The organism is Campylobacter sp. MIT 99-7217 (assembly GCF_006864365.1).
Taxonomy (GTDB): Bacteria; Campylobacterota; Campylobacteria; order Campylobacterales; family Campylobacteraceae; genus Campylobacter_D.
The window spans coordinates 57,672-115,342 of record NZ_QHLJ01000006.1; the positions used below are offsets into that span (position 1 = coordinate 57,672).

Sequence of the window (57,671 nt, forward strand, 5' to 3'; positions counted from 1 at the left end):
ACCGAGATATAGGACTTAATTACAAAATCAAAAAGATCAAAATCGAAAATAACGGCTTTGCAACTGTGAATGCAAAAAGTATTGTTGATGTCGTTAAAAGCCTAAACAACGAAGAAATAATCCTTGAAACCATAGATAATTTTTTATTTATTCGCCAAAAAGGGACAAAATACAAATTCCCTATGTTCAACCATGAGGATTTTCCAAATTTTCCTAGCACTGAAGAAAAAGCTAAATTTGATATTGATTCAGGAGATTTAAGTAGAAGCCTTAAAAAAATCCTACCAGCCATTGATACAAATAATCCAAAATATTCTTTAAATGGTGCTTTGCTTGATATAAAAACAGATAAAATCAATTTCGTTGGAACAGATACAAAAAGATTAGCTATATTTACTTTAGATAAGACAAATGATAAAGAATTTTCCCTTAGCATACCAAAAAAAGCCATTATAGAAATGCAAAAGCTCTTTTATGAAAAGATTGAAATTTTTTATGATGAAACCATGCTTATTGCTAAAAATGATAATTTTGAGTTTTTTACTAAGCTCATCAATGATAAATTCCCTGATTATGAAAGAGTTATCCCAAAACAAATCAATCAAGAATTTACACTAAAAACTGAAGATTTTATCGATAGCCTCAAAAAAATCAGTGTCGTAACTGAAAAAATGAAACTTAATTTTACAAAAGAAAAAATCATCTTTGAGGGTATAAGTTTAGACAATATGGAAGCAAAAACCGAGCTTGAAACAGAACTTGATATAAAAGAAAATTTTTCTTTAAATATAAAAATAAAATTCCTCATGGACTTTTTAAGTTCTATTGAAAGTGAAAGTTTTAAACTTAAGATCAATGAACCTGATCTTGCGTTTATCGTTAGTTGTGATGAACTTCAAACTATCATCATGCCAGTTATTTTATAAGGAAAATCATGCAAGAAAATAAATACGGCGAAGGAAATATCAAGGTCTTAAAAGGGCTAGAAGCAGTTAGAAAACGCCCGGGAATGTATATAGGCGATACAAATGTAGCCGGACTTCATCATATGATTTATGAAGTTGTTGATAATGCGATAGATGAAGCAATGGCAGGACATTGTGATAAAATAGACATTGAACTTACTGATGAGGGAAGTTGTATCGTGCGTGATAATGGGCGTGGTATTCCTGTGGGTATTCACCCAACGGAAAAAATTCCTACTCTAACGGTAGTTTTAACCGTGCTTCATGCAGGCGGTAAATTTGATAGTGATACTTATAAGGTTTCAGGGGGACTTCACGGCGTTGGGGTTTCTGTTGTGAATGCACTTTCAAAAAAACTCGTAGCCACAGTTCAAAGAGATGGAGAAATTTATCGTCAAGAATTTAGTAAGGGCATTCCTACAAGCGAGTTTGAAACCATAGGAAAAAGCAATCAAACAGGAACAACGATAGAATTTTTCCCTGATGAGAGTATTTTTGAAGTAACAAGTTTTGATTATGAAATTTTGGCTAAGAGATTTAGAGAACTTGCTTATCTTAATCCTAAAATCACTATAAATTTCAAAGATAATAGAGCCGGCAAGGAAGAAAGCTTTCATTTTGATGGCGGAATTTCACAATTTGTAAGCGATTTAAACAAAAAAGAAGCCCTAACAAAGCCGATTTTCTTTACTACTGATGAAGATAATGTAAATGTTGAAGTAGCCTTACTTTACAATGACAGCTACACAGAAAACCTGCTTTCTTTTGTAAATAATATCAAAACTCCAGACGGAGGAACGCACGAAGCAGGCTTTAGAATGGGACTTACAAGGGTTATTAGTAATTACATAGAAGCTAATGCAAGTGCAAGAGAAAAGGATAATAAAATCACCGGCGATGATGTGCGCGAGGGGCTTATCGCTATAGTGAGCGTTAAAGTTCCTGAGCCTCAGTTTGAAGGACAAACCAAGGGCAAACTTGGCTCAAGTTATGTTCGCCCTATAGTTTCAAAGATCACTTCTCAGTTTTTAAGTAAGTATTTTGAAGAAAATCCTATCGAGGCAAGAGCCATTATGAATAAAGCTCTTATGGCAGCAAGAGGGCGTGAAGCAGCAAAAAAAGCAAGAGAGCTTACACGAAAAAAAGAGGGCTTAAGTGTAGGCACTTTGCCTGGAAAACTTGCTGATTGTCAAAGTAAAGATCCAAGCGAGAGTGAAATTTATCTTGTGGAGGGCGATAGTGCGGGCGGTTCTGCTAAACAAGGGCGTGAAAGAAGTTTTCAAGCTATTTTGCCTTTAAGAGGTAAGATTTTAAATGTCGAAAAAGCAAGGCTTGATAAGATTTTAAAAAGCGAAGAGATTAAAAATATGATCACCGCTTTTGGTTGCGGTATAGGCGATGATTTTGACATTAACAAGCTTCGTTATCATAAGATCATCATTATGACTGATGCTGATGTTGATGGCTCTCATATTCAAACCCTGCTTTTAACCTTTTTCTTCCGCTTCATGAATGAACTTGTGGCAAATGGACACATTTATCTTGCCCAGCCTCCACTTTATCGCTATAAAAAGGGACAAAAAAAAGAAATTTATCTCAAAGATGAAAAGGCTTTGAATGAATTTTTAATTGAAACAGGCATAGAAAGCTCGAGTTATGAGGGCGTTGGGCTAAATGATTTAAAAGAGTTTTTAAAGATCGTTGCTGCTTATAAAAGCATTTTAAAAGAGCTTGAAAAAAGATTTAGCGTTATTTCTGTGATCCGCCATTTGATAGAAAATCCTGATTTAATCAGCACAGATAATCAAAAGCTTTTCTCCACTACAAAAGAATTTCTTGAAAAACAAGGACATAATATCTTAAATTCTTATGTTAATGAAAAAGAAATTCGTATTTTCGTGCAAACTGAAAGCGGTCTTGAAGAGCTTATCATAAATGATGAGCTTTTTACAAATCCGCTTTATGAAGAAGCTGTTTATATTTATAGCAAGATCAAAGAAAGGGATTTTAACTTTGATAAGGACATTTTAGAGCTTTTAGATGAGGTTGAAAAAAATGCCAAGAAAGGTGCTTATATACAGCGTTATAAAGGACTTGGCGAGATGAATCCTGATCAGCTTTGGGATACTACAATGGATCCTGAAAATCGTCGTTTGCTTCAAATTTCAGTTAAAGATGCTGCAAGTGCTAGTGATACTTTTAATCTCTTTATGGGTGATGATGTCGAGCCTAGAAGAGATTATATCCAAACTCATGCTAAAGATGTCAAACACTTAGATGTGTAAAAACTAAATAATATAATCTTTAAATCATTAAAAATACTTTGAATTTAAAGATTATATAATCTTCATCTTTATCCATAAATTTATGCATTTAAGCTTTAAAAAAGCAAAATTGTAGTAAATTTAGCGTTTCACTTTTTAATTTTAAAGGAAAAAAATGCCAAAAATGAAAAGCGTAAAAAGTGCTGTTAAACGCTTTAAAGTAGGTAAAAACAAGATCAAAAGAGGCTCTGCATTTAGAAGCCATATTTTGACCAAAAAACCTGCAAAAAGAATGCGTGATCTTCGCACTGCTAAATATGTGCATAGCACAAATGTAAAGGCTGTTGAAAAAATGCTTGGCATTTGATTCAGCAAAGTTTTTGACAAAAGTCATTCAAAACTCCCCTAACATTAGGGAAAGCTCCAAATTTGGACGCCACTTTATGAAAGGATAAAAATGGCAAGAGTAAAAACAGGCGTAGTAAGACGCCGCAGACATAAAAAGATTTTAAAGCTTGCAAGAGGTTTTTATAGCGGTCGCCGTAAGCATTTTAGAAAGGCAAAAGAACAACTAGAAAGAAGTCTTGTTTATGCTTATCGTGATAGGCGTCGTAAAAAAAGAGATTTTCGCCGTCTTTGGATCGTGCGTATCAATGCAGCTTGCAGGTTAAATGATATTTCGTATTCTCGCTTTATGAATGGACTTAAAAAAGCAAATATAGAGCTTGATAGAAAAATTTTGGCTGATTTAGCGATGAATGATCTAAACGCATTTTCTAAGATCGTAGAAAGTGCAAAAAAAGCTTTAGCTTAAATTCGTGACGGAGTTTTTCCGTCATTTTTCTTAAATTTTTCTGATATTCTTATTATTTTCTTAATCTTGTTTCAAATAGTAACCAAAGTTGCTAAAACAAAAGATTTTATTTTATTTTACCTGGTATTAAGTTTGTAAGTAATAAAATAATAGGGTTTTTTTAAAACAAACAAATTCTAAGAAAAGGGAGATCTTATGAAAATTAGATCAAAAATTTTAGTAAGTGCTTTAGTTGCTGCTTGCCTTTCATCTTCTGTTATCGCAGATGAAGACAATACAAAGCTTTATGATCCAAAAAGTGAAGCTAATCACCTAGTGATTCCTATGCAAATGTTGGGCGAAAAGAAAAATACTCCAATTGGCGAAGTTGTAGCTGTTCAAACAGAACACGGAGTAGTATTTTATCCTAATTTAAAAGATATTCCAGCAGGAATTCATGGTTTTCATGTTCATGAAAAAGCAGACTGCGGTAAGACTAAACAAGGTTTAGGATTAAAAGCAGGCGGACACTGGGATCCTGATAAAACTAACGCACATTCTTATCCTTGGAGTGCTAATGGTCATAAGGGAGATTTACCAGCTTTATATGCTGATGCACAAGGCGTTGCTAATACACCTGTTTTAGCACCTAAGATCAAGACTTTAGATGAGCTTAAAAAACACGCTTTAATGGTTCATGTAGGTGGAGACAACTTTCATGATCACCCAGCTGCTCTTGGCGGTGGCGGTGCAAGATTTGCTTGCGGCGTAATCAAATAATTTTTACTTATTTCTCCCCTTTTGGGGAGCTTCTTTTTTAGGTTTGCTTTTATTTTAAAATAAGTTCTTCAAGCTTGGCTAAATTTGCATTCATTTGTTTGAAATTTTCTTCTACGCTTAAGTTATTTGAGATAAAAAAAGGATTGCTAAGGCTTGGGATTAAGGCTAGATTGTTTTTGATATAAAGCTTTGAGGTGTTAAAATTTGGCTCTTTAAGCTTTTTAAAAAGCTCATTTTCTTCAAGACTTTCACGCTTTTTAAAATGTCCTCCTTTTAAGCTCATCAAAACACCTAAAAAAAGCTCATTTGAAGCATTTTTAAAGCTCACATCAAAAAGAAAAAAATCCCTAAATTCCAAGGCATTATTTGCTTTAAAATCTTTTATCTCAAACTCAGCCAAATCAAAGCCCTTGCATGTTTCATCACTAAATTTAGCTTCATTTTTTTGTAAAAAAAGCCCTAAAATTTGTGCATCAAGTATATTTTTTTCTCTTAAAATGCGTTGGGTAAAAAGCCTAAAAAAAGCCACGGCAAAAAGTGCTGCAAGAGCTATGGAAATCACGACATCTTTACAAAAATAATACGCCAAAACAAAAAAAGCAAAGCCTTCTAAAAAGCCTAAAAATTTAGCCGTTTTTATACGCTTAAAAAGGACTTTTCGCTTTGCTTGAAGCTGGTTTATGTCTGCGTAAATTTCACTCAAGATTTTGATTTTTCCATTCTTTTTCTTTGGGTTGGATCAAGATATCTTTTGCGAACGCGAACATTTACAGGCGTAACCTCGACTAGCTCATCTTCTTCTATCCATTCCAAAGCTCTTTCAAGGCTCAGTTTTCTAGGTGGCACAAGCTTGATAGCATCATCACTTCCACTAGCTCTAACATTTGTAAGATTTTTACCCTTGATAGGATTTACATCAAGATCATTTGGACGGCTATGCTCGCCTATGATCATTCCTGTATAAACCTTAGTTTGAGGCTCGATAAAAAGCACACCTCTATCTTGAAGATTAAAAAGCGAATACCCAAGTGCCACGCCATTTTCCATGCTGATCAAAGCACCATTATTTCGCTTTTCTACTGCTCCACTAAAAGGACGAAATTCTAAAAAGCTGTGATTCATCACGCCCTCGCCCTTAGTATCGGTTAAAAACTGCGAGCGAAAGCCGATAAGCCCACGAGCCGGTATCTCAAATTCAAGCCTAGTTTGCCCATCTCCTGTTGGAGCCATAGTTTTCATCTCAGCCTTTCTTTTTCCAAGCTTTTCGATGACTGTTCCGCTAAATTCATCAGGCACATCGATAACCAAATGCTCAAAAGGCTCAGTTCTAGTGCCTCCCTCGTTTTTAACGATAACCTCAGGACGCCCCATGCAAAACTCAAAGCCCTCACGACGCATATTTTCAGCTAAAATGGTGATTTGCAATTCCCCTCTTCCGCTGACCTTAAATTTACCCTCGCCACTGGCTTCAAATTTCATCGCGATATTTGTTTTCATCTCAGCTTCCAAGCGTTCGGCGATTTTGTTTGAAGTTACATGCTTGCCCTCTGTTCCAGCCAAAGGACCATCATTAACGCTAAAAACTATGCTTAGGGTCGGCTCTTCTATGTGAAGAGGATCAAGAGGCTGAGGATTGTTCGGATCAACCACGCTATCGCCAACATCTAAGGCTTCAAAGCCAGCAACTGCAACGATATCCCCGCTATAAGCTTCCTCAATGTCCATTTTTTCCAAGCCCATAAAGCCGATAAGCTTTGAAACCCGTCCATTTACCTTAGTGCCGTCAGCCTTAGCCAAGGTTACGCTTTGATTTTTTTTCACTATGCCGTTAAAAATTCTTGCGATACCTATTTTACCCACGAAATTATCATAACCAAGCGTGAAAACTTGAAGTTGCAAAGGATTTTCGTTACTTCCACTTGGAGCAGGAACACGGCTTAAAATTGTCTCAAACAAGGGTTGCATATCCTTGCTCTCATCGTTTAAATCAAGCTTTGCATAGCCATTTTTAGCCGCTGCATAAACGATAGCAAAGTCAAGTTGTTCATCATTTGCATCTAAGGCTACGAAAAGATCGAAAATTTCATTGATCACTCTTTCAGGATCGGCTGCTGGTTTGTCTATCTTATTGATCACGACTATGGGTTTAAGCCCTAAATTTAAGGCTTTTTTTACCACAAATTTAGTTTGTGGCATAACGCCTTCTTGTGCATCAACAAGAAGCAAAACCCCGTCTATCATCTTTAAAACCCGTTCAACCTCGCCACCAAAATCAGCGTGTCCCGGAGTATCGATGATATTGATTTTTGTGCCTTTATAATTAATGGCGGTGTTTTTTGAAAGTATGGTGATACCGCGTTCTTTCTCGATATCGTTGCTATCCATAACGCGTTCGCTAATTTGCTCGCGTTCGCTAAAAGTGCCTGATTGTTTCAAAAGTTCATCGACCATAGTGGTTTTTCCATGATCAACATGAGCGATAACTGCTATATTTCTAATATTTTGCAAGATTTTCTCCTTAAATTTAAAGCCAAAATTATATAAAAATTTAGCTTAAATTTCAAAAATCAAAACTTGGAACACTTCTTGCTTTAACTTGTGCAAATAAACATTTTTTAAAGGAGACAAAATGTCAAAACCAATCAACAGCGAACTTTTAGTGGAGTTTAACGAAGAGTTAGGAACAAACAGAAAGAATGAAACTTTAATCCAAATTTTAGAGTTTTTAGAAATGCTAAGATCAGAAGCTCAAGATGAAAAAATCGTGAGATTTTCAAGTGATTTAACAGAAATTTTAGCCAATGAAGAAAATTTTGAAAAAATTCAAAATACTCAAAATTTAGAAGAACTTTTAGAGCTTGTACAAACTTTAAGCCTAAAAAACAAAATGCTTAAAATTTATAGCACAGAAAGCCTAAGAGAGAGTTTTCCAAATTTAGCCAAAAGTGAATTTTTATAAGATTTAAGGAGATTTTATGTCAAGTATAGTCCAAGATGTGCTTTCAGTAGCACCTAAAGCAAGTGCTAAGAACACAAATTCATCAAAAAGTGTAGCTGATAAGGCAGATAACAGCACTCAAGATGAACAAAGCTTTTTAGCTTCTTTGGTGCAAGCTATTGATGAGACAAATGAGTTTTTGCCTGAAAACATGAAGATCACACCAAAAGAAGTGGTGAGTGAGGCTATGGCAAGTATTCAAAAGGGCGAATTTGACGAGGTAGAAAAGACTTCTATATTTGAAAATTTAAGCTTTATGGAGGTTTTGGGCGTTTTAGAAAAGCTTAAGATTGATACAAGTGATGTAAAACTTGCAAATCTTTCAAGCAAGGCTCAAGACTTTGTTAAAACAGAGCAGAACTTACAAGCTTTAAAAGGTGCTAAGAGCTTAAACGAACTTTTAGATTTAGCTAAAAATTTAAATTTGAATGTTAAAAATATAAGAGTTGATCGTTTGCTTGAGGTAAAAAGTTCTTTTCCAAATTTAGACAAGGCGAATTTTTTTACAAATTCTGTGCAAAGTGTTTTTAAAGATGTCTTAAATCAAAAAATTTCAAAAATCATGGAAGATCTTTCTCAAAAACAAGAACTTCCAAGCTCTAAAAAAACAAATATTTCTCAAGAAAATGTGCTTAAAAAGACCTTGCAAAGTCTTGATCTTCATACCAAAAAAGATACAAAAACTCATGCAAAAACGCAAGATAAAAAAGAAACACCAAAGCTAGAGCAACAAAGTATTATCGTGGATAATCACAAAGAAGATAAAAAAGATCTTAAGACAAATTTACAAGATGATATGCATGAACTTAGTAAGGCTGGAACAAAACAGGCAAAAGAAGAGCTAAAATTTGATGAAAAGTCAAAAACTCATTTTGTGGCTGAAGAAGAGTTAAAACCGAGCAAAGAAATAAAGCCTGATACAAAAATAAGTTCCCTCAAAGAAGAAGGAAATAAACTTGAGCTTACACCAGAAAAAAAAGATCCAAAAAATGAGCCTAAAAAACTTGATGTGCAGGAAGAAAAATTAAAGGTTCTTGATGAGGAAAAACAAAAAACAACAGATATAAAATCAACTCAAATTCTTGAAAAAGAACTTGTAAAAGAGCAAAAGAGCGAAAACAAACACATTGCTTCAGATATAAAATCAGCTTCAATCTTGAGTGAGAAAAGCGAGAAAAAGGAAATGAGCTCTTTAAAACAAACTCAAGAACCTTTAATGCAAAATGTCAAAAACAATACAAGCGAGCAGGTTTTAACAGCTCAAAAAGTAAATACACCTTCAGCAAATGAGAATTTACAAAGGAGCGTCAATACTCAAGCTCAGCAAATAAAGCAAAATACTGAGGATAAAAAGACTCAAAATAAGAGTAATGTTAAAGAAGAAAAGCTCAATTTGAATGAAAATATAGCCTTAAATACAGATAAATCCTCACAGCAAGTAAACGATAAATCTGTAAATAATATAAAAACGCAAGTCAACACAGAGCCTAAAAATTTTAATGAAACTAAAAGTTTGCTTGATGATGTTTTAACAAAGCTTTCTACAAGTAAAAATGGTGCTTCAAATACTCAAAATGTGCAAAAATCAACGCATAACGATCAATTTGATGTGCAAAATGAAAGCTTTAAAAGCGTTTTTTCTAAAGATGAAAGCATGAATGAGTTAAATCACTTGGTAAAGGATCTAAATAGGGTTTCTCAAAATGAAATCAAGGCAAATGTCAATGTCAAGGAGACCTTTCAAAGCTTTGCAAGTGATCTTAAAGAGCAAATGCAAAACTATAAAGCTCCGATCACAAGACTAAATATCACTTTAAATCCGTCAAATTTAGGCGAGGTTGAAGTTACTTTAGTGCAAAGGGGAAATAATCTTCACATTAATTTCAACTCAAACACAAATGCAATGAATCTCTTTTTGCAAAATCAAGCCGAGTTTAAAAACTCACTTGTAAATATGGGATTTACAGGGCTTGAGATGAATTTTAGCGATCAAAGCAAAAAAGATCAAAATCAAGGTAAAAATCGTAGCGGTCATGGATTTAAGGAAGAAATCAATGCCTTAAATTCTGAAGAAAAGCCAAATTTAGAGCTTGTTTTAGCTAAGTATTTTTAAATTTGGAACAAAAAGTGCTTAATATATTTTAAGAATATAGATCATTAGGGGAGCAAGAAATGGCAACAACTTCACAAGTAACAAACACAGCAGCGACAAGTTCAAACCAAATCGTAAGTAATCCGGGTGCAACTTTAGATAAAGATGCTTTCTTAAAGCTTCTTTTGATAGAGCTTCAGCACCAAGATCCAACTGATCCTATGGATAGTGATAAAATGCTTACGCAAACTTCACAGCTTTCAGCTCTTGAAATGCAACAAAACACAAATACAACTATGCAGCAAATGGTTGAAACCATGTCTCAGCTTTCAACAGTTATGGTTTCAAATGCAAACATGGCTTTGTTAGGAGCCATAGGAAAAATGGCTGTAGTTGATGAAAGTTCTATACCTTTATCATCTGATGTCAATGATGGAGCAAGCTTTAGAATGTATCTGCCAAAGGCAAGTACAGAAGCTGGGATTACGCTTAGTGTTTTAGATTCTAATGGTAAGGTAATCCGTGAGATCAAGCTTTCTGGAACGCAAAGTGCTGGAAGTCATGATTATTCTTGGGACGGAAAGGATAATGATGGAAATTTTGCCGGTGCTGGAAATTATACGATCAAAACGAGCTATAAAGATGTTGATGGTGGCACTTCGACGAGTGTATTTGGAGCTTATCCTATAGAATCTGTGAAATTTATAGATGGGGTAGCTAATGCCAAGCTTGCAGGAAAATATGTAACCTTTGATAAGATTACTGAAATTACAGATAGCAATTTTTCAGGTGCTTTAGCAAATAATTCACAAAGTAGTGATAAAAAGGAAGAAAGCACTGATAAAAAAACAACTTGATTAAGTAGGCATTAAATAAGGATAAGCAATGACAGGATCTTTTTATAATGGAATTTTAGGAGTAAAATCGCAAGGATTTGGGATAGATGTTACTTCAAACAATATTGCTAATGTTAATACTCCCGGTTTTAAATACTCTAGTGCTGAGTTTAGGGATATTTTTTATAAAAGGATAGGCTCACACTCAAGCAATCCTTCCCAAGGTGGATTAGGCGGTACTGAAGCTGCTAGCAAGCTTATCTTTTCTCAAGGTTCTTTTTCTGATACGGGTGGAGAATTTGATGTTGCTTTAGAGGGAAAGGGATTTTTTGGTGTTCTTGGGAGCGATGGAAATGCTTATTATACCAGAAATGGGGCTTTTTTAAGAGATGCTAATGGAGATTTGGTTGATGCAAATGGAAATTATGTTTTAGGCACGATGAATCCAAATTTTCAAGCTACCACTTATAGCGATAGAGTAGCCCAGCTTATGGGTAAAAATAGCGGAACAAACGCTTATATAAGCTCAGGTTTTATTGTAAATAATCCTTCTCAAAGTTTTTCTCTTGGCACGGCAACAGCACAAACAAAGCTTTCTGTTCCAAATAATATTTATTACGCTCCTGAAGTAACTCAAAATGTGAGTTGGAGTGGAAATTTAAAATCAGACACAAGAACTGAAGTCGTAGAAATTGATCTTGATCCAAATGATTTTACGATCACAAGAACTGCTGATGATAAGATAAGTATAAGTGGGCAGGTTGGACAGGATAAGGTTTTTTCGGCTAAAGAGGGCGAAAGGGTGATTTTAAATTTAGTTGATGCAAATGGTGTAAGAGCAAGTGTTGAGGCTTATTTGGACGCTGATTTAAATTTTAAAACAGCTGATTTACAACTTCCGGGGCTTGATAAGGATAGTTTGAGTATAAATTCTTCAGTTCTTGCAACACAAAGAGAGGTTGCAGATAAAAAGATCATGGAAGCTGATGTATTTAATGCTGATGGCTCAAGAAATATACTAAGATATACCTTAGATAGGGTTTTACCTCAGGTTGATGATATAGCTGTTTATACTATAACAGCACAAATGCTTGATAGTGATAAAAATCCTATAGGAAATGCTAGCACAGGAGAAGTAAGATTTAACGAAGCTGGAGCTTTGATCTCAAATACACTTACAAGTGTAGCCAATCCAAATGGAGGAACGATCAATGTCAATTTAGGCACGCCTTATGATCCAAATGTCATAGGTTCAGGCTTTGATGGAATTTACATGTCTAAAACAAGCACTCAAGATACTATAAATCCAAAATCAGACGGCTTTGCTGAGGGATTTTTTAGCTATTATGACATAGAAAAAGACGGCTCTTTAATCGCCACTTTTTCAAATGGCAAAACAGCGACGGTTGGAAAACTTGCACTTTATAATTTCATTAATGAACAAGGTTTAGCAAGTGCTGGAAACAATCTTTTCTCGCCTACTTCAAATAGCGGTGCGGCAAGTTTTCTTTTAAGAGACGGAGAACTTGTTTATACAGCAAATTTTAGAAGCAAAAGGCTTGAGATGTCAAATGCTGATTTAAGCGTAGAGCTTACAAATCTTATCGTCATGCAAAAAGCATACGATGCAAGCTCAAAAAGTATCACAACAAGCGATCAGATGATACAAAAAGCTATCAACATGAAAAATTAAGTATAGAAATTTTTAAAAATGATTTTTCATAAGGATAAAGATAAAGCTTAGCTCATTTGGATAAAATGCCTTTTAAAAATGAAAGGGAATTTATGGCTACAAGTGCTGAGTTTAAGGATTTTGTCCTAGAGCAATGTGAAAATTGCGGAAGCGAATTTAGCTTTAGTGCTAGAAAAATGTTTGGCGAATACTGCATTTATCTGCATGATAAGGGCGAGAAAAAGGTGCTTTTCTTGGTTTGCTAGAGCGGGTTTTTGTAAAAAAATACGCGGTTTTGCAAAATATCGCCCCCACTTCAAGCGTTGGCGAGCCTTTTGAGGGCGCAAAAGAATGGTATGTGCTAGATACCCACAACCTTTCCTTGCTTTTAGAAGTGATCAATGCTTTATCCTTGGTGCTTGAAAGTAAGAAAAAAGTTAAGAAATAATTAAATTTGACAAGGCTAAAACCTTGTCAAAATATCCTACAAAGACTTTTTGATGTCTATGACATAGCGAAATCCTCCGCCTCCTCCATTTGTAAGATTTTCATAGGCTTCATCGATTTTATCTGCTGTAATGATCTTTGTTTCTGGATAAATTTCATTTTCTAAAGAAAAATCAAGCATTTCTTGAGTTTCTTTTATCCCTCCTATTAAAGAGCCATACACTCTTTTGTTTGCCTTAAATACAAAAGAATTTAAAGAGATTTTTGGCATGACTTCTGTTGGCGGCAAGCCTACTATACTGAGTTCTCCGCCGTATGTCAAAAGATCAAGATAAACGCTTGGATTATAAGCTGTTGGTATGGTTGAGATGATGAGATCAAATTTTTCTTTCACTTCTTTTAGCTTATCGGTAGTATAAAGAGCTTTTGCACCCATTTTTAAAGCTTCTTCTTTTCTTTTTTCATTGCGAGCAAAGACAAAAACTTCAGCACCCATTTTAACAGCGTATTTTAAAGCCATCATTCCAAGTCCGCCAAAGCCAGCTACGCCGACAACTGAACCCTTTTTAACCTTTGAAAATTTAAGAGGCGAATAAGTCGTAATGCCCGCACAAAGCAAAGGTGCTACCTTATCAAGTGGAGCATTTTGAGGAACTTTTATCGCAAATTTTTCGCTCACGACTATGTTGTTGCTGTATCCTCCGTAGGTTGGTTCATTATCATGAAAATAATCAGTGCAGTTGTAAGTAAAAACGCTCTTGCCATTTTCGCAAAATTGTTCATGGCTTTTTTTGCATGCTTCACATTCGCCACATGAATTGACCATGCAGCCAACCCCAGCAAAATCCCCCACCTTAAATTTACTGACCTTAGAACCTACGGCTATGACGCGTCCTGCGATTTCATGTCCTGGTATCATAGGATAAATTCCATCACTCCATTCACTTCTTGCTGAGTGAATATCGCTATGACAAATACCAGCAAATAAAATTTCTATCAAAATATCATTTGCCCCAACGCTATGGCGAGAAAATTTCATCGCTTTAAAATGAGCTTTTTTATCAGCAACAGCCCAACCAAAGCTAGAAATTCTCTTTCCTGCTTTTGCTTCTTCTAAATTTTCTTGCATGAAGTTCTCCTTTTGTAAAAATATAAAGAAATTATACAGCATGAGAGCAACTCTAAGTCAAGGGAAATTTGATAAAAAATGAAATTTTTTGATTTTTTATGAAAAATGCAAAAGTTGGCATAGCTTTTGCTTAAATAAAAACAGCAAATAGGTTGAAAAGAGTTTATAATGAATATTAACACAAGTAATTATCAGGGTTTATCCTCTGTTTCTTGGGGCTTAAATCAAGATATTTCAAGTAAAAATAAAGATGAACTTATCAGCATTCAAAATGAAGAACAAACACTTAGAGTGGATTTTGAAGAGCGAACTTATGCAAGTGAATTTGGCTTTAGAGTAAATGAAAGGGGCTTTTTTGACAAGGAGCTAAATAAAATGGCAAAGCTTCCTTTGGATTATGAAATTAGCATTAAAAGTGCTTATGATATTTCAAAAGAATTGATCAAACAAGATGAGAGATTGAGCTTTTCAAATATCGATCTAGCCGGTGTTTTAAACAAATACTACAATGTCTTAAAAGCCACAAATGAAGAATTTGCAAAACAGGATAATCTAAGCTTAAATAGAAGCGAAATTTTAAATTTAACACAAGGTTTTTCTACTGAAAGCGGGGAATTTAACTCTACTATCATTAGGGTGTATCCGTCGGCTGATAAGCTTAATGAAGCTTTAGAACAAAATAAATTTTTAAATCCCTTAAAACTTGATAACAAAGTCATCAATTTTCATTTTGATGAAGCCATAAATAACACAGCAAATAACGAACTCATCAAGCCTTATCTTAATACAAATGCTGAGGTTTCAAAGTCTGGCTTACTTGTTAATTTTATCCATAAGGATCTAAAAGAAAGCAATGATAAGGTGGATTTTTTCATTGAGCCTGTTTCTTTAAATTTGATTTCTCATCAAAGTTTTTACAATATGCTTGGCAATGAAAGAGCCTTTGAAAAATATGTTCGCAATGAAAATAAAGAACAAATGAGCTTTGATCTTTACTTGCATGTAAATGGCGTGGATAAGAAAAATACCAATAACGACAAGCTTTCTATCTTGTATCAGCAATATCTTAACTATCAAAAGGATTTAAATATCAAAGAATTTGCAAACTCAAGCTCGATTTATGAGCTTTATATTAATTCTTTGGTGAATGAGTTTAATGAGCTTAGAAATAATGTTTTGCAAGAGGATAATACAAAGCTTGAAAGCATTAATGAAGCAAGGAATAAAGCTGATTTAGCCTTTATCGAGCATAGAAAAAGACAAGCAAATTTAGACAAGGTTTTAAAATCCTATGCGAGTGTGATGATGTGACATTGAAAAAAACTTCATAAACATTTCATAGCTTGAATAAAAGCATTTTTACTTATCATTTAAAATTTTAGCAGTGTTTATTCCAAAGACAAAATACATTTAAGAATAATAGAGTTTTATCAAAAAGCATATTTTATTTAAACTTATTTTTATAAATTTAGTGTTATTATTTGCGAAATTTTTAAAGGGATAAAATAAATCTCATATTTTTTCCCTACCAAAAAACGACGAAGGAAAAACATTGCAAGAACAAATGAAAGTGTATTTAGACAATAATGCAACCACTATGTTAGACCCCTGTGCTTATGAGCTAATGCTTCCTTTTTTTAAGGAGCATTATGGCAACCCAAACAGCCTTCACGCTTTTGGAAGTGCAACTCATTCTGCTTTAAAAGAAGCTATGGATAAGCTTTATGCTGGACTTAATGCTAGTGATTTGGATGATATTATTATCACTTCCTGTGCTACTGAAAGCATTAATTGGGTCTTTAAAAGCGTGTATTTTGACCATATTTTAGACAAAGAAAGAAATGAGGTTATTATCAGTGGGGTCGAACACCCTGCAGTGAGTGCTGCGGCTATGTTTTTAAAGCAGCTTGGCGTGAAAGTAATTGATTTGCCTGTAAATAGTGAGGGGCTAAGCACGGCTGAGGATTTAAAAAAAGTAATCAGTGATAAAACCGCTCTTGTGAGTGTAATGTGGGCAAATAATGAAACAGGTATGATTTTCCCTATCAAAGAAATGGCTGAGATAACCCACGAATTTGGGGCTTTATTTCATACAGACGCCACTCAAGCGGTGGGCAAGATAAAGATAAATTTAAAAGATGAGGGCATTGATTTAGCTTCTTTTTCAGCTCATAAATTTCACGGACCAAAGGGCGTTGGTGGGCTTTTCATCAAAAAAGGCGTAAAGCTTACTCCACTTTTGCACGGAGGTGAGCATATGGGAGGTCGCAGAAGTGGGACTTTAAATGTGCCTTTTATCGTGGCTATGGGCGAGGCTTTGAAGATTGCAAATTCTATGCTTGAATTTGAGGATAGCCATATTCGTCGTTTGCGTGATAAGCTTGAGGACGCTATTTTAACTTTGCCTGATACGACAGTGGTTGGAAATAGGCAAAATAGAGTGCCAAATACGATTTTAGCAAGCATTAAAGGCGTCGAGGGAGAGGCTATGCTTTGGGATTTAAATCAAAACGGCATTGCGGCAAGTACGGGTTCAGCCTGTGCCAGCGAGGATTTAGAAAGTAATCCAATTATGGAAGCAATAGGGGCTGAAAATGACCTAGCTCACACAGCTTTGAGGCTTTCTTTGTCGCGTTTTAATACTGAAGCTGAGATTGATTATGCGATAGAGCAGATTAAAAAGGCGACCGAAAGGCTAAGAAGTATATCAAGCACTTATGCTTATAATCCAAATCAAAGATAAAGGAGGATGAAATGGGAAAAAATAATTTAATCGGTGGTTCTATCTGGGATGAATATTCTCAAAAGGTTCAAGACAGAATGAATGCTCCACGCCATATGGGTGAATTTACAGAAGATGATGCGAAAAAAGCCGATGCAAAACTTATCGTGGCTGATTTTGGAGCTGAAAGCTGTGGTGATGCTGTGAGGCTTTATTGGCTTGTGGATGAAAAAACAGACACCATTAAGGACGCTAAATTTAAAAGTTTTGGCTGTGGGACAGCCATAGCAAGTAGTGATACTATGGTTGATCTTTGCATAGGAAAAAAGGTCGATGAGGCTGTGAAAATCACAAATTTAGATGTTGAGTTTGCAATGAGGGATAATCCAGAAACTCCAGCCGTGCCACCTCAAAAAATGCATTGTTCTGTTATGGCTTATGATGTGATTAAACAAGCTGCAGCTCAGTATAAGGGGATTTCGCCTGAGGATTTTGAGGATCAAATTATTGTGTGCGAGTGTGCTAGAGTAAGCCTTGGCACGATTAAGGATGTGATTCGCTTAAATGATTTGCATACTGTAGAAGAAATCACACAATACACTAAAGCAGGGGCGTTTTGTAAATCCTGTGTGAAGCCTGGAGGGCATGAAAAGAAAGATTATTATCTTGTGGATATTTTAGCTGAAACAAGGGCTGAAATGGAAAGAGAAAGGCTTAAGGAAATGAATAAAGAGGACTTAGCTTTTGAAGAAATGACTATGGTAAAGCAGCTTAAAGCTATAGAAAGTGTTTTAGATGCTGAGGTTAGGGCTATGCTTCAAAGTGATGGTGGGGATATGGAAGTGATTGATATACAAAAATCAGCTGAAAATATCGATGTTTATATCCGTTATTTAGGAGCTTGTAGCGGCTGTTCTAGCGGAAGTGGGGCTACGCTTTATGCTATAGAAAATATTTTGCAAGAAGAGCTTAGTCCTAGAATTCGTGTTATGCCTGTGTGAGTAAGTAAAATGCTAGGAATTTATGATTCCTAGCTTATTTATTCTTAGGTGTTTTTGCTTTTTAGTAAAAAAGTTTGCTTATTTTTAAATTTATACTTCAGTATAAAATTTGCTTCAAAAATGGTATTTTTGTAATTTGTAAATAAAATTTACGAAAGGTTAAAATATTTTAACTTTTTGCCGATGCTACGCACACTGATAGTACTTTTCCCAACCCTTAGTATTAAATTTAAAGGATAAATAAAATGATTTCAAGCTCAGCTTTCAAACTTGATTTCTCGCAAATGAAATACACTTCCTTTGTAGATCATCATGTCGTTTATAGCTCTATGTAAGAAAGCCTTTATAATGAGGGTAAATTTGCAGTTGCTACCCTAGCCTTAGAACTTGATAAAACTATAAAAAATGACAAGAATTTAGACGGCATAGTAGAATATGGCGAAGCTTTAAATGATAAGGAGAGATTACAAGATGCTAAAGATGAGGCTAAGGAAAGTTTTAGCTCTGGTATGCAAGATTATATTTTTGATGAAAATGAAAAGCTTAAAATCTTACTTAAAAGTGTAAAAAATGCCGAACTTTTAAATAAGTTAAATTTAGAAGGAATTCATTCTTTAAGCAAGGAAGAACTTGAAAGATTGAAAAATGAATTTCTAGAGCTTTTTAATGAAGAAGGTGAATTGAAGCAAGAAGAATTTCAAAGCCTTTTTGAAAAGATAAAAGAAGAATTCTTAGAACAAAGCTCTTCTTTTTTAGGAGTATATAAAAAAGAGCTTGAAAATAAAGACTTCGAAAGCTTAATGCAAGTTATCCAAGAAATCAGCACAAATTTAAGTGAAAATACCCAGATAAATTTAAAGCTTGAGCTTTAGGGATACTTAAGCTTTTTTTAAAAGTTCTTTTGAAAAAAAGACCAAAAGTCCCACAAAGACTATGCCAAGACCTAGTATTTTTTCCCAAGAAATGGCTCTTTTATTGAGTTCAAAAGCCCCAAAATGATCTAAGCCCACACTCATTAAAAGTTGTCCAAAAAGTATAATCAAAAACATATTGATAAGCCCTATTTTGGGAGCAAGCAAGATAGTTCCAAAGACAAAAAATGCACCTAAAATTCCACCTAAAAACTTCCACCATGATTGATGAACAAGGGCTTTAAAGACATTTATATTTAAATTTGCGTTAAAATAGGCTATGATAGCAAGTAAAATTGTTCCTATGGTAAAAGAAATCAAGGCTGCGATAAGAGGAGAGCCTTGCAAAGACCTTCCAAGTGCTGAATTTATAGGAGCTTGTAAGGCTATAGCTACACCCATAAGCAAGGCTATGATATAATATATCATGGATTTTCCTTAGTCTAATCAGTAATTTTTAGCATATTGTATCCAATTAGACTAAGTTAAAATTTAAGATTTCAAAATTTAGTCTAAAACCCTTGCTAAATGAGTTTTGTAATCCTCTATGTATTTTGAAATTTGAGGATTTTTGACCACATCATTACACATAAAAGTTGGCAAACAAGTCATACCGATAAACTCATGTATTTTATGAAAGTGAAAATAAACCGCTTCAACTCCCTTGCCCTCAAAAAATTCATTTTTATCAGTAAAAGCACGAAGTGGGGCATTCCAAGTAACACTAAGCATAACTTTTTTGCCCTGCATTAGCCCACCTTTGCCGTAGTTTATATCAGGATTATCCCTGTGGCGACCATCGCTTATAAAAAATTTCTCAAAGCCCTTTGTTGTGAAGATTGTATCGATGTATTTTTTGACTATCCAAGGCTCACCCATCCACCACGCAGGAAGTTGCCATATCGCAAGTTCGCTATCAAGCCATTTTTGCACTTCCTCATCTTCATTATAACCCTTATCTATATGGGTTTGAATGATTTTGTATCCTCTATTTTCAAGTTCCGTTTTTGCTACTTCTTGAAGAGTTGCACTAAGTTTTGCTTTGCTATCATCAAAAACCTTAGATCCATTTAAAAGTAATGCTGTTTTCATATTTTATCCTCATAAATTTTTTACATACTCGATAAATTCTTTAGTATTTTGCTCTATGCCCTTTTCATCTAGACCATAACTTGCCCCAAAAGCAGCAAAATAAGGCTGATAAATGATGTGAGAATGATAGCAAAGTGCCTTAAAGGGGCTTAGAATTTCATCTACGCTAAAGCCAACTGCACCTTCTTTTGAAAAATTTTGCTCCTTATCTCCAAAAGAAATGGCAACTGAGAATTTTTTTTGATGAAGTTTATCCCCTCCAGGTCCATAAGCAAAGCCCTTTGTAAAAACATCATCAAAGTATTTTTTAAGTAGCACAGGATAGCTATACCAATGAATAGGAAAGCAAAAAAGCACCTTATCATGTCCTATTAAAAGCTCTTGTTCTTTGGCTACATCGATTTTAAAGTCTGGATATTTTTCATAAAGATCGTGTATCAAAACGCTATCAAGGCTCTTTAAAGCCTCTTTTCTTGCCTTATTTACCCTTGATATGCTCATATCTTGATGAGCAAAAATTGCTAAAAGTTTTTTCATATATACTCCTTTTTATAATAAAGAATAATTATACCTTAAAACATTAAAAAGCTAACAAAAACAATTTATTTTAAAATTAAAAATTTCTTAAATAAAATTTAGCCCAAAACCCTTGCTAAATGAGCCTTGTAATCCTCTGTGTATTTTGAAATTTGAGGATTTTTAACCACATCATTACACATAAAAGTTGGCAAAACGCTAAAACCATTGTATTCGTGTGCTTTTCGAAGATGAAAAATGACCGTTTCTATACCCTTACCCTCAAAGAACTCATTTTTATTAATAAAGGCATTTAGCGGAGCATTCCAAGTCATGCTAAACATTACTTTTTTGCCCTGCATTAGCCCACCTTTGCCGTAGTTTATATCAGGATTATCTCTGTGGCGTCCATCGCTTTTACTAAATTTACCAAAACCAGCACTAAAAACCTTGTCAATGTATTCTTTCATGATCCAAGGCTCACCCATCCACCACGCAGGAAACTGCCAAATGATAAGCTCGCTATCAAGCCATTTTTGCACCTCTTTTTCCTCATCATAACCCTTATCTATAATGGTTTCAAGCACTTTATAGCCCTTATTTTCAAGCCATTCTTTGGCTACGCTTTGCATGGTGGCATTTAGTCTTGTGCCATCATTTGAAAATTTCTTTGAACCATTGATCAGTAACGCTGTTTTCATGTTTTCTCCTTGTTTTTAAATTTGAAGTTTTATTATACATAAAACATTTAAAAAGCACAATACGAAAAATAAAGTAAGATACGCACCAAAAAGAGAGTATAAAAACGATAAGAAATTTAAGCTTAAAAACGCTTAGATAAATAAAGCCAAAACAGTGGCAAAAAGCGTAGGTAGGGTTATTAGGAGGCTAAATTGAGGTATTGTTTGAGGCTGATTTTAATGCCCTTGTTTGCTAGCAAGCCAAGCCAAAGCAAGGTTGCAAGCGAGCCTAATCTTATAGAAAATTTCTAGGGATATGCTAAGTTAAGATTATCAAAATTTAAAGGTATTAAAAAAGAAGTTTTCTATATTACACTTAAAAGAGACAGAAACAACATTCGGCAGTCAAAACGAAATTTCAGCAGTCAATTTAGAGATAATATGAAAATTGAAAGCAAAAATCTCTATAAAGAGTTGCTAAAATTAATTAAAAATGACCCTCTTAAGTTATCTTGAGTCATATATTTTCTATCTCAATATTGACTAATTTATCTAATCAAATCATGGTGAGTATGAGTAAAAACTAAGAAAGCATGTGTTGCATCAAAATTCATTGGGTGAATGTATAGGGTTACAAAATATTGCATAGAGAATCCTTATTTAACAAAATTACAATTCAATGTGTAATCTATAAAAAGTATAAAAAATACTAACACAATATAACACAATATTAAACTTATTTTATAAAATTTATAACTTATAAGTTTTTTCTTATATAGAAAAATCATAATTACAGGAATAACTAAAGATGATGGTAAAAGAATTACACTCATATCGCCAAAGCACCATATTTTTACAGAGAAATGCTCAACACCAAGTAGAGATAAAATGATATTTACTATAAAAGCAAATGGATATGAAAATATAATGGCAGATACTATCATTACTCCAAAGCATATAAAGCAATCTAGTATAAATTTATCAAAACTAAATTCGTTGTCCATTGTCCCTACCTTTCTAACTCATTAGAATGAGTATGAGTAAAACAAAATTCATTGGATAAATGTAAATGGTTGCAAAAAATTGCATTGATTATCCTTTTATTTAATTGGTCCTGTAGCAATTTTTATTGCACATAACCACCAGAAGCTAGTCGATAATATAAATACAAACCAAAAACTTGATTTATAAATTTTATATTTAATTATTATGCCTTTCTTTTCTAAAAAAAACCAAATACTAAAAAACAATATATGACATAATGTAAATGAAAGGGCATCAAATAAAAAATCATTTAAAATATCTAGATTTCCTAAATAGAATGTTGGTCCTAAAATATCAAAAGCAAACTTCTTAAGAAATTCTATAATTAAATTTACTGGAAATAATAATATAACTATAGAGCTTAGTATCAACAACATACATATCAAGCAATCTAATATAAACTTACCAAAGCTAAATTTTTTACTCAGTATAGAATGATACAAATAATAAGTGCTAAAATATAAGCAAAATATTCGTTATAAAAATAGATTATGGCTGTTGCTATCGATAATATCAACAAAATAGTATTTTCTTTATATAGTAAATTTATCAATGGGCGTTAAAATCAAAATCGCCCCGTCATTGCTAAAAAACGCACTCACAAAGGCTGTAAAAATAAATAAAAAAAGCAAAGCCTAAAGCTTGAAAGCTCTAAATTTCGCCTTGAAACTCGCAAAATTTGATGAGAAATATACTCAAAAAAGCCCAAAATTTCAAGACAAAAACAAAGCACGATAAGGCAAATAAGAGCCAAAGAGCTATCCCAAACCAAAGCAAAAATCTTGCTTAAATCCTCAAAAGTAAATTCCACCAAGCCAAAGCTTCCAAGCAAAAGAACGCAAAATGCACCCAAGCTTGAATACACCCAAACGCCTAAATTTAAAGGTCTTAAAAGGATTGCTATAAGGCTTAGTATAAAAATGGTAAAAATCATTTCAAGCCTTGCTTTGATCTAAAAAGATAAATCACAAATGAGCCTCGTAAATTTCAGCCCTTTCAGCCTTTTCATCAAGCTGAGTGAGCTTAAAAATCACAGGTCTAACGCCGTCATTGCATGAATTTATGGCAACTCCGGGCTTTGTGATCCAGTCTTTGAAATAAAAAATTTCCTCCTTACTCATATGAGCAAGAGCAAAGACATATTGATAAATCGCTTTCCAAGCCTCATCGCAAAAATTTTCTGGCTTATCAAAGCCGTTGCTTATGAAAACTTGTCCTACGCTATGGGCAGGACAGGGAGTTTTTACGCCAAATTCCTTAGCCAAATCCTCGTCAAAATGCGTTTTTATAACTTCTATTTTGATTTTTTTCATTGAAATTTCCTTAATTTTCAAAATATTTTGCAATTATAAATCAAACTTTGTTAGAATGCAATACGAAATTTAAGGTAAGATACGAGCAAAAAGGAGTGTGAAAAATGACGAAATTTATAAATGATTTTACAGATGAGGTTTTAGAAAAAGATGAGCAAAATGCTTGTGTAAGCTCTCTTGAGCAAAGTCCTTTTGCCTACACGCTTTCTTTGATCAGCGGGAAGTATAAGATGAGTATTTTGTATTGTTTATCGCGTGAGGAAGTGGTTCGATATAATGAAATGAAACGCTATTTAAAGGGCATTTCCTTTAAAACCTTAACGAATGCTTTAAGAGAGCTTGAAGCTGATAAGCTCATCATTCGCAAAGAATATCCCCAAATTCCACCAAAGGTAGAATACAGCCTTTCAAAACGCGGAAAATCCCTAATCCCTGTGCTTAATGCCATGTGTGAGTGGGGAAAGAAAAATAAAGAAGCTTCTAAAATTTAGAAGGCTTAAATGTAGTTTAAAGGATTTAAAAAATGAATATAAATTTAAAGTTTTTATGTAAATTTAAGGAGAGAAAAATGTTTAAAATCGGTTTGATTTTTATGACTTTATTTTTTATTTCTTGTGCGACAAAAAATGAGTTCAATTCAGAAGACAAAGCTTTAGGTGGAGCAAAGGATAATAATGGTTGTTTAATAGCTGCTGGATATACTTTTAGCAAACTTAAAAATACTTGCCTGAGGCTTTTTGAAGAGGCAGTAGCTTTAAAAAATATGCAAGATGAAAATGCTACAAGTGCTGCTTTTGTGATCATCGAGGGCGTGAAAGCTGAGCTTTTTTTACCTGAATTTGATGAAAGTCTTGTGCTTGAACTTAAAAATAAAGCTTTTGTGAATAAAGAATTTAGACTTGAAAAGCGAAATGATAAGCTTTTTTTGAGTAAAAACGCAAAGCTTATTTATAAAAGTTACAATTAGGAAAATAAAGTTCCGCCAATTTGTTTGCCCTCAAGTAAAAAAGTTTTAGCTACGCAAAGATCAAAACCGCTAGTTAGAAACATTTTTCTACCTCGTTCAAGCAAAAACTCAGCAGCCTTTAGTTTGGTGATAATGCCACCTGTTCCATGCTCGCTTCCTGTTTTTATTTCAGCTTCAAGCCATTTTGCATCGATTTTGCTGACTTTTGATAAGAGTTTGGCGTTTTTAAATTCATGAGGATTTTTATCATAAAAGCCGTCTATATCACTTAAAATTACGAGCATATCAGCTTCAAAGAAATGAGTTGTATATGCTGATAAGCTGTCATTATCTCCAAAAATGATCTCTCCTGTATCTATGGTGTCATTTTCGTTGATTATAGGTAGGATTTTATAAGAAAGCATAGCTTCTATGGTGTTTTTTGCGAGTTTTGTTGCTCTTCTTGAATCAAAATTTTTAGCTGTGAGTAAGACTTGTCCGCCAATTTTATTAAAAGGGGCTAAAAACTCATTGTAAATTTGTATAAGTAAGGGTTGACCAATAGCAGCTAAAACCTGTTTATTAGTGAGATTATCTCGCTTTATATTAAGTTTTGTTTGTCCTGTCGAAATGGCAGCTGAACTGACCAAAATCACTTCATATTTTTGCATAAGCAAGGCAAGAAAGGAGACTAAATTCTGCACTCTTTCCTTGCTTATGGTATTTTTTTCGCTAATGATATGTGAGCCTACTTTTACGACTATTCTTTTCATCAACTTTTGATTTTTTAAGCCTTATAATTTTGTATAAAATCACTTATGCGTTCTATACCTTTGATGATATTATCCATGCTTGTAGCATAAGAAAAACGAAAGTATCCATCCATACCAAAACCAACGCCCGGCACAACAGCGACCTTTTTTTGTTCAAGTAGTTGTTGACAAAATTTCATAGAATCTTTTTGAAGTTTTGATATATTAATGAAAAGATAAAAAGCTCCTTCTGGTTTATAAAAGCTTATGGTATCTATTTTTGAAAGAAGTTCGCAAGCCTTGTCTCTTCTTTTTTGAAACTCTATCCGCATTTTTTCCACATCTTCATTTGCTTTTCCTAAAAGAGCAGCCGTTGCTGCGTGCTGGGTAATGGAGCATATATTTGAGGTACTTTGTCCTTGAAGCCTTTTTACAGCAGCGTTGAGTTCTTTGTTTTTACTTGCCATATAGCCAAAACGCCAACCAGGCATTGCTGCACACTTGCTTAGCCCATTGATAGTAACTGTTCTTTTTAAAGCATCTTCGCTCACGCTTGCAAAGGCATGAAATTTAAAATCATCATAGCAAAGCTTCTCATACATTTCATCACTTAATACAATGATATTTGTACCCTCAAGTACCTTAGCCAAGGCTTTTAGTTCATCTTTGGTGTATACTGAACCCACTGGATTTGAAGGTGAGTTTAACATCAAAATTTTAGTTTTTGAAGTGATAGCATTTTTAAGCTCATCAGCAGTCATTTTAAAGCCATTTTTTTCATCTGTATAAACAAAGATAGGCTTAGCACCGGAGTATTTTACCATTTCAGGATAACTTACCCAAAAAGGCACAGGGATAATCACTTCATCGCCTTCTTCAACGAGGCATTGTATGCATTCAAAAAGCGAATGTTTTGCTCCAACATTAGTGATGATCTCGCTTGTTTCATAGCTTAAGCCGTTATCGTTTTTAAGCTTAAATTGCACGGCTTCAAGCACACTTGGTAAGCCTGCAACGGCTGTGTATTTTCCACAACCTTGCTCTATAGCCTTTATGGCTGCTTCTTTGATGATTTGCGGGGTATCAAAATCAGGCTCGCCTGCTGAAAAGCTCAGCACATCTTCGCCCTTTGCCTTTAAATCATTTGCTAAAGCTGTGATAGCAAGAGTTAGGGATTCTCCTAAGGTTTGCGATCTTTTACTTAACATTTTTTCTCCTTATTTTTTCCGCATACATTTTACATAATTCAAAAATAAAATTAGCTAAATTTGGTCATTTTTATCAAAAAAGAAGATATGAGTGTTCGTTTTTGAAACAAATGGAGTTGAATTTATGTATTTGGATTTGGAACTTGTATGTTTGTACTGCTTTGTTGTGTTTGGTTAATGCTTTCTAAAAGTGCTATAGTTTGCTCAAACTCAAAGCTTTCATCAGGATTTTGGCTTAAAAATTTTTGCATAAAATCCTTTCTAGCAATGGCTTCATCAAGTTCTCTATCACTTCCTTTTTGATATGCACCTATCCTTAAAAGCACCTCATTTTCCTTTAAAAGCGAATTGAGCCTTTTAAATTTACGCGCAGCAAGCTTATGTTCAGGCGTGATGATATCGCTCATCACACGAGAGGCTGAGTTTTGGATATTAATAGGCGGATAAATTCCAAAATCCGTCAGCTCCCTGCTCAAAACAATGTGTCCATCAAGTATAGAACGGCTTTGATCGGCTATAGGATCGCTCATATCATCACCATCAACAAGCACGGTAAAAAAGGCTGTGATCGTGCCTTTTCCCTCTTCCTTGCCTGTTCTTTCCATGAGCTGAGGAAGCAAGCTTAAAACGCTTGGTGGATAGCCCTTTGTGGTCGGTGGCTCTCCAAGCGCAAGCCCTATTTCTCTTTGAGCCATAGCAAAACGCGTTACACTATCCATGATAAAAAGCACATCTTTTCCCTGCTCTTTAAAATACTCCGCCACGCTCATCGCACAAAATGCGCCATATTTTCTCATCAAAGCACTATCATCACTTGTGGCTACGACTAAAACGGTGTTTTCTAAATTTCCACCTAAATTTTTTTCGATAAATTCAGGGATTTCACGCCCTCTTTCGCCTATTAAGGCTACTACTTTTATGGGAGCTTTGGAGTTTTTTACTATCATGCCCATAAGCGTGCTTTTTCCTACGCCTGATCCTGCAAAAATGCCTAGTTTTTGTCCCTCTCCACAGGTTAAAAGTGCATCAATAGTCTTAACCCCCACAGGAAAAACCTTATTTATGAGTCCTCTTTTCATCGCGTCAATTGGAGCGCGCATAATAGGCATAAATTTACTCACCTCAATGCCACCCTTGCCGTCCTTTGGTCTCATAAAAGGATCAACCACGCGTCCTAAAAGCGAATCGCCGACACCTATTTGCATACCTGCATCGCTTATAAAAGCTTTATCTCCTATCTTAAAGCCCTCGATGAAAGAAAAGGGGCTAAGATAAGAAAAATCCTCCTTAACCTCCACGACCATAGCCATAGTTTGCAAATTTTCATTTTCATTTGAAACCAAACGCACGATGTCGCCAACGCCTGTTTTAAGTCCCTTGATCTCAATGCTTGTGGCTGAAATTTTCGTGATTTGTCCAAAAAGTGAGCTTAAATTTTCTTTTTTTGCAAGTTTTGAACGCAAATTTTCAAGACTCATTAAAAACGCACCTGCTTAGGAGAATTGATAAGTGCAAAAAATTCTTTTCTTGTTTTTTCATTTTTCAAAAAAAGCCCTCTAAGAGCTGAGGTTGAAGTGGTGGAATTGACCTTTTGTACTCCACGCATTTCAACACACATGTGCCTTGCTTCGATAACCACACCAACGCCTTTTGCACCGACATTTTGCATTAAAGCTTCAGCGATTTGCTCGGTTAATTGCTCTTGAATTTGAAGCCTTCTTGCAAAAACTTCTACAAGACGTGGAATTTTGCTAAGTCCAACGACTTTTTTATCCGGTATATAAGCTACATGAGCGCGTCCAAAAAAAGGCAAAAGATGATGCTCGCAAAGGCTGTAAAATTCTATATCTCGCACCAAAACCATTTCGTTATTTGAGCTTTCAAATAAGGCGTCATTTAAAATTTCTTTCACATCTTGATGATAGCCACTTGTCAAAAACTCAAAAGCCTTAAAAACTCTTTGAGGCGTTTTTAAAAGTCCTTCGCGGGCAGGATTTTCGCCCATAATTTCAAGCATAGTTTGAACGCAGTTTTCAAATTTATCTTGCATTTTTTCTCCAAAAATTCCTAAGTGCCAATTTTAACATAAAAAGCTTTAATTTTTATCTAATACAAAGCAAAAATTTGATATAGTGGCGAGTAAAATTTACATTAAAATTTAAGGAAAAATAAGTATGCAAGTATTAGCAAAACAAGAAGATTCTGTAAATGCAAGCGTAAGCGTAAGTATTTCAAACACAAGCATTCAAGATGAGGTTCAAAAAATAGCCACTAAGGCAGCAAAAACGATGAAAATGGACGGCTTTAGAGTGGGAAAAGTTCCTGTGAGTGCTGTGATAAAAAGATATGGTAAAGAACTAGAATACGATGCAGAGCAAAATCTTTTTAAAGAAGCGATTAATGAGGCTTTAAAAGAGCTTAAAAAAGAAAGTAAAGATATGATCGCTGAACCCTTTGTAGAAAAATTAGATAGAAATGATAAAGAGTTAAAAGCTGATCTTGTGATTTCTTTTAAGCCCGAAGTTAAACTTGATGATTATGAAAAACTTATCCCTGAATACAGCAGTCCAAAAGTTACAAAAAAAGAGCTTGATGCGAGAAAAGAAGAGGGCTTGAAAAGTTTTGCAAAAACTGAGCCGATTAAAGAACAAAGAGCCTTGAAAGAGGGAGATTTTGCTAAATTTGATTTTGAGGGCTTTATAGATGGAAAGGCTTTTGATGGTGGAAAGGCTGAAAATTTTACCCTTGAAATAGGTTCAAAGCAGTTTATACCGGGTTTTGAAGAAGCTATGATAGGTTTAAAAGTTGGGGAGGAAAAAGATATTAGCGTTCCTTTTCCAAAGGATTATGGAGTGCCTAGTCTTGCAGGAAAAGAAGCTGTTTTTAAAATAAAACTTCATGAAATTTTAGAGCTTGTTTTGCCAAAGCTTGATGAAGAGCTTTTGAAAAAACTTTTGCCGGGCGAAGAAAATCCAAGTGAAGAAATGCTTGAAGAAAGGCTTAAAGAGCAGATCAAAAAAGAAAAACTTTATAAGCTTATCAATGAAGAATTAAGGGTCAAATTTGCTGATACCTTGATCGAGCATTATGATTTTGATCTGCCAAGAGGAGTTGTCGAGCAAGAAACTGATATTCAGTTTAGAACAGCTTTAAGCACTTTTAGCGAAGATGAATTGAAAGAAATTCGAGAAAATACCCAAAAGGCTAAAGAAAAACGCGACAGCTTTAAAGACGAGGCAAGAAAAAGCGTGAAGCTGACCTTTATCGTTGATGAGCTTGCAAAACTAAGAAAAGTAAGCGTAAGTGATCAAGAAGTGATACAGGCTGTGTATTTTGAAGCTTATCGCTATGGAAGTGATCCAAAGCTTATGCTTGAGGATTATAGAAAACAAGGTATTTTACCGGCGATTAAAATGTCCTTACTCGAAGAAAAGCTCTTTAACGATATTTTTATGCCAAAAGAAGAGAAAAAGTCCTCAAAAAAGGAGGATAAATAATGTATATCCCTTATGTGATAGAAAAGACGAGTAGAGGCGAGCGAAGCTATGATATTTATTCTCGTCTTTTAAAAGATAGGATAGTGATGTTAAGTGGAGAAATTCATGATGAACTTGCTGCTTCTATCGTGGCTCAGCTTTTGTTTTTGGAGGCTGAAGACCCTGAAAAAGATATTTTTCTCTACATAAATTCTCCCGGTGGTGTTATTACGAGTGGTTTTAGTATATATGATACGATGAATTATATCAAGCCTGATGTTTGCACCATTTGCATAGGACAAGCAGCTTCAATGGGTGCGTTTTTGCTAAGCTGTGGTCAAAAAGGTAAGCGTTTTGCTTTGCCAAATTCTCGTATCATGATACATCAGCCCTTAGGTGGGGCAAGAGGACAGGCTACGGATATAGAAATTCAAGCTAAAGAAATTTTAAGACTTAGAAGCATTTTAAATGAAATTCTAGCCGAAAATACCGGACAAAAACTTGCCAAAATAGCCAAAGACACAGATAGAGACTTTTTTATGAGTTCAAATGAAGCCAAAGAATACGGACTTATTGACAAGGTTTTGCAAAAAAGTTTTAAATAATTAAGGAAATTTGACGATGAATAACGATTTTTTATCTGATTTTGGTGATATGAGTTCAGGTCTAGGAGATAGTGATAGCAAGGATAATCAAAAACTTCAAAAAATAAGCGGTGGAGAACTTGAAAAATTTGCAAAGTCTGTCTTAGGCGAACTTGTAAATGATAATGTTCCTCCTATCCCTGAAAACTATAAGATTTACTTTGAAAAACATCTTGATGATAAAACAATGACTTTTAAAAAGCGTATCTTAGAGATGATGGAATTTGAAAACACTCAGGATAATAAGCAAATTTTTATTGAAAATAAGGTTAAAAAAAGTTTTAATTCTTTAAATCATCTGCTCCAAGACATAGCCATGGTTTATAAAAATACAGAGGTTATAAGAGAGGTTTTAGAAAAAAAGGCAGCTGAACTTTCCATAAATTCTGGAAATTTAAATATGCTTAATGTTATCGAGAGTTTGCAAAATGATATGAAGCGTTATACCTCTTTACTTGAAAAGTATTCTATGCATATCAAAGAAAATTTCGAATATGTTAATCATACTTATAAGAGCATAGAAGAACAAAGCGATTTTGATCCGGTGTATTCGATTTATAATTTCAAATTTCTTAGTAAAATTTTAACACGCTGTGCTGAGGGCTATGCGAAGTATAATTATCAAAATTCTTTATTACTTTTTAGGGTTAAAAAGTCTGTGCTTGATAGCGTTTCTCCAAAAGATCAGGTCATTTTACTTAAAAATATCTCTAAAATTTTACAAAAAAATGTCGTAAAAGGAGATATCGTAGCCTGCTATAAAGATGGAATTTTTGCTGTTTTGCTTCAGCATACCAATATCCAAAAAGCTCAAAGCGTTGCTCAAACTTTGATTGATAATATCTATAATACAAATTTCTTTATGAGTTCAAATGAGGTTAATATAGACATACAAGTAGCCCTTACCCTAGTTAAAGATGATACTAGTGTTGATAAAACCTTAGAAAAAGTCGCTAAAGCTCTTGATAGTAGTGGCAAGGATAAAGATCCTTTTAGTGTGGTGGAGTAAGTTTTGAAAAGAGAGATTATCACTTATCCTAACAAGAGGTTGTTTTTAAAATCTGAGCCTGTTCAAGAATTTAATGAAGAGCTTCATACCTTGCTTGATGATATGTATGAAACAATGATTGCTTATAATGGTGTTGGGCTTGCGGCTATTCAAGTGGATATTCCTTTAAGGGTAATGCTTGTGAATATACCAGATGAAAATGAGGAACAAAAAAAGGAGGATTTGCTTGAGATTATAAATCCTGAGCTTACTTTTTTAGATGATGAACAGATTACCTGTAATGAGGGCTGTTTGAGTGTCCCTGATTTTTACGAAGAGGTAACAAGGAATAAAAACATATACCTTAAGTATCAAGATCGTTTTGGAAATTTTAAAGAGCTTGAAGCAAGGGGCTTTTTGGCTGTGGCTATCCAGCATGAAAACGATCATCTTAATGGACATTTGTTTATAGAAAAAATCGCTTATTCAAAAAAGCAAAAATTTGATAAAGAGTTTAAGAAAAATCTCAAAGCGAAAAAGAAAAATACTCAAGCTAAAAAATGAAAAAACTTAAATGCGTAAGTTTTAATGATAAGCTTGATATTATCGATGTAGAATCCACTTTCACAAGAGGTTTGCCCGGTTTTAGCATAGTAGGACTTCCAAACTCAGCTATCAAGGAAAGCACAGAACGCATAAAAGCAACCTTGATGAGCAAAAACTTCTCCTTTCCTGCCCAGAAAATCACGATAAATTTAAGCCCCTCAGGAATTCCTAAAAATGGCTCGCATTTTGATTTGGCTATGGCTATTTTGATCCTTTTGCAAAAAGAAGAATTTGATGAGTTTTTTGTTTTTGGAGAGCTTGGACTTGATGGGAGCATTAAAAGCACAAAAGAGCTTTTTTCTTTGCTTTTGTTTTTATCTGCAAAGCTTAAAAAAGCAAGAGTGATCGTTCCAAAGCAAATTGCTTTAAAAGCTTCTATGATACCAAATTTAGAAGTTTTTGCCTTAGAAAATTTAGACGAAGCTTTGATTTTTTTCAAAGAAAAGCAGTATGAAAATTTTAAATTTAAAAATTCTCACCCCTTATTTGAGCAATTTATAGAAATTAATGGGGAAAAATATATCAAAAATATCAATTTTCCCTATGATTTTAAGGAAGTTAAGGGGCAAGAAAATGCTAAAAAAGCTTGTCTTATAGCAGCTCTTGGCATGCATAATATCTTGCTTGAGGGCAGTGCTGGAAGCGGAAAAAGCATGTGTGCTAAAAGGCTTGCTTATATCATGCCTCCACAAAGTTTAAGCGAGGTTTTAGCTCAAAATGCTTATATGTCCTTAAGCTTTAATGAATGTGAGTTTTCAAGCACAAGAGCTTTTAGAAATCCTCATCACACCAGCACAAGAGCAAGTATTTTTGGTGGAGGAACGAGGGCTGCGATGATAGGGGAATTAGCCCTTGCAAATGGAGGCGTGTTGTTTTTTGATGAGTTTCCACATTTTTCAAAAAATATCATAGAAAGCCTTAGAGAACCTTTAGAAGATAATCAAATCCTAGTTTCAAGGGTCAATTCAAAAACGCGTTATGAAACCAAATTTCTTTTTATCGCTGCTCAAAATCCTTGCCCTTGCGGAAATTTATTTTCAAAAAATTTAGCTTGTTCTTGTAGCGAGCTTGCTATAAAACGCTATAAAAATGCTATCTCAGCACCTATACTTGATAGGATAGATCTTTATGTGGCAATGGACGAGATCAGCAAAGATGATAAAAGCACTATAAATTCCACCCAAATGAGCCAAATGGTTTATGAGGGCTTTGAATTTATGAAAAAAAGAGGACAAAACGAATTTAATGGCAAGTTAAATGATGAGGATTTGAAGCGTTTTTGTGTGCTTGATGAGGATGCAAAGGATATTTTAGATAAGGCTATTTCAAGATATAAGCTTTCTCAAAGAGGGATAAATAAAACCTTAAAAGTAGCAAGAACTTGTGCTGATTTGCAAAAAGAGGATATAATCAACAAGACACATTTACTAACAGCTTTAAGTTATAGGATAAGAGCTTATGTTTAAGAAAATCATTTTATTTACCATGCTTCATGTGCTTTGCTTTGCACAAAATCTTTGTTTTGAAAGTAAGGATTTTTACCTAGTGCTTCAAAATACTTGTTCGCAAGATGAAAGGGTTTGTAAGGAGGTCATCTTACAAAAGATAGACAAAAAGACAAGGCAAACCATAAATTTAAAAGGCGAACTTAGAATCAATGAATACCTTTTTAAACAGGGTATGAAAGATTTTATCATTCGTGGTAATGAGTTTTTTATGCTTGATTATGGTAAATTAGTGGGAAGTTTCGAGCTTTTTAGTTGCGAATAAAGGAGAAAAAATGAAAAAAATTATTTTGCTGATCTTTGCTTTTTTGCTTTCAAGCTCTTTTGTTAAGGCAAATGATTATTTTGAATACACTATACAGGGTGTTGAGGTTAAGATTTTTTCACTAGGAAAAAGAGATGCTCCTGTGGATAAGCTTATATTTAAAGACAAAAGCAAAGCCCATAGTCAAGCCTTAATGAAAAACGAACACAATCTTATGTTAATCAAGGATAAAAATTTTATTATGCTTGTAGATACAGGTTTTACGCATACAAGAGAGCTTTTAAAAGAGAGTTTAGCTCGTTTTGGTGTTAAATTTGAAGATATTACCCACCTTGTTATCACTCACGCACATGCAGATCATATAGGCGGGATTTTAAATGACAAGGGAGGCAATAATTTTCCAAATGCTAGCTTGTTGATTGATGAAAAAGAATATACTTTTTGGACCAATTCAAACAATGAGCTAAGCAAAAATGCTCTTCTAATCTTTAAGGATAAAAAACAATTTTTTGATCACTCTAAGCCTCTTGTAAATTCCAAGCTTCATATAAAGCCTATCAAAGCTTATGGACATACTCCCGGACACAATGTCATAAGTCTTGATCATGATAAATTTGTTTTTATAGCCGATCTTGTTCATGTAGCAAGCATTCAGTTTAAAAATCCAGATATTGCGATTGCTTACGATCTTGACAAGGATCAAGCTATAAAGACAAGAAAAGAATTTTTAAAAGACTTTGAAAAAAACAAAAGCTTGATACTTGGGGTACACACACCTTATATAGAATTTAAAAGCTTGAAAGATTTTTAAGTATTAAAATATACTAAGTTAAGTTTTTTCTCATCTTAGTATTTTTGAAAGATTAGGATCTTGGGCTAAATTTAGCATTCACATGTGGATATAAATTTAAGCCCTTTAACTCTTTAAATTTATATCCTTATTGTATTTTCAAGGGCTAAATCTTATCCTTAAACAACTAAGCCTAAGATGAGATTTAAGCCTTTAAATTTCACTTCTTCAAAGAGTAAATCATATCCTTAGGCACGAAGTTAAAATAAGACTTCAGCCTTTTCATTCTTTAACTTTACTTCTTTAAAGGGTGAATCATATCCTTAGGCACAACGAATTTATCATAATCAGCCTCACTAACCAAGCCAAGTTCCATAGCACTTTCTTTTAAAGAAATTCCCTTTTTGTGAGCATTTTTAGCAATTTTTGCCGCATTTTCATAGCCTATGTGAGGATTTAAAGCCGTTACTAGCATTAAAGAATTATTAAGATTATGCTCTATTTTTTCTAAATTTGCCTCAATGCCAACAGCACAGTGCTCATTAAAAGAAAGCATAGAATCAGCTAGCAAATCAAGGCTTTGCAAGAAATTATAAATTATAACAGGCTTAAAAACATTAAGTTCAAAATTACCTTGTGAGGCTGCAAAGCCAATAGCAGCGTCATTTCCCATAACCTGCACCGCAACCATAGTTACGGCCTCGCACTGAGTAGGATTAACCTTGCCGGGCATTATGGAGCTTCCGGGCTCATTTTCAGGTATATTAAGCTCAGCTAAGCCACATCTTGGCCCACTTGCAAGCCATCTTATATCATTAGCTATCTTCATCAAATTTGCAGCCAAGCCCTTCATCGCACCATGTGTGAAAGTGATGGCGTCATGACTGGTTAGAGCGTGAAATTTATTAGGACTTGAGACAAAGTTAACCCCTGTTAGTTTGCTAAGTTCGCTACTTACTTCCTCGCTAAAATTTAAAGGAGCATTAAGCCCTGTGCCAACTGCAGTTCCTCCAATGGCAAGCTCTCTTAAGCTAGGAAGTGAGGCTAAAATTTGCTCTTTTGAATGCTCAAGCATAGATAAATATCCGCTAAATTCTTGTCCCAAGGTTAAAGGAGTGGCATCTTGCAAGTGAGTTCTTCCAATTTTGACTATGTCCTTAAAAGCCTCAGTTTTTTTCTTAAAGGTAGAAATTAGCACATCAAGAGCTGGGATAAGCTTTTTTTCGATTTGCTCAACGCTAACTATGCTCATAGCTGTTGGGAAGGTATCATTTGAGCTTTGTCCCCTATTTACATGATCATTTGGGTGAATTTCTTTTTGCTTTCTAAAATCCTTGCCCATAAGCTCAGTAGCTACATTGGCAATGACTTCGTTGACATTCATATTGCTTTGAGTGCCTGATCCTGTTTGCCAAATGGCCAAAGGAAAATTATCATCAAATTTGCCCTTTAAGATCTCATCGCAAGCCTTAACAATGGCTTCTTTTTTTTCTGCATCAAGTCCGTTTCCAAGCTTGTGATTGATGATAGCGCAAGCTTTTTTAAGATTGACAAAGGCATAAATTAAAGCTTTTGGCATTTTTTCTATGCCTATTTTGAAATTTTCAAAGCTTCTTTGAGTTTGCGCTCCCCAATACTTCTCATCAGGCACATTAACCTCGCCCATAGTGTCGTGTTCTACACGATAGATCATTTTTTCTCCAAAGATCATTTTTTCTCCTCTAAAATTAAAGATAATGAGTTATTGTAGCATATTTTTTGTTTTCATTAAAGCTATAAAGATATTTTCATACCTTTTTATTTTTTAGAGTTTCATTTCTAAATTCCTTAAGCACCTTGTTGAAATTTATATTTTTTGCTATAATCAAGCTTTTATTTATAAATTTTCAAGGACAAAAATATGCTTCAAACTTGTATCTTCCCAGCAGCAGGCTATGGAACGCGTTTTTTACCTGCGACAAAAAGCTTACCAAAAGAGATGTTACCTATACTTACTAAGCCTTTGATTCACTATGGCGTTGATGAAGCTTTGGAAGCTGGTATGGAAAATATGGGCTTTGTAACGGGGCGTGGAAAAAGGGCTTTGGAGGATTATTTTGATATTTCTTATGAGCTAGAACATCAAATTTCAGGCACAAAAAAAGAATATTTGCTCAGTGAAATTCGTTCTTTGATCGATCGTTGCACCTTTACTTTCACAAGACAAAAAGAAATGAAAGGCTTAGGCGATGCGGTTTTAAAGGGCAGACCTTTGGCTGGAGATGAAGCCTTTGGCGTGGTTTTGGCTGATGATTTGTGCGTGAATGAAAATGGTATCGGCGTTATGGCTCAAATGATCAAAATTTATGAAAAATACCGCTGCACCATAGTTGCTGTAATGGAAGTACCACAAGATCAGGTTTCAAACTACGGCGTGATAAGTGGCAATGTCGTCGAGGATAATTTAATCATGGTAAATTCGATGATAGAAAAGCCAAGCCCAGAAGAAGCTCCAAGTAATTTGGCAATAATTGGCAGATATATCTTAACGCCTGATATTTTCGGCATTTTAGAAAATACCAAGGCAGGCAAAAATGGCGAAATTCAGCTTACCGACGCCCTTTTAACTCAGGCAACAAATGGAATGGTCATGGCTTATAAATTTGAGGGCAAGCGTTTTGATTGCGGTAGTGTAGAGGGCTTTGTGGAAGCGACAAATTATTTTTATAAGAAAAGTTTATGCTAAAAAACAGCTTATTTTTTCCAAAAACTGAACTAAAGCTCATCAGCTCTTATGCTAGGCGGATCAATGATGAGCTTGAAAGTGGCGATGTGGGGTATTATCACTTGATCGATACTTCTTTGAGCCTTGTTGATGAAAGTCTTGAGTTTATTAAGGATAAAACGCATATTAAAAATATCGTTTTGGTGGGAATGGGTGGCTCAAGTTGTGGCGTGAAAGCACTTAGGGATTTGCTTTTTGATGAAAAAAACAATGATAAAAAGCTTTTTATACTCGATAACACCTCCTCGCACTCTTTTACTAAGACTCTTGAGGGCTTAAAGCTTGAAGAAAGCTTGTTTTTAATCACCAGCAAAACAGGAAGCACGATAGAAGTCGTTTCGCTTTTTAAGCTCATTATAGCACATTTTTCGCTTAAATTTGAGGAGCTTAAAAAATACTTTGTTTTTATCACGGATAAGGACTCTAAGCTTCATAAACAAGGGCTTGATTTGGGTGTTAAAACCTTTTTTATCCCTCAAAATGTAGGCGGGCGTTTTAGCGTGCTTTCAGCCGTTGGCATAGTGCCACTTTGCTTTTGTGGATACAATGCAAAAGCTTTTTTAGAAGGAGCTAGAGCTTGTTTTGAGGACTTTTTTATGCATAAAAAAGAAGAGCTTTTGCAAAAGGCTTATCATTACTGCACGCACAAAAGTGCAAATATCAATGTGCTTTTTTCATATTCTGACGCTTTTAAGGGCTTTAATGAGTGGTATATCCAGCTTATCGCTGAAAGTTTGGGCAAAAAAAGAGGCTATAAAAGGGTGGGTTTAACGCCTATTGCTTTGATCGGCGCTAGGGATCAGCACAGCTTTTTACAGCTCATTATGGACGGACCAAAAAACAAAACGATCACTTTTTTAAAAATCCTTGATAGCAAAAAAGCACCTATCATACCAAATTTAGACTTTTCTTACCTTGATAGCTTGAGCAATGGCGTAAATTTACACGAGCTTTTAAATGCACAATGCGATGCGACCATGCATGCTTTGATCGCTGAGGGACTCAGCGTTGATTTGATCGAGCTTGAAAAGCTTGATGCGTGGCATATAGGGTATTTGATGTATTATTATGAGCTTTTTACCTCAACTTGCGGGATCATGCTTGGTATCAATACCTACGATCAACCCGGCGTTGAAGTGGGCAAGCTTATACTTAAAAATATACTTGGCGTTAAAAAATAAAACAAAGCTACTTAAAGCATAAATTTAGATTAAGGATTAAAGATTAAAGATGGGTTATTTAGATGATGGATATTTGGATTTAGATATTGAAAGGGCGATTTTAGCTTCTTGTCTTTATAGTGAAAATGCTTATGAAAGCATTGCTACAGAGATAGAAGCAAATGATTTTAGTCTTAAGGCTCATGAGGATATTTTTAGGGCTATTGTTGCTTGCTCTAATGCAAGAGAGCCTATCAGTCCTACCTTTATCAAAAAATACAAAAAACTTGATGAAAAGGTTTTAAGTGAAGTTCTTGAAACAAGTTCTGTAGTTGATATAAGCAAATACGCCAAAGAACTTAAAGAAAAATCCACAAAAAGAAAGCTCTTAAATTTCGCCTACACTATGCCTGCTAAGATCAATGAACCAAGACCTGTGAGTGAAATTTCAGATGAGCTTAATAAAGAAATTTTTAATATCACAAACCGTGCTAATAGCTCAGATATCAAAGATATGCCTGTGGTTTTAGGAGAACTTTTAGAAGAGTTTAAAAAGCAAAAAGAAGCTAAAAATAAAGAAATTTTAGGTCTTGATACAGGTTTTAATGATTTAAACAAAATGACAAAGGGCTTTAAGGCAGGTGATCTTGTCATCATCGCTGCAAGACCGGGTATGGGAAAAACTACGATTTGTTTAAATTTTATAGAAACAACACTTAATGATGGCAAAGGTGTTGTGCTGTTTTCTTTGGAAATGCCAGCAACGCAGATTATTATAAGGTTGATTTCTGCAAAGACTTCTATCCCCTTGCAAAGGCTTTTAATTGCTGATTTAAACGAAGATGAATGGGAAAGAGTAGCTGATGCTTGCAACGAATACTCTAAAAAAAATTTTTATATCTATGATAATGGTAGTGCGAGTATCGCAGACATTAGAGCGATTTTAAGAAAGCTTAAAAACCAAGATGAGAGCATAGAACTTTGCGTGGTGGATTATATAGGCTTGATGATGAGTAGTTCAAATTTTAGTGATAGACATTTACAAGTAAGTGAAATTTCAAGAGGTTTTAAACTTCTTGCTAGAGAACTTAACATGCCTATCATCGCCCTTTCTCAGCTTAACAGAGAGGTTGATAAAAGATCAAATAAACGCCCTATGCCAAGTGATTTAAGAGAAAGTGGTGCTTTAGAACAAGATGCCGACACCATACTTTTTGTTTATCGTGATGATGTGTATAAGGAGCTTGAAGAAAGAGAAAGAGAGAGCAAGGCTAAGGCTGAAGGAAAAGAATACAAAAGGCATTTTTTCCCCAACCCCAAACAAGAAGAAGCAGAGCTTATAGTAGGGAAAAACAGGCACGGACCTACAGGCTTTGTAAAGCTTATCTTTCTTAAAGAAAATGCTCGTTTTGTGCAAGATACGAGGCTTAATATCGAACAAAGCGAATTTACCGAGTGATTTTATTACTTTTTAATCAAATTTTCTTATAATAAACAAGATATTTTTTGAAAGGCTTACAATGAAACTCAGCGAAATTGCGGATTTTTTAAATCTTGAATATAAGGGCGAGGATATAGAAATTTCAGCCTTAAACTCTATACTTGAAGCAAATTTTATGCAACTTACTTATTGTGATGGAGAAAAAAACTCTAAGGATATAGAGCGGACAAATGCAGGGGCTATTTTGGTAAGTCAAAGTTTTAAACACCTTGTTCCAAAAGAAACAAAAGCACTTATAAGCCAAAATCCTCATCTTGATTTTGCTTATTTGAGTAAGCTTTTTGCAAAAAGCTTGATCAGTAAAGAAAAAAAAGAAAATCATATCGCTAAAAGCGCAACGATCATGCCAAATGTTTATATAGGACAAGGAGTAAGTATCGGCGAAAATGTCATTATCATGGCAGGAGCTTATATAGGGGATAATGTAAGCATAGGCGATGAGAGTATAATCCACCCAAATGTCGTCATTTATAATGATAGCAAGATAGGTAAAAAATGTCAGCTTTTAGCAAATTGTGTCATAGGAAGTGATGGCTTTGGCTATGCACACAACAAAAACGGCGAACATTTTAAAATTTATCACAATGGCAATGTTATCTTAGAAGATTTCGTAGAAATAGGTGCTTGCACGACTATCGATCGTTCTGTGTTTTCAAGCACTATCATCAAAGCAGGCACAAAGATAGATAATCTCGTCCAAATAGGGCATAATTGCATACTAGGGGAAAATTGTTTGCTTGCTGCTCAAACAGGACTTGCAGGCTCAAGCGAACTTGGAAGAAATGTCGTCATGGGCGGACAAAGTGCTACAAGCGGGCATTTAAAAATCGGCGATTTTACAACCATAGCCGCAAGAGGTGCTGCGATACGAAATTTAGAAGGCGGGCGTGTTTATGGAGGCGCTCCTGCTATGCCACAAAGAGACTGGCTTAAACTTCAAGCAAAGATGAATACACTGATAAAAGAGAGGAAAAGCTAAAGCTTTTTTCTCCTTTCTTTTAGTTTTGATATCCGACATAAAATAAAACATAATTTATCCTTTAAAATGTGCAAATTTTAAATAAAATGTAAATAAGCCTTAATTTTTTAAAATTTTTACAAAAAATTTAAGAAAATATTGCTTATTTTGCGTTAAATTTTCAAAAATTCACAGAAAATTCACGAAGCTTTCCTATCATTTCTCTATGTAACAAAAATTACAACCATTAGGGGATTTGCTGATAGTTTTTATGTATTTTTTAGCCGAGATAAAATATTTTTTTATTTTATTAAGTTTTATTTAAGTGATTTAAAATTAATATTTGATAAATATTTATTTACTATTTATATAAATATTAAATGTATATTTACTATTTATTATATTTTATGTCAAAATTTGTCTTAAAATGTTACTATAAGTTACAAAATAGAGATTTTGTTTTTTTTTTTTTTGTATTTACCAAAAAAATGAGCTATAATAACAACTTTTTGAGGAGACTGACATGCAATTTTTTAACAATCTAAAACTTGGGTTCAAGGTGAGCCTATTTTTTGGCTTTCTTTTTGGGGTCTGTATCTATGCGATTTTGTATATTGTTAATGCAAGTTCAACAGGTATTCAAACGCAAGAATCAAAAAAACTTCTTGAAGTAACTTCTAAAAGGCACGCAAATCGTATCGAAGGCTTGCTTGATGAAGTAGAAAGTGTGATGAATTTCCTTGCTCAAAATATGCAATCTCAAATGGATCAAAATCTTAATTTTTCTTATGATGACATAGCAGCACGGGTAGGCAATGCGATCAGTAATATGCCTTATGTAACTTATGGCTTTAGTGTGGCAAGAAATGGAACGCATTTGCACAATCATTTCATTAATATTGACGAAAGAGCAAGACTTTCCACCGGAGATATCTTAATCGTTGCTCGAGATAGGAGCGAGGGTTCAAAAAAAGATATTCAAATCATATACGGCGAAACTGAAATTTTGCAGTTTAATAGCGTCAATCAAGCTTTTTCTAGCGGAAAAACAAGTGCTGGAAATCCAAGATTTATCAAGGTAGAAGGTCAAGAAATCTTTGCTGCGTCCTTATCTATCCCTCTTATTAAAGATAATGTTGTTCAGGGTGTTATCGGTGTTATCATTGACTTTGAAGAATTTTCAAAAAATATTTTAGAGGGTAAAAGATCATTTGAGGGTGAATATAGCTTTTTAATGGGACCTGATTTAAGCTTAGCCGTGCATCCTTTCAAAGAAAATTTAGGTAAAAAAGTCCCCTCTCTCATCACAGCACAATCAGCTGCAAAAATTACTTCTAGCGTTGAAAATAAAAGAGATGAGGTTGTAGAATATGAAAATTTATACGGCTCACAAGGCTATTTGGGGCTTTCGCATTTTTCTTTGGGAAAAAGATCAAACTCATATTGGACTATAGCGACTTTTGCACCTAGTGATTCTATTTTTGCCCCTGTAAAAGAGCTTTTTAAAACTATACTCATAGCAGGGATTGTTTCTTTTCTCATTGTGGTGGTGATTATCTTTGTTTTTGTGAAAAAATACCTCGTGGCTAAGATAGAGTTTATACTTGAAAAGCTGAAAATGTTTTTTGATTATATTAATTTTAAAAGCCAAACTCCTCCTCCAACTCTAAATTTAAAGACAAATGATGAGCTTGGAATGTTTGCAAAAAGCTTGAATGATAATATCAATAGAGCCAATCAAGTTTTTTTGCAAAATAAAGAAATCGTTCAAAAAGTAACCAAAGCTCTTAATCAAGCTGAATTAGGAAATTTAGATGTCAGGGTAGAGGATAGGTCGCAAAATCCTGATATTGATGCTTTGGTGCTTAGGCTGAATAAACTTCTTTCTATTTTAAGGGATAAGGTAGGAAGTGATATGACGGCTATTCAGCATATATTTGAAGAATATAAGACCTTAGATTTTAGAAATCAAATCCCTAATGCAAGCGGTATAGTCGAAGTAACGACAAATCTTTTAGGACAAGAGATTGTAAAAATGCTTACAAAAAGCTCTGAATTTGCCAACGCTCTTTCTGATGAATCAGGCAAGTTACAAGAGGGTATAAGAACCCTTACTAAAAGCTCAAATTCACAAGCAACCTCACTTGAAGAAACTGCGGCAGCACTTGAGGAAATTACTTCAAGTATGCAAAATGTTTCACATAAAACAGGAGAGGTTATTGTTCAAAGTGAGGAGATTAAAAATATCACTTCTATCATCGCTGATATAGCTGATCAAATCAACTTACTTGCCCTTAATGCTGCCATTGAAGCTGCAAGGGCTGGAGAGCATGGACGAGGCTTTGCCGTTGTTGCTGATGAGGTTAGAAAACTTGCTGAAAGAACACAAAAATCCTTAAGTGAGATCGAAGCAAGTACAAATTTACTTGTGCAAAGCATTAATGATATGGCTGAAAGTATCAAAGAACAAACCATGGGTATCACTCAAATCAATGAAAGCGTTACACAAATAGAGCAAGCCACTCAAGATAATGTAAAAATCGCTAATGATTCAGTTGCCATTTCAGATAGCGTGAGTGCTATTGCTGCTGATATTTTAGCTGATGTAGAAAAGAAGAAATTTTAAAAGTTTTTTTACCCTTAAATTTTTATTTAAGGGTAAAAATTTATCACTAAGTCTTATTTTACCTTTTTAATTTCTTATTTAGTTAAAAGTTCTTTCAAGTATAAGTAAGCTTTTTTCATCTTCAAAAAGACTCTTTGGCAAAAGATATTCTCCACTTAAAAAGGGTATATCAAGCTTGGTTTTATTTAGCTTAAGTGTATATATATCCTCAAAGGCTTGTTCTATCAAGCTGGTGCAGTAAAATCCGTCCGCTCTTAATACAAATTTTTCCCCCTCTTTTTGAAGTGCCTTTTTGACGATAAGCTTTTTTTGCTCATCACTTAAATCATATCTTTTAAGGGCTATGCTTTTTGAAAGACTTAAAAAGTCCTCTAGGCTTGAAACTAAGACCTGATCGCTTTTTAAAGGATCATCATCTGTTGTTGCGTGCAAGATTAAAACAGGATCTGTAGAAATGATAAGACCAAGGTGAGAATACTTGCTTTGAGAAAGCTCTTGTATAACTAAGCTATCATATCCTATGCCTTGCCTAAAAATAAGATCAGCCAAGCTAAAATCTTTAAAATCGCCTAAATTTTTATTAGAATAAGCCCTTGTATCAATGCTTTTTTGCAAAAACACAAGGACTAAAACAAATACAATAAGAAGTAAAAAAAGCCAAAGAACCTTGCTTTTTAGATTTTTTCTATCTTCCAAGTTTGATTATCTTTTACAAGACGAGCTTTGCCTTTGTTGCTTGAACCATCATTAAAAAGAATTTCAAAATCTACAAAAGCCTTATTTTCCTCTACCTTTGAACTTAAGATTTTCACTTCTTTTAAGCCACCTTTTTTATCAGTTTGTGCTTTTGAATTTTGGGCAAATGCTTTGAGCTTACCTGTAAACATTTCTTTTGTGCCATCATCTTTAACATCTTTTCCAAGATACATTTTTTCTATATCAAATTTGCCCTCAGCAATTTCGCTAAGAAAATCTTTTGTAAGACTTTCAGGATCGTTACTTGAGCCACAAGCAACAAAGAAGACAAGGATCAAAGCCGTAAAAAAAGTTTTGGAAGTGTTTAACATTTATGTTCCTTAATAATAAAATTTTTAAGTATAAAACTTAAATTTTTCTAAAGAATTATACCCATTAGAATTAAATTCTATCTTAATTTTATATTTTTAAAAATAAAAAGATTAAGAAATACATGAATAAATCCTTAAAGATTTTTTATAAAAGACACAGCTTCTTTTGCACTGCTAAAAATTTCGCAGTGATATTTTTGCAGGCTTTTTATATCCTCATAACCACAGCTTAAAGCTAGTGGGGTTATTTTGGCATTAAGTGCTGCTTGTATATCAAGAGCTGTGTCTCCTATCATATAAGCATTTTCCCTATCTTTTTTTAAAATTTCTAGGGCTTTCATTATGGGTTTAGCACTTGGTTTTGGCTCATCAACATCTTCTTTTCCTATCACACAAGTAAAATACTTTAAGACCTGCAAGTGCTTAAGCAAAATTTGAGAAAAATGTGAATTTTTTGTTGTAACTACGGCTAAATCAGCAAAATTAAAAGCATCTTCTATAGCCTCTCTTGCTTGAGGTAAAAGTGTTGTTATATCAAGGTAAATTTCTTCATATTTGTTTCTATAAGCTTTGACAAAGTCATCGATACGATCTTTTGAAACACCAAGTTTTTCAAACATGATCTCTAAGGGATAACCCACAAAAGAGCTTATAAGCTCTCTACTAGGGCAGGGTTTTTGACAAACACCAAAGGCAAATTCAAAGGAAAGCATGATTGATTCCCTTGAATCAATGAGAGTGCCATCAAGATCAAATAAAATAGTCTTTCTAGACATGCAAAAACTTTTTTTAAACAAAAGCCTAGTAAATCTAGGCTTTTAAAGGCAAGATTAGCGTTTAGAAAACTGAGGACTTCTTCTTGCTTTTTTGCGTCCGTATTTCTTACGCTCAACGCTTCTACTATCTCTTGTAAGTAAACCTTGTGGTTTGAGTAAGGCTCTAAAGTCTGCATCCATTGCTGCTAGAGCCTTTGAAATTCCATGTCTTAAAGCTTCAGCTTGCGCACTATAACCGCCACCTAGGGTTGTAGCTTTAATATCCATTAAATTTTCTTGTTTTGTTACAAGCAGAGGTTGGATAACCTTAAGCTTTATAGCCTCGTGTCCACCAAGCCAAGTATTTAAGTCCATTCCATTAATGCTTATTTTTCCACTACCTGCCTTGAGCCAAACCTTAGCAATAGCGGTTTTTCTTTTGCCTGTTGCATATATTGTTGCCATGATTATTTTCCTTCTTTAGCGATTTGTGCAGTATGTGGGTGCTCACTGCCTGCGTAAACTTTGAGTTTTTTAAGCATTGCTCTGCCCAAATTTGTTTTTGGGAGCATTCCTCTAACGGCTAGTTTATAAAGTTTTGCAGGATTTTTAGCAAGCAAGTCCCCAAATTTTTCACTTTTTGTGCTTCCAAAATATCCTGAATGTCTGTGATAAAGCTTTTCTTCTGCTTTATTTGCTCCTGTAAAGCTTGCTTTGCTTGCATTAATAATGATCACATAATCCCCACAATCAACATTTGGAGTAAAATAAGGTTTATTTTTTCCTCTTAAAATGGTTGCAACCTCTGTTAAAAGTCTTCCAAAACGCTTTCCTTCAGCATCTAAAACGATCCATTCTCGTTTAATCTCGTTTGGCTTTTTTATCTTTGTCATCTTTTTTACCTTTGCCAAAAATTTTTTTAAAATGTGATTATAGTAAAAAATACTTAATAAAAACTTAATTTAAGAAAATATTAAAAATTAAATTCTCCGGCAGCATCTAAAATTCCAGTCATAAAAAGACCTAAAAACAAAAGTCCTAGACAAATTCTATAAATTCCAAAAGGGATAAAATTAAATTTAGAAATAAACTGCAAAAAGAATTTGATCACAAAAACAGCGACTATAAAAGCAGTTATAAAGCCTACAGCAAGAGGAATGAGTGAATTTGGATTGCTCAAGAAGCTTGGATTTTCGTAGATATTGTAGCTTGTGGCAATGATCATAGTTGGGATAGCAAGCAAAAAAGAAAACTCAGCAGCTACTTTGCGATTTAGTCCCAAGAGTAAGCCTCCAACTATACTTGCTCCACTTCTTGATGTCCCAGGTATCATGGCCAGAGATTGGATAATACCAATCATAAAGGCTTGCTTAAATTCCACCTCATCTAGGGAATTGATTTTATAGGCTTTGTCCTTATGGTTGTTTTCGATCAGGATAAAAACAATCCCACCTAAAATCAGCATAAAAGCTACTATATAAGCATTAAAGAGTTGATCTATAAAATTTGAGAGAAAAAAACCAATCACGCCTGTAGGAAAAAAACCTACCGCAAGTTTATACCAAATTTCAAAACCAGCAAAAAGCCTTTTATAAAAGATAAAAATCACGGCAAGTATAGATCCAAGTTGGATAATAATAAGAAAGCTTTGCCAAAAATCAGTGAGTTCTAAATTTAAAATAGAGGTTGTGAGTATCATGTGTCCTGTGGAGCTTACAGGCAAAAACTCCGTAAGTCCTTCAACAACACCTAGTATAAAAGCAAAAATAAGATCCAAAATAAAGCCTTTTGTTCAAATAAAGGGCTAATTATACTCAAAAAGACTTAATAAAGCTTAGAAATTTGAGAATTTATAATCAAAAATAAAAAAGTTTTTAACAACAAATAAATACAAGGAGCTTAAGATCGATTATAATTTTTATGTATAAGTTTTTGCGAATGGGTAAATTTCACTCATTCGCAAATGTGATTTTATATTTTATCTCGTTTTAAAACCCTTTTTATAAAGTAAAACACTACGCCTAAAAAGATCACGAGGCTAAGAAGTTCGCTATTTAAAAATTGAGCGTCTAAAAAGCTTAAAGCAAGAGGATTTTCACTGCCTCCATTAGAGATAGAAAATACCGTGATGATAGCAATGACAACACCAACAAGGCTTTCACCTACAATAAGTCCCGAGGCGAATAAAATGCCCTTATTTTCTTTGCGTTCTATGCTTTCTTTGTCTTTGAATTGGGTTTGTAATTTCTTGCGTAGTAAGAAAGCTACAAGTCCGCCTATAACGATAGGAATACTCACAGCAGGTGGCAAATAAACGCCTATGCCCACAGCTAAAGGTGGAAGAGCTAGCTTGCTAAGCTTTCTTAATATCTTATCAAGAAGTATGATGATGATACCTAGCAATACACCAAAGCCTATTAAAGTATAGTCTATATCATCGTTGAAGATACCTTGTGATAGGGTCGCCATTAAATTTGCCTGAGGAGCAGCTAAAGCAGCACTTGCGTCCATTCCCTCTCTTGGCAAGCTTCCTACAAAGCCATAAGCTTGGTATAAAAGTTCTAAAACCGGAGCAATAGCCAAAGCACCAAAAAAACAACCCACAATCAAGGCAATTTGTTGTCTAAAGGGACTTGCACCGACTAAATAACCCGTTTTTAAATCCTGTAAATTATCATTTGAAATAGCAGCCGTAGCTAAAATAGCACTTGTGATAAATATAGCTAGGGCAATAGCAAATTTGATCATCAAAGGATCATTACTTAAATTTGCAGACACAATCAAAAGTAAAACCACAAAGGAAGAGACGATCACCCCTATAATCCCTATGCCTGAAATTGGACTTGATGAAGAACCGACAAGTCCTGCCATATATCCACAAGTTGCTGCAACGAAAAAGCCAATTAAAACAGCTATCAAAACTCCAACGCTAGAAAATAAAAGACAAAGACCAAATGAAAGCTCCATTTCATTTACAAAGCTATAAAAACTTACAAAAAGTCCAAGTACCATAAGTACGAAAAAAATGACTATGGTTTTGAAAGAAAGATCTTTATTTTTTAAGTCATTTGTTTGCTCTTCACTTAAATTTACACGCTTAAAGGTTGCTTTCAATCCCTCAAAAACACTTTTGCTTAGTTCAAAGAGAGTCCAAAGTGCAGCCGTTGCGATTATGCCTGTGCCGATGAGTCTTACCTTATCTTTCCAAATACCAAAAGCAAAATCACTTAAACTTCCGTCCGTAAAAACACTTTGAGCAGAAAAATAAGGCACTAAAATTCCCCAAGCAAGAAAAATTCCTATAAAAAGAGCCACACTTGCAAGTAAGCCGATAAGATATCCAGCTCCTAAAAGAGCTAAAGAATACCCCATAGAAAAGCAAAATGCCATTTTTGAAGCCATAAAAGCTACCGCACTTTCTCCAACTAAAAGTTTAAAGCCATTCGAACAAAGACTAACTAAGCCAGCGATTAATGCCCCTAAAGAAATTTCTTTAAGTCCAGCTCTTGAACCTTTTTCCATGTCTTTTTCTTTATCAACAGCTTTTAAAATTTCAGCCGCAGCTATGCCCTCAGGATAAGCAAGCTTACTTTCTACAACCATAGCCTTTCTTAAGGGTATGGTAAAAAGAACACCTAAAACACCTCCACAAAAACATAACATAAAGGTTTGCCAAAGATTAAAATCATTCCAATACCCTACTATAAAGAGTCCGGGCAAGACAAAAATAACGGCAGATAGTGTTCCAGCTGCTGAAACTTGAGTTTGAACCATATTGTTTTCAAGTATATTTGAGCTTTTAAAAAGACTAAACACGGCTACAGCGATAACTACAGCTGGAATAGAACTTGAAAAAGTAAGCCCTACTTTTAAGCCTAAATACACATTAGAAGCAGTAAATATAAGAGTTAAAATAGCCCCTAAAAACATGCCTCTAAAGGTAAGTTCTTTGATTTGTTTGTTCATATTTACCTTTCTTGAATGGCGTTTAAATCTTAAGGATTTATTAAATTTAGAGGGCTTTATTTTATAATAGCTTTGCTTAAAAAATAATTTAACTTAAGATTTTATTTATATAAATAAAAAATAAGGCAAATTTTGTTATAATTTTTCAAAATTTTATGATTTTTGAGAGGATTATTTTATGAATAAGGACTTTTTTCAGCATTTTTTAATGCTTTCTCAGTTTGAGAGCATCGTTATATTGGTCATTTTATTTGCGATATTTTATGTGCTTAAAAAAATGGGTGATTTTAAGGTGGGCTTTAGCTTTCGTATGCTTTTTGCTTTAGTTGTTGGTTTAGTTTTTGGCTTTGTTTTACAATACATAGCTATAAATAACATTGGTGTGCTTTGGTATGATGAGGCAAAGCATTGGTTTGGATTTTTTAGCTCCGTTTTTGTTGCTTTTATAAAAATGCTTGTTATCCCTTTGATCAGTGTTTGTATTGTTAAGGTGATCATAGAGATAGATAAAAATATAAAGATTTCTTCTTTGCTTGGTGTAGGATTGTTTTGGATACTTTTTAGTACGGCTATTGCTGCTATTTTGGGTGTTATTTTGGCTTATAGCTTTAATTTGGGAGAAAGCTTTGCTATACAAGAGGGTACAAGACAAATTCGAGAAATTCAAACCTTTTCTAGTATTATACTTGGTCTTATTCCGAGTAATATCATACAAGCTACAAATAAAGAAAATGTCATTGCTATCGTTATTTTTGCCTTTTTTGTTGGAATTTGTGCAAAAAGAATTTCAAAGAAAGAAGAGTATGAAGGAGCTTTTAAGAGCTTTGAGGGTTTTGTTTTTAGTTTTTATGGTTTGATGATGAGCATGACGGCTTTAGTGATTAAATTTATGCCTTATGCTGTAGTTTGTATGATGGCAAATGTTTTATTAAGAAATGGTTTTGAGGCTATTAGAACAGCCGGACTTTTTATAATCCTTACCTATGTGGCTATGTTTATTATGTTTGGGGTGCATTTTTTACTTCTAGCTTCTCAGGGCTTAAATCCTATGAAATATATGAAAAAAGCTTTTCCTGTATGGCTTTTTGCTTTTAGTTCCCGTTCATCTTTAGGCACTTTGCCTATGACTATTTCAACCTTACAAAATAAACTTGGCGTAAGCTCTGCAGTAGCAAATTTTGTAGCTTCCATAGGGACAACTACAGGGCTTAATGGTTGTGCAGGATATTTTCCTGCTATGGCAGCGGTTTTTGTGGCTTTTGCAACGCATACTCCTATTGATTTTACTTTTGCTTTAATGATTGTTTTGGTGGCTGTGATAGGCTCTTTGGGTATAGCAGGAGTTCCGGGAAGTGCTACAATGGCAGCTTCTATTATGTTAGCAGGGATTGGCTTTGGGGATAATTTTGTTATGCTTAGTCTTATCCTAGCTATTGATCCTATTATTGATATGGCAAGAACAGCAAGCAATGTTTCAGGTGCGATGACCTCAGCACTTTGTACAGCAAAAAATTTAAAGCTTTTAGATAAAAAAGCTTATAATTCTTAAAATACTCATTTTTATAAATTTAAAACGAAGAGACTTTCATAAAGTCTCTTCAAAGGTTTAATTTGTTTTACTGACAACCTTCGCATTCTACGCTACGATCAGCAACGCTTACTTTTTCGCTATCAGGACTTTCGCTTCTTAGATAATAAGTTGATTTTAAACCAAGCTCATGTGCAAGTTGATAAATTTCATTGAGGTAGCCTCCGCTTGCCTTATCAAGAGACAAGAAGATATTTAAACTTTGTCCTTGATCAATCCATTTTCCACGAACAGCAGCAGCTTTAATGAGAACTCTTTGATCGATTTCATAAGCTGAGGTATAAAAATTCCAGTTATCAAGGGTTAAATTCGGCACAACAACAGGGATCATTCCACTTAAATTTTGCTCAAACCATTTGCGTTTATAAATAGGCTCTATTGTCTGTGTAGTACCTACAAGTATAGATATAGAAGAAGTTGGTGCTATAGCCATCAAATAGCCATTTCTCATACCATCTCGTTTAACCTTTTCACGAAGCCTATCCCAGTCGCACTCACTTTGTCCAAAAAGTCCGTCTCTTAAGGTAAGTGCCTTAGCCTTTTCATTGGCTACATCGATAGGAAAGATACCCTTGCTCCAATTTGAACCCTTAAAATCAGGATAAGAACCCTTTTCAAGTGCTAAATTTGAGCTTGCGTTAATCACTTCAAAACTGATATGCTCCATGATCTTGTCTATCTTTTCAAAGTGTTCTTCACTTCCCCAGTGAATATGAGCTTCAGCAAGCATTTGTGCTTCACCCATAACACCAAGCCCTATAGAACGAGATTTAAGATTTGTATTTTTAACTTTGACATGAGGATAGAAATTTAAATCAATCACATTATCAAGCATTCTTATAGCAGTTGGCACAACCCTTGCAATATCTTCTTTAGTGTTAATCTTACTTAAATTTATGCTTGCGAGGTTGCAAACTGCTGTTTTGCCGTCGTTTTTGTATTTTTCCACTATATAAACTTTTTTGCCATTTATACTATCTAGTGTACTGATTTTTTTTGCAAGTTTTTTATAGCCACCATCTATGGTAACTTCTTCATTTTCATCAAAATGAAGTTCGGTTTTATCATCGAAAAGAACTTTGATTTGATAATAATTTGGATCTGTATTTTGGAAAATTTCCGTGCATAAATTTGAACTTCTAATAATGCCCTTATGTGCATTTGGATTAGCTTTATTTGCATTATCTTTAAAGCATAAAAACGGAAGACCGGTTTCAAAATAGTTGAGTAAGATTTTTTTCCAAAGCTCTTTGGCTTCGACTATTTCTTTTGCAATATTTTCATTTCTTTCGTATTCTTCATATTTTTTTTCAAAGGCTTCTCCATAAAGCTCGCAAAGATCAGGAGTATCAGCAGGATCAAAAAGCGTCCATTTATCATTTTCTTTGACTCTTTTTATAAACAAGTCATTTACCCATAAGGCTGGAAAAAGCTCATGAGCCCTTCTTCTTTCCTCGCCTGAGTTTTTACGCAAATCAATAAAATCGCCTATATCCATATGCCAAGTTTCGATATAAACAGCGATCGCACCCTTTCTTGTGCCAAGTTGATCTACAGCCACAGCGATATCATTTGTGATCTTAAGAAAGGGGATAATACCACCAGCTGCGTTTTTGTGTCCGTCAATGCTTCCACCCATAGCACGCACCTTAGACCAGTCCCAGCCAATACCTCCACCAAATTTAGAAAGCAAAGCCATTTCTTTATAAGAATCAAAAATACCCTCTATGTTATCAGGAGTGCTACCGATATAGCATGATGAAAGCTGATGACGCGTAGTTCTTGCGTTTGAAAGTGTTGGAGTTGCTAGCATGACCTCAAATTTAGAAATGAGATCGTAAAATTTCTTTGCCCATTCTTGAGGATTAAATTCATTTTGAGCTAAAAACATTGCAATAGCCATAAACATTTGTTGAGGTAGTTCTATGGGTTCTGCTTTTGAATCTTTTATGAGATATCTATCATAAAGAGTTTTAATCCCAAGATAGGTAAATTGTAGGTCTCTTTCAGGTTTTATATAAGCGTTTAGATCATCAAGATCGTATTTTTCCTTAAGTCCAAGTAAAATTCTACCCTCTTTTTCACCTTTTTCAAAATAATCACGCAAATGATTATAGCGGTTCATTCCATTGACTTTTTTATAAAGATCAAATAAAAAAAGTCTAGCTGCTACAAAGCTCCAGTTTGGACAGTCAATGTCTATCTTATCAACAGCTGTTTTTATAAGGGTTTTTTGAATTTCGCTTGTAGAAATCCCATCTCGAAACTGAATTTTTGCATCAAGTTCTAACTCGCTCACATTAACGCCGTCTAAGCCCTTAACCGCATCTCCTGTGCATTTTTTAATCTTTGAAATATTAAGCTCTTCAATGCGTCCATTTCTTTTAATAACTTTCATCAATCTACCTTTTCAAAATTTATTTAAATACTCTCTCAAAAATCGCATCAATATTTTTGGTATAATAAGCATAATCAAAGCAAGCTCTAATGTCCTCCTCGCCTAAATTCTTTTTCAAATCCTCATCATTTAAAAGTGCGAGCAAAAATAGGCTTTCTCCTTGTTCATTTATAGCCTTTTTACCCTCGCCCAAATCCTGCCAAACCTTCATAGCATTGCGTTGAACGATCTTGTAAGCATCTTCGCGACTAATACCCTTTAAAGGAAGCTCCAAAAGCACACGCTGAGAAAAAACTAAACCCCCTGTGAGGTTAAGATTTTTTATCATATTTTCAGGATAAACAAGTAATTTTTCTATCAAATTTGTAAGACGCACAAGCATAAAATCGCTCGTTACAAAACTATCTGGCAAGATAAATCTTTCCACACTTGAATGGCTGATATCTCTTTCATGCCACAAAGCCACATTTTCCAAAGCTGGCGTTACAAAAGAGCGGATCATTCTGCAAAGTCCTGTTATGTTTTCGCTTAAAACAGGATTTCTTTTATGTGGCATGGCCGAGCTTCCTTTTTGTCCAGCCGAAAAATACTCCTCAGCCTCATAAACTTCGGTGCGTTGAAAATGCCTTATGAAAACGGCGATTTTCTCGCAGCTTGCAGCCATTACGCCAAGAGCTGAAATCACTTGTGCGTAGCGATCTCTTTGAATGATTTGATTTGAAATAGGAGCAGCTTTTAAGCCCAAATCCTTGCAAATTTCTTCTTCAAGCTCAAGTGGAGTGTGGGCGAAATTTCCCATTGCACCGCTGATTTTACCATAACTTATCACTTCCTTTGCATGCTCTAAAAGCTCTTTGGCATGTAAAAGCTCATCATACCAAATAGCCAAAACAAGCCCAAAGGTTATAGGCTCGCCATGAATTCCATGACTTCTGCCCACCATAAGGGTAAATTTATGCTCCAAAGCCCTTTTTTTGATAGCTTCGAGCAAATTTTGCAAATCTTGTAAGATAAGCTCCAAACTTTCTTTAACCTGCAAGGCAACAGCTGTGTCAATGCAATCAGAGCTTGTCATACCATAATGCAAAAACCTGCTTTCCTCGCCTAAATTCTCACTCACGCTTGTTAAAAAGGCTATGACATCGTGCTTTGTTGTTTTTTCGATCTCATCGATCCTTGCGATGTCAAATTTGGCATTTTTTAAAATTTTATTACAATCTTCCTTACTAATCAAACCTAGTTTATTCCATGCCTTAACAGCAGCTAGCTCTACCTTTAACCAAGCATTGTATTTTGCTTTTAAGTCCCATTTACTAGCCATTTCGTTTCTGCTGTATCGTTCGACCATAAATTCAAAACCTTTTTTAGTTATAATTTTAAAAAAAGAATTGAGATTTTATCTAAAAATTTCTAAAACAAGAGTTAAATTTGGCTTATAGAAAAATAAAATTGTCTCATATTGAAAATAATGGAAAAAAGGCTTTTCAAGTGCTTATGGAAAACTTAAAAATTTCTATAAATGAGGCTCAAAAACTGATCGATAAAAAAAGGCTTTTTTGCGAGGGACAAATCGTTAGCAAAAAAAATGAAATTTTACAAGGTTTGGTTGAGCTTATCGTTTATGAAAATGAGCCAAAAGGCGTTGAAATAGTCTTTGAAAATGATGAATTTGCCGTGCTTGAAAAACCAAGTGGGGTTTTGAGCCACCCTAATGGCAGGCATTGCAAATACAGCCTTTGTGATGAAATTTGGGCTTTGTGGGGGAAAAATGCTTGCATAGCACACAGGCTAGATAAAGAAACGAGTGGGCTTATTCTCGTTGCTAAAAATAAAAAAACTCAAATCATCTTAAAAGAAATGTTTGAAAAAAAGCAAATTCAAAAAGAATATCTAGCCCTTGCAAGTGGCAAGCTTCCTACTAAATTTGAGGTAGATCAAGCCCTTGAGCTTTCGAAAAATTACGATGATGTTAAAACAAGAATGCAAATTTGTAAGCAAGGTAAGGAAGCGATCACGGAATTTGAGACTATAGAGTTTTGGCAAGATTTTAACGCAAGCTTGGTGCTTTGTAAGCCACTTACAGGAAGACAGCACCAAATTCGCTTGCATTTGTTTCATGTGGGACATAAAATTTTGGGCGATCCTTTGTATGGACTAACAAAAGAGCAAATAGAAAGCATTTTAGATGAAAAATTAAGTCCTTTAGAACGCATAAAATTTACAGGAGCTTCAAGGCTTTGTTTGCATTCAAATCGTTTGAAATTTACATTTTTACAAAAAGAATTTGATTTTATCTCAAAGCATGATATGAAAGAGGAATTTTTAAAAAGTTTAATTTAATTTTTATCTTCATATATTTAACTCAATTTAAATTTAAAATTTTTGTTAAAAATGTCAGAATAAAAGCCTAATACATAGACTTATGAATTCTTTATTTTTTAATATATAAATTTTTAATTTTTGTGATTATTTTCCTTTTATAAAGGAATAAAATAGTAAAAATTTAAGAAATACTCTTGACTTTTTTTCATGCTTTATTATACAATCACACTTTTTAAGTTTAGCCTTAGGGCTAACGAGTTCTTTTAAAGGAAAATTTATGGAAAGGATAAGACTTAAGCTTAAGGCTTATGATCACAGAGTTTTAGATAGAACAGTAGCAGCCATAGTAGCAGCTGTGAAAAGAACTGGTGCTGATATAAGAGGACCTGTTCCTATGCCAACGAAGATTAAAAGATACACAGTATTAAAATCTCCTCATATCAACAAGGATTCAAGAGAGCAATTTGAAATGAGGATACACGCAAGGATGCTTGACATAGTCTCAGCCACTCCTGATACTGTTGATTCTTTAACCAAGCTTGATCTAGCTCCTGAGGTCAATGTAGAAGTAAGAGCTATGGGCAAATAAAGGAAAAAAGATGGAATATTTAGTTGAAAAAATCGGCATGAGCAGAACGGTTTCTAATCCAAGCATAGCCGTAAGCTTGCTTAAATTAATCAGTGCTAAGGTCTGCGAAGTAAAAGAGGGCAAGGGCTTAATCTCTTATGCTAGGGGCAAGAAAAAAAATAAGGCTATCTTGGGTCAGCAAAAAAAATACAAGCTCTCGGCTGAATTTAACCGCTTTGCTAGCTTAGAGGTTAAAAACACAGAAGCAGGCGATTTAGACGAAAGCCCCTTAAAAGAAGCAAAGATTCTAAAGGTAAGCTTTAATTCTAAGGGTAGGGGCTATAGCGGGGTCATTAAAAGACACGGCTTTTCAGGAGGTCCTGCAAGTCATGGCTCAAGATTTCACAGAAGACATGGCTCTATTGGAAATAGAGAGTGGCCAGGTAGGGTTCAGCCGGGTATGAAGATGGCAGGACATTATGGTAATGTTAAAATCACAGTTAAAAACGAGTTAATCTCCTTTGATGAGGAAAATAAGATCCTTGTTTTAAAGGGTGCTGTGCCAGGATATAATGGAAGCTTAGGTAAGATAAGGATAGTAAAATGAAGGCCTTGATTTTAAATGAAAATTATGAAAAAACAAGTGAAAATTTAGCCCTACCAGAAGCTTATGCTAAGATAAATCCTCACAATCTTTATTTATATGCTAAGGCTTATTTGGCTAGCATTAGAGCCAATACAGCTCATACTAAAAATAGAAGCGAGGTTAGCGGTGGGGGCAAAAAGCCTTGGAGACAAAAGGGTCGTGGTGGAGCTAGAGCAGGTTCTACTAGGACTAATGTCTGGGTAGGAGGAGGCGTAGCCTTTGGTCCTAGGAATACTAAAAACTATTTTCAAAAGATCAACAAAAAGCAAAAAAGGCTAGCCCTTGAAAGAGCCTTGGCTGATAAGGCAGATAAGGGGGCTTTACTCGTGGTTGAAAATTTTGAAATCCCAAGTGGCAAGAGCAAAGATGCTGCAAGTATAATTAAAAAGCTTGGCTTTAAAGATATACTTATAGTAAAATCCTTGCTTGATGAAAAGAGCTTTTTAGCATGCAGGAATTTAGTAAATTGTTATTTGGTTGATATAAGCGAGGTCAATGCTTACTTACTTGCTGTATATAATGCAGTGCTTATAGAAAAAAGTGCTTTTAAAAATTTAATAAAAGAGGCTTAAGATGGCAGATTTAACAGATATAAAAAGCATACTTTACACGGAAAAAAGCTTAAATTTACAAGAAAAAAATGTGGTTGTCATTCAAACTTCCACAAGGCTTGGCAAAAATGGGCTAAAAAGCTTGTTAAAAGAGTATTTTGGCATTTCTCCTTTAAAGATCAACTCAGTTAGAATGAGTGGCAAAGTAAAAAGATTTAGAGGAAAAATAGGCTCAAGGGCTGATTATAAGAAATTTTATGTCAAGCTACCTGAGGGCACAAGCTTAGAAAGCGTAGGAGCATAAGATGGCAATTAAAACTTATAAGGCATACACACCAAGTAGAAGATATATGAGTGGGCTAAGTA

At 34.4% G+C, this 57,671-nt stretch carries 58 protein-coding genes and 3 pseudogenes (2 of these 61 cut by a window edge); 37 read left to right on the forward strand and 24 right to left on the reverse strand.

Annotation, left to right across the window (positions count from 1 at the left end; all coding sequences use genetic code 11):
• The 5 genes from dnaN to DMB92_RS06325 form a co-directional block, all read left to right on the forward strand.
• A protein-coding gene (dnaN, locus tag DMB92_RS06305; RefSeq protein ID WP_142682214.1) for a DNA polymerase III subunit beta crosses the window boundary here: on the forward strand, positions 1-926 show its 3' portion. Its footprint begins 142 nt before the window's first position; only the last 926 of its 1,068 coding nucleotides appear in the window; the start codon falls outside the window, past its left edge; it ends in the stop codon at positions 924-926.
• A gap of 8 nt (positions 927-934) precedes the next feature.
• Positions 935-3,250, forward strand: coding sequence for a DNA topoisomerase (ATP-hydrolyzing) subunit B (gene gyrB, locus DMB92_RS06310; RefSeq protein ID WP_142682215.1), 2,316 nt, complete (start codon positions 935-937; stop codon positions 3,248-3,250).
• Positions 3,251-3,404: 154 nt separating this feature from the next.
• Positions 3,405-3,596, forward strand: a complete 192-nt coding sequence (rpmI, locus tag DMB92_RS06315; protein ID WP_002777995.1) for a 50S ribosomal protein L35 — start codon at positions 3,405-3,407, stop codon at positions 3,594-3,596.
• A gap of 90 nt (positions 3,597-3,686) precedes the next feature.
• A complete protein-coding gene (gene rplT, locus DMB92_RS06320) occupies positions 3,687-4,043 on the forward strand; it encodes a 50S ribosomal protein L20 (RefSeq protein WP_142682216.1) in 357 nt (118 codons plus the stop codon).
• Between the two features lie 195 nt (positions 4,044-4,238).
• Positions 4,239-4,802, forward strand: a complete 564-nt coding sequence (locus DMB92_RS06325) for a superoxide dismutase family protein (protein ID WP_142682217.1) — start codon at positions 4,239-4,241, stop codon at positions 4,800-4,802.
• A gap of 49 nt (positions 4,803-4,851) precedes the next feature.
• Here DMB92_RS06325 and DMB92_RS06330 read toward each other — a convergent pair whose 3' ends face one another.
• Both DMB92_RS06330 and typA read right to left on the reverse strand, forming a co-directional pair.
• The gene (locus DMB92_RS06330; protein WP_142682218.1) at positions 4,852-5,505 is read right to left on the reverse strand and encodes a hypothetical protein; all 654 of its coding nucleotides are present in this window, start codon (positions 5,503-5,505) and stop codon (positions 4,852-4,854) included.
• Positions 5,502-7,310: a translational GTPase TypA gene (gene typA / locus DMB92_RS06335; RefSeq protein ID WP_142682219.1), complete on the reverse strand. Its 1,809-nt coding sequence runs from the start codon at positions 7,308-7,310 to the stop codon at positions 5,502-5,504. The genes DMB92_RS06330 and typA overlap by 4 nt, the downstream gene beginning before the upstream one ends.
• Before the next feature lie 121 nt (positions 7,311-7,431).
• Here typA and DMB92_RS06340 point away from each other — a divergent pair, with 121 nt between their 5' ends.
• From DMB92_RS06340 to DMB92_RS09400, 6 genes and pseudogenes are all read left to right on the forward strand, one after another.
• Positions 7,432-7,761, forward strand: coding sequence for a hypothetical protein (locus DMB92_RS06340; protein WP_142682220.1), 330 nt, complete (start codon positions 7,432-7,434; stop codon positions 7,759-7,761).
• A gap of 1,804 nt (positions 7,762-9,565) precedes the next feature.
• Positions 9,566-9,913: pseudogene (locus tag DMB92_RS09555) on the forward strand (flagellar hook-length control protein FliK); the annotation flags it as partial.
• Positions 9,914-9,972: 59 nt separating this feature from the next.
• Positions 9,973-10,749 (forward strand): flagellar basal body rod modification protein, encoded by a 777-nt coding sequence (locus DMB92_RS06350; RefSeq protein WP_142682222.1) that lies wholly within the window; start codon positions 9,973-9,975, stop codon positions 10,747-10,749.
• Positions 10,750-10,777: 28 nt separating this feature from the next.
• Positions 10,778-12,421 carry a flagellar hook-basal body complex protein gene (locus tag DMB92_RS06355; protein ID WP_142682223.1) on the forward strand — a complete coding sequence of 548 codons (1,644 nt, stop codon included), beginning with the start codon at positions 10,778-10,780 and terminating at the stop codon, positions 12,419-12,421.
• 56 nt (positions 12,422-12,477) lie between these two features.
• Positions 12,478-12,666, forward strand: coding sequence for a hypothetical protein (locus DMB92_RS09395; RefSeq protein ID WP_260604771.1), 189 nt, complete (start codon positions 12,478-12,480; stop codon positions 12,664-12,666).
• Complete coding sequence (locus DMB92_RS09400) at positions 12,660-12,848, forward strand: hypothetical protein (protein ID WP_260604772.1); 189 nt, start codon at positions 12,660-12,662, stop codon at positions 12,846-12,848. Before DMB92_RS09395 ends, DMB92_RS09400 begins: the two co-directional genes overlap by 7 nt.
• Before the next feature lie 36 nt (positions 12,849-12,884).
• Here the strand turns inward: DMB92_RS09400 and DMB92_RS06365 are convergent, their stop codons facing one another.
• Positions 12,885-13,976 carry an NAD(P)-dependent alcohol dehydrogenase gene (locus DMB92_RS06365; protein ID WP_142682224.1) on the reverse strand — a complete coding sequence of 364 codons (1,092 nt, stop codon included), beginning with the start codon at positions 13,974-13,976 and terminating at the stop codon, positions 12,885-12,887.
• A 168-nt stretch (positions 13,977-14,144) separates the two neighbouring features.
• On the opposite strand from DMB92_RS06365, the gene DMB92_RS06370 reads away from it, so the two are divergent.
• From DMB92_RS06370 to DMB92_RS06385, 4 genes are all read left to right on the forward strand, one after another.
• Positions 14,145-15,287 (forward strand): hypothetical protein, encoded by a 1,143-nt coding sequence (locus DMB92_RS06370; protein ID WP_142682225.1) that lies wholly within the window; start codon positions 14,145-14,147, stop codon positions 15,285-15,287.
• Between the two features lie 253 nt (positions 15,288-15,540).
• On the forward strand, positions 15,541-16,719 hold the full coding sequence (locus DMB92_RS06375) for a NifS family cysteine desulfurase (RefSeq protein ID WP_142682293.1): 1,179 nt from the start codon (positions 15,541-15,543) through the stop codon (positions 16,717-16,719).
• Between the two features lie 11 nt (positions 16,720-16,730).
• Entirely contained in the window at positions 16,731-17,699 is a 969-nt protein-coding gene (locus DMB92_RS06380) for an iron-sulfur cluster assembly scaffold protein (RefSeq protein WP_142682226.1), read from the forward strand.
• Between the two features lie 509 nt (positions 17,700-18,208).
• A complete protein-coding gene (locus DMB92_RS06385) occupies positions 18,209-18,571 on the forward strand; it encodes a hypothetical protein (protein WP_142682227.1) in 363 nt (120 codons plus the stop codon).
• Between the two features lie 6 nt (positions 18,572-18,577).
• On the opposite strand, the gene DMB92_RS06390 is transcribed toward DMB92_RS06385, so the two are convergent.
• From DMB92_RS06390 to DMB92_RS09405, 5 genes and pseudogenes are all read right to left on the reverse strand, one after another.
• Entirely contained in the window at positions 18,578-19,039 is a 462-nt protein-coding gene (locus tag DMB92_RS06390; RefSeq protein ID WP_142682228.1) for a DMT family transporter, read from the reverse strand.
• 78 nt (positions 19,040-19,117) lie between these two features.
• Complete coding sequence (locus tag DMB92_RS06395) at positions 19,118-19,702, reverse strand: NAD(P)H-dependent oxidoreductase (RefSeq protein WP_142682229.1); 585 nt, start codon at positions 19,700-19,702, stop codon at positions 19,118-19,120.
• A gap of 9 nt (positions 19,703-19,711) precedes the next feature.
• Positions 19,712-20,239: an NAD(P)H-dependent oxidoreductase gene (locus tag DMB92_RS06400; protein WP_142682230.1), complete on the reverse strand. Its 528-nt coding sequence runs from the start codon at positions 20,237-20,239 to the stop codon at positions 19,712-19,714.
• A 98-nt stretch (positions 20,240-20,337) separates the two neighbouring features.
• Entirely contained in the window at positions 20,338-20,919 is a 582-nt protein-coding gene (locus tag DMB92_RS06405) for an NAD(P)H-dependent oxidoreductase (protein WP_142682231.1), read from the reverse strand.
• Positions 20,920-21,051: 132 nt separating this feature from the next.
• A pseudogene (locus DMB92_RS09405) lies at positions 21,052-21,191 on the reverse strand (ArsB/NhaD family transporter); the annotation flags it as partial.
• A gap of 19 nt (positions 21,192-21,210) precedes the next feature.
• Between DMB92_RS09405 and DMB92_RS09410 the strand changes: the two are divergent.
• A pseudogene (locus DMB92_RS09410) lies at positions 21,211-21,414 on the forward strand (hypothetical protein); the annotation flags it as partial.
• Positions 21,415-22,540: 1,126 nt separating this feature from the next.
• On the opposite strand, the gene DMB92_RS06415 reads toward DMB92_RS09410, so the two are convergent.
• Positions 22,541-22,876: an ArsB/NhaD family transporter gene (locus DMB92_RS06415; protein ID WP_142682232.1), complete on the reverse strand. Its 336-nt coding sequence runs from the start codon at positions 22,874-22,876 to the stop codon at positions 22,541-22,543.
• Positions 22,877-22,907: 31 nt separating this feature from the next.
• Entirely contained in the window at positions 22,908-23,255 is a 348-nt protein-coding gene (locus DMB92_RS06420) for a TIGR04076 family protein (RefSeq protein WP_142682233.1), read from the reverse strand.
• Positions 23,256-23,359: 104 nt separating this feature from the next.
• Here DMB92_RS06420 and DMB92_RS06425 point away from each other — a divergent pair, with 104 nt between their 5' ends.
• Together DMB92_RS06425 and DMB92_RS06430 are read left to right on the forward strand one after the other, a co-directional pair.
• Complete coding sequence (locus DMB92_RS06425; protein WP_142682234.1) at positions 23,360-23,746, forward strand: winged helix-turn-helix transcriptional regulator; 387 nt, start codon at positions 23,360-23,362, stop codon at positions 23,744-23,746.
• 77 nt (positions 23,747-23,823) lie between these two features.
• On the forward strand, positions 23,824-24,222 hold the full coding sequence (locus tag DMB92_RS06430) for a hypothetical protein (RefSeq protein ID WP_142682235.1): 399 nt from the start codon (positions 23,824-23,826) through the stop codon (positions 24,220-24,222).
• Here the strand turns inward: DMB92_RS06430 and proB are convergent.
• The 4 genes from proB to folE all read right to left on the reverse strand — a co-directional run bounded on the left by proB (position 24,219) and on the right by folE (position 28,211).
• On the reverse strand, positions 24,219-24,974 hold the full coding sequence (gene proB / locus DMB92_RS06435) for a glutamate 5-kinase (protein ID WP_142682236.1): 756 nt from the start codon (positions 24,972-24,974) through the stop codon (positions 24,219-24,221). The genes DMB92_RS06430 and proB overlap by 4 nt on opposite strands.
• Before the next feature lie 14 nt (positions 24,975-24,988).
• Positions 24,989-26,161, reverse strand: coding sequence for a pyridoxal phosphate-dependent aminotransferase (locus DMB92_RS06440; RefSeq protein WP_142682237.1), 1,173 nt, complete (start codon positions 26,159-26,161; stop codon positions 24,989-24,991).
• Positions 26,162-26,283: 122 nt separating this feature from the next.
• Positions 26,284-27,639 (reverse strand): flagellar protein export ATPase FliI, encoded by a 1,356-nt coding sequence (gene fliI / locus DMB92_RS06445; RefSeq protein WP_142682238.1) that lies wholly within the window; start codon positions 27,637-27,639, stop codon positions 26,284-26,286.
• Positions 27,639-28,211 carry a GTP cyclohydrolase I FolE gene (folE, locus tag DMB92_RS06450; protein ID WP_142682239.1) on the reverse strand — a complete coding sequence of 191 codons (573 nt, stop codon included), beginning with the start codon at positions 28,209-28,211 and terminating at the stop codon, positions 27,639-27,641. The genes fliI and folE overlap by 1 nt, the downstream gene beginning before the upstream one ends.
• A 124-nt stretch (positions 28,212-28,335) precedes the next feature.
• Here folE and tig point away from each other — a divergent pair, with 124 nt between their 5' ends.
• From tig to DMB92_RS06485, 7 genes are read left to right on the forward strand one after another with little or no spacing between them, the layout of a single operon-like run.
• Positions 28,336-29,658, forward strand: coding sequence for a trigger factor (gene tig, locus DMB92_RS06455; RefSeq protein WP_142682240.1), 1,323 nt, complete (start codon positions 28,336-28,338; stop codon positions 29,656-29,658).
• Entirely contained in the window at positions 29,658-30,242 is a 585-nt protein-coding gene (gene clpP, locus DMB92_RS06460) for an ATP-dependent Clp endopeptidase proteolytic subunit ClpP (RefSeq protein ID WP_142682241.1), read from the forward strand. Before tig ends, clpP begins: the two co-directional genes overlap by 1 nt.
• 16 nt (positions 30,243-30,258) lie before the next feature.
• The gene (locus tag DMB92_RS06465) at positions 30,259-31,290 is read left to right on the forward strand and encodes a GGDEF domain-containing protein (RefSeq protein WP_142682242.1); all 1,032 of its coding nucleotides are present in this window, start codon (positions 30,259-30,261) and stop codon (positions 31,288-31,290) included.
• A gap of 3 nt (positions 31,291-31,293) precedes the next feature.
• Positions 31,294-31,833, forward strand: a complete 540-nt coding sequence (gene def, locus DMB92_RS06470) for a peptide deformylase (RefSeq protein WP_142682243.1) — start codon at positions 31,294-31,296, stop codon at positions 31,831-31,833.
• Positions 31,830-33,341: a YifB family Mg chelatase-like AAA ATPase gene (locus DMB92_RS06475; protein ID WP_142682244.1), complete on the forward strand. Its 1,512-nt coding sequence runs from the start codon at positions 31,830-31,832 to the stop codon at positions 33,339-33,341. The genes def and DMB92_RS06475 overlap by 4 nt, the downstream gene beginning before the upstream one ends.
• On the forward strand, positions 33,334-33,645 hold the full coding sequence (locus DMB92_RS06480) for a hypothetical protein (protein ID WP_142682245.1): 312 nt from the start codon (positions 33,334-33,336) through the stop codon (positions 33,643-33,645). Before DMB92_RS06475 ends, DMB92_RS06480 begins: the two co-directional genes overlap by 8 nt.
• Positions 33,646-33,655: 10 nt before the next feature.
• Positions 33,656-34,456: an MBL fold metallo-hydrolase gene (locus DMB92_RS06485; protein ID WP_142682246.1), complete on the forward strand. Its 801-nt coding sequence runs from the start codon at positions 33,656-33,658 to the stop codon at positions 34,454-34,456.
• A gap of 274 nt (positions 34,457-34,730) precedes the next feature.
• Here the strand turns inward: DMB92_RS06485 and fumC are convergent, their stop codons facing one another.
• On the reverse strand, positions 34,731-36,128 hold the full coding sequence (fumC, locus tag DMB92_RS06490; RefSeq protein ID WP_142682294.1) for a class II fumarate hydratase: 1,398 nt from the start codon (positions 36,126-36,128) through the stop codon (positions 34,731-34,733).
• A 207-nt stretch (positions 36,129-36,335) separates the two neighbouring features.
• On the opposite strand from fumC, the gene galU reads away from it, so the two are divergent.
• The 5 genes from galU (at position 36,336) to DMB92_RS09485 (ending at position 43,444) form a co-directional block, all read left to right on the forward strand.
• Positions 36,336-37,160 carry a UTP--glucose-1-phosphate uridylyltransferase GalU gene (galU, locus tag DMB92_RS06495; RefSeq protein WP_142682247.1) on the forward strand — a complete coding sequence of 275 codons (825 nt, stop codon included), beginning with the start codon at positions 36,336-36,338 and terminating at the stop codon, positions 37,158-37,160.
• A complete protein-coding gene (locus DMB92_RS06500) occupies positions 37,154-38,380 on the forward strand; it encodes a glucose-6-phosphate isomerase (RefSeq protein ID WP_142682248.1) in 1,227 nt (408 codons plus the stop codon). The genes galU and DMB92_RS06500 overlap by 7 nt, the downstream gene beginning before the upstream one ends.
• A 49-nt stretch (positions 38,381-38,429) precedes the next feature.
• Entirely contained in the window at positions 38,430-39,818 is a 1,389-nt protein-coding gene (locus DMB92_RS06505) for a replicative DNA helicase (protein WP_142682249.1), read from the forward strand.
• Between the two features lie 61 nt (positions 39,819-39,879).
• Positions 39,880-40,839, forward strand: a complete 960-nt coding sequence (gene lpxD / locus DMB92_RS06510; protein ID WP_142682250.1) for a UDP-3-O-(3-hydroxymyristoyl)glucosamine N-acyltransferase — start codon at positions 39,880-39,882, stop codon at positions 40,837-40,839.
• 502 nt (positions 40,840-41,341) lie between these two features.
• A complete protein-coding gene (locus DMB92_RS09485) occupies positions 41,342-43,444 on the forward strand; it encodes a methyl-accepting chemotaxis protein (protein ID WP_312845144.1) in 2,103 nt (700 codons plus the stop codon).
• Positions 43,445-43,522: 78 nt separating this feature from the next.
• Here the strand turns inward: DMB92_RS09485 and DMB92_RS06520 are convergent, their stop codons facing one another.
• From DMB92_RS06520 to DMB92_RS06550, 7 genes are all read right to left on the reverse strand, one after another.
• Positions 43,523-44,140, reverse strand: a complete 618-nt coding sequence (locus DMB92_RS06520; protein ID WP_142682251.1) for a YiiX/YebB-like N1pC/P60 family cysteine hydrolase — start codon at positions 44,138-44,140, stop codon at positions 43,523-43,525.
• Positions 44,119-44,511 (reverse strand): DUF4878 domain-containing protein, encoded by a 393-nt coding sequence (locus DMB92_RS06525; RefSeq protein WP_142682252.1) that lies wholly within the window; start codon positions 44,509-44,511, stop codon positions 44,119-44,121. Before DMB92_RS06525 ends, DMB92_RS06520 begins: the two co-directional genes overlap by 22 nt.
• Positions 44,512-44,645: 134 nt before the next feature.
• Positions 44,646-45,287 (reverse strand): HAD family hydrolase, encoded by a 642-nt coding sequence (locus tag DMB92_RS06530; protein ID WP_142682253.1) that lies wholly within the window; start codon positions 45,285-45,287, stop codon positions 44,646-44,648.
• Between the two features lie 54 nt (positions 45,288-45,341).
• Positions 45,342-45,731 (reverse strand): 30S ribosomal protein S9, encoded by a 390-nt coding sequence (rpsI, locus tag DMB92_RS06535; RefSeq protein WP_142682254.1) that lies wholly within the window; start codon positions 45,729-45,731, stop codon positions 45,342-45,344.
• Between the two features lie 2 nt (positions 45,732-45,733).
• On the reverse strand, positions 45,734-46,159 hold the full coding sequence (rplM, locus tag DMB92_RS06540; protein ID WP_142682255.1) for a 50S ribosomal protein L13: 426 nt from the start codon (positions 46,157-46,159) through the stop codon (positions 45,734-45,736).
• Positions 46,160-46,239: 80 nt separating this feature from the next.
• The gene (locus DMB92_RS06545; RefSeq protein ID WP_142682256.1) at positions 46,240-47,043 is read right to left on the reverse strand and encodes an undecaprenyl-diphosphate phosphatase; all 804 of its coding nucleotides are present in this window, start codon (positions 47,041-47,043) and stop codon (positions 46,240-46,242) included.
• Between the two features lie 194 nt (positions 47,044-47,237).
• A complete protein-coding gene (locus tag DMB92_RS06550; protein WP_142682257.1) occupies positions 47,238-49,232 on the reverse strand; it encodes an OPT family oligopeptide transporter in 1,995 nt (664 codons plus the stop codon).
• 178 nt (positions 49,233-49,410) lie between these two features.
• Here DMB92_RS06550 and DMB92_RS06555 point away from each other — a divergent pair, with 178 nt between their 5' ends.
• Positions 49,411-50,781 (forward strand): cation:dicarboxylate symporter family transporter, encoded by a 1,371-nt coding sequence (locus tag DMB92_RS06555; RefSeq protein ID WP_142682258.1) that lies wholly within the window; start codon positions 49,411-49,413, stop codon positions 50,779-50,781.
• A gap of 67 nt (positions 50,782-50,848) precedes the next feature.
• Here the strand turns inward: DMB92_RS06555 and DMB92_RS06560 are convergent, their stop codons facing one another.
• On the reverse strand, positions 50,849-53,218 hold the full coding sequence (locus DMB92_RS06560) for a ribonucleoside-diphosphate reductase subunit alpha (protein WP_142682259.1): 2,370 nt from the start codon (positions 53,216-53,218) through the stop codon (positions 50,849-50,851).
• A gap of 19 nt (positions 53,219-53,237) precedes the next feature.
• Positions 53,238-54,566, reverse strand: a complete 1,329-nt coding sequence (gene purB, locus DMB92_RS06565) for an adenylosuccinate lyase (RefSeq protein ID WP_142682260.1) — start codon at positions 54,564-54,566, stop codon at positions 53,238-53,240.
• Positions 54,567-54,646: 80 nt separating this feature from the next.
• Between purB and DMB92_RS06570 the strand changes: the two genes are divergently transcribed.
• The 6 genes from DMB92_RS06570 to rplB all read left to right on the forward strand — a co-directional run.
• The gene (locus tag DMB92_RS06570; RefSeq protein WP_142682261.1) at positions 54,647-55,558 is read left to right on the forward strand and encodes an RluA family pseudouridine synthase; all 912 of its coding nucleotides are present in this window, start codon (positions 54,647-54,649) and stop codon (positions 55,556-55,558) included.
• Positions 55,559-55,817: 259 nt separating this feature from the next.
• The gene (gene rpsJ, locus DMB92_RS06575) at positions 55,818-56,129 is read left to right on the forward strand and encodes a 30S ribosomal protein S10 (RefSeq protein WP_142682262.1); all 312 of its coding nucleotides are present in this window, start codon (positions 55,818-55,820) and stop codon (positions 56,127-56,129) included.
• 10 nt (positions 56,130-56,139) lie between these two features.
• On the forward strand, positions 56,140-56,715 hold the full coding sequence (rplC, locus tag DMB92_RS06580) for a 50S ribosomal protein L3 (protein ID WP_142682263.1): 576 nt from the start codon (positions 56,140-56,142) through the stop codon (positions 56,713-56,715).
• Positions 56,712-57,326, forward strand: coding sequence for a 50S ribosomal protein L4 (gene rplD, locus DMB92_RS06585; RefSeq protein WP_142682264.1), 615 nt, complete (start codon positions 56,712-56,714; stop codon positions 57,324-57,326). The genes rplC and rplD overlap by 4 nt, the downstream gene beginning before the upstream one ends.
• Before the next feature lies 1 nt (position 57,327).
• Entirely contained in the window at positions 57,328-57,609 is a 282-nt protein-coding gene (locus DMB92_RS06590) for a 50S ribosomal protein L23 (RefSeq protein ID WP_142682265.1), read from the forward strand.
• Position 57,610: 1 nt separating this feature from the next.
• Positions 57,611-57,671, forward strand: the 5' end (the start) of a protein-coding gene (gene rplB, locus DMB92_RS06595) for a 50S ribosomal protein L2 (RefSeq protein WP_142682266.1). The gene runs 770 nt beyond the window's last position; the window shows 61 of its 831 coding nt (coding positions 1-61); its start codon is at positions 57,611-57,613; its stop codon lies beyond the right edge, outside the window.

Coding starts and splice junctions, on each gene's coding strand:
- DMB92_RS06390 (WP_142682228.1), bottom strand. CDS start 19,039: ATGATATATTATATCATAGCCTTGCTTATGGGTGTAGCTATAGCCTTA.
- DMB92_RS06340 (WP_142682220.1), top strand. CDS start 7,432: ATGTCAAAACCAATCAACAGCGAACTTTTAGTGGAGTTTAACGAAGAG.
- rpsJ (WP_142682262.1), top strand. CDS start 55,818: ATGGAAAGGATAAGACTTAAGCTTAAGGCTTATGATCACAGAGTTTTA.
- DMB92_RS06405 (WP_142682231.1), bottom strand. CDS start 20,919: ATGAAAACAGCGTTACTGATCAATGGTTCAAAGAAATTTTCAAATGAT.
- DMB92_RS06415 (WP_142682232.1), bottom strand. CDS start 22,876: ATGATTTTTACCATTTTTATACTAAGCCTTATAGCAATCCTTTTAAGA.
- DMB92_RS06500 (WP_142682248.1), top strand. CDS start 37,154: ATGCTAAAAAACAGCTTATTTTTTCCAAAAACTGAACTAAAGCTCATC.
- tig (WP_142682240.1), top strand. CDS start 28,336: ATGCAAGTATTAGCAAAACAAGAAGATTCTGTAAATGCAAGCGTAAGC.
- DMB92_RS06590 (WP_142682265.1), top strand. CDS start 57,328: ATGGCAGATTTAACAGATATAAAAAGCATACTTTACACGGAAAAAAGC.
- DMB92_RS09485 (WP_312845144.1), top strand. CDS start 41,342: ATGCAATTTTTTAACAATCTAAAACTTGGGTTCAAGGTGAGCCTATTT.
- DMB92_RS06440 (WP_142682237.1), bottom strand. CDS start 26,161: ATGTTAAGTAAAAGATCGCAAACCTTAGGAGAATCCCTAACTCTTGCT.
- fliI (WP_142682238.1), bottom strand. CDS start 27,639: ATGAGTCTTGAAAATTTGCGTTCAAAACTTGCAAAAAAAGAAAATTTA.
- DMB92_RS06555 (WP_142682258.1), top strand. CDS start 49,411: ATGAATAAGGACTTTTTTCAGCATTTTTTAATGCTTTCTCAGTTTGAG.
- rplD (WP_142682264.1), top strand. CDS start 56,712: ATGAAGGCCTTGATTTTAAATGAAAATTATGAAAAAACAAGTGAAAAT.
- DMB92_RS06505 (WP_142682249.1), top strand. CDS start 38,430: ATGGGTTATTTAGATGATGGATATTTGGATTTAGATATTGAAAGGGCG.
- rplC (WP_142682263.1), top strand. CDS start 56,140: ATGGAATATTTAGTTGAAAAAATCGGCATGAGCAGAACGGTTTCTAAT.
- lpxD (WP_142682250.1), top strand. CDS start 39,880: ATGAAACTCAGCGAAATTGCGGATTTTTTAAATCTTGAATATAAGGGC.
- DMB92_RS06560 (WP_142682259.1), bottom strand. CDS start 53,218: ATGAAAGTTATTAAAAGAAATGGACGCATTGAAGAGCTTAATATTTCA.
- folE (WP_142682239.1), bottom strand. CDS start 28,211: ATGCAAGATAAATTTGAAAACTGCGTTCAAACTATGCTTGAAATTATG.
- DMB92_RS06375 (WP_142682293.1), top strand. CDS start 15,541: ATGAAAGTGTATTTAGACAATAATGCAACCACTATGTTAGACCCCTGT.
- DMB92_RS06400 (WP_142682230.1), bottom strand. CDS start 20,239: ATGAAAAAACTTTTAGCAATTTTTGCTCATCAAGATATGAGCATATCA.
- rpsI (WP_142682254.1), bottom strand. CDS start 45,731: ATGGCAACAATATATGCAACAGGCAAAAGAAAAACCGCTATTGCTAAG.
- galU (WP_142682247.1), top strand. CDS start 36,336: ATGCTTCAAACTTGTATCTTCCCAGCAGCAGGCTATGGAACGCGTTTT.
- DMB92_RS06480 (WP_142682245.1), top strand. CDS start 33,334: ATGTTTAAGAAAATCATTTTATTTACCATGCTTCATGTGCTTTGCTTT.
- gyrB (WP_142682215.1), top strand. CDS start 935: ATGCAAGAAAATAAATACGGCGAAGGAAATATCAAGGTCTTAAAAGGG.
- DMB92_RS06475 (WP_142682244.1), top strand. CDS start 31,830: ATGAAAAAACTTAAATGCGTAAGTTTTAATGATAAGCTTGATATTATC.
- DMB92_RS06485 (WP_142682246.1), top strand. CDS start 33,656: ATGAAAAAAATTATTTTGCTGATCTTTGCTTTTTTGCTTTCAAGCTCT.
- rpmI (WP_002777995.1), top strand. CDS start 3,405: ATGCCAAAAATGAAAAGCGTAAAAAGTGCTGTTAAACGCTTTAAAGTA.
- clpP (WP_142682241.1), top strand. CDS start 29,658: ATGTATATCCCTTATGTGATAGAAAAGACGAGTAGAGGCGAGCGAAGC.
- DMB92_RS06380 (WP_142682226.1), top strand. CDS start 16,731: ATGGGAAAAAATAATTTAATCGGTGGTTCTATCTGGGATGAATATTCT.
- rplT (WP_142682216.1), top strand. CDS start 3,687: ATGGCAAGAGTAAAAACAGGCGTAGTAAGACGCCGCAGACATAAAAAG.
- DMB92_RS06525 (WP_142682252.1), bottom strand. CDS start 44,511: ATGTTAAACACTTCCAAAACTTTTTTTACGGCTTTGATCCTTGTCTTC.
- DMB92_RS06420 (WP_142682233.1), bottom strand. CDS start 23,255: ATGAAAAAAATCAAAATAGAAGTTATAAAAACGCATTTTGACGAGGAT.
- DMB92_RS06550 (WP_142682257.1), bottom strand. CDS start 49,232: ATGAACAAACAAATCAAAGAACTTACCTTTAGAGGCATGTTTTTAGGG.
- rplM (WP_142682255.1), bottom strand. CDS start 46,159: ATGACAAAGATAAAAAAGCCAAACGAGATTAAACGAGAATGGATCGTT.
- DMB92_RS06365 (WP_142682224.1), bottom strand. CDS start 13,976: ATGCAAGAAAATTTAGAAGAAGCAAAAGCAGGAAAGAGAATTTCTAGC.
- DMB92_RS06530 (WP_142682253.1), bottom strand. CDS start 45,287: ATGTCTAGAAAGACTATTTTATTTGATCTTGATGGCACTCTCATTGAT.
- DMB92_RS06325 (WP_142682217.1), top strand. CDS start 4,239: ATGAAAATTAGATCAAAAATTTTAGTAAGTGCTTTAGTTGCTGCTTGC.
- DMB92_RS06425 (WP_142682234.1), top strand. CDS start 23,360: ATGACGAAATTTATAAATGATTTTACAGATGAGGTTTTAGAAAAAGAT.
- purB (WP_142682260.1), bottom strand. CDS start 54,566: ATGGTCGAACGATACAGCAGAAACGAAATGGCTAGTAAATGGGACTTA.
- proB (WP_142682236.1), bottom strand. CDS start 24,974: ATGAAAAGAATAGTCGTAAAAGTAGGCTCACATATCATTAGCGAAAAA.
- DMB92_RS06385 (WP_142682227.1), top strand. CDS start 18,209: ATGCAAGATTATATTTTTGATGAAAATGAAAAGCTTAAAATCTTACTT.
- DMB92_RS06430 (WP_142682235.1), top strand. CDS start 23,824: ATGTTTAAAATCGGTTTGATTTTTATGACTTTATTTTTTATTTCTTGT.
- DMB92_RS06465 (WP_142682242.1), top strand. CDS start 30,259: ATGAATAACGATTTTTTATCTGATTTTGGTGATATGAGTTCAGGTCTA.
- DMB92_RS06350 (WP_142682222.1), top strand. CDS start 9,973: ATGGCAACAACTTCACAAGTAACAAACACAGCAGCGACAAGTTCAAAC.
- fumC (WP_142682294.1), bottom strand. CDS start 36,128: ATGATCTATCGTGTAGAACACGACACTATGGGCGAGGTTAATGTGCCT.
- DMB92_RS06355 (WP_142682223.1), top strand. CDS start 10,778: ATGACAGGATCTTTTTATAATGGAATTTTAGGAGTAAAATCGCAAGGA.
- DMB92_RS06370 (WP_142682225.1), top strand. CDS start 14,145: ATGAATATTAACACAAGTAATTATCAGGGTTTATCCTCTGTTTCTTGG.
- DMB92_RS06395 (WP_142682229.1), bottom strand. CDS start 19,702: ATGAAAACAGCATTACTTTTAAATGGATCTAAGGTTTTTGATGATAGC.